62 protein-coding genes, 7 tRNA genes, 1 rRNA gene, 1 pseudogene and 1 riboswitch are annotated in these 56,715 nt (G+C 46.0%); of the genes and pseudogenes, 67 read left to right on the forward strand and 4 right to left on the reverse strand.

All coding sequences use genetic code 11. The features are described 5' to 3' along the window. Window positions 1-72 precede the first annotated feature (72 nt). From rrf to QMA01_RS11170, 8 genes are all read left to right on the forward strand, one after another. A 5S ribosomal RNA gene (gene rrf, locus QMA01_RS11135) occupies window positions 73-188 on the forward strand. A 43-nt stretch (window positions 189-231) separates the two neighbouring features. Further along, a tRNA-Thr gene (locus QMA01_RS11140) sits at window positions 232-304 on the forward strand. Window positions 305-355: 51 nt separating this feature from the next. Further along, window positions 356-430 (forward strand) — tRNA-Glu (locus tag QMA01_RS11145). Window positions 431-434: 4 nt separating this feature from the next. Continuing rightward, a tRNA-Val gene (locus QMA01_RS11150) sits at window positions 435-510 on the forward strand. A gap of 20 nt (window positions 511-530) precedes the next feature. Further along, window positions 531-614, forward strand: a tRNA-Tyr gene (locus QMA01_RS11155). Between the two features lie 16 nt (window positions 615-630). Beyond that, window positions 631-705, forward strand: a tRNA-Gln gene (locus QMA01_RS11160). A gap of 10 nt (window positions 706-715) precedes the next feature. Next, a tRNA-Lys gene (locus QMA01_RS11165) sits at window positions 716-788 on the forward strand. A 30-nt stretch (window positions 789-818) separates the two neighbouring features. Then, window positions 819-891 (forward strand) — tRNA-Ala (locus QMA01_RS11170). 70 nt (window positions 892-961) lie between these two features. Here the strand turns inward: QMA01_RS11170 and QMA01_RS11175 are convergent. Continuing rightward, entirely contained in the window at window positions 962-2,041 is a 1,080-nt protein-coding gene (locus QMA01_RS11175) for a citrate synthase/methylcitrate synthase (RefSeq protein ID WP_290215001.1), read from the reverse strand. 104 nt (window positions 2,042-2,145) lie between these two features. On the opposite strand from QMA01_RS11175, the gene QMA01_RS11180 reads away from it, so the two are divergent. From QMA01_RS11180 to QMA01_RS11225, 10 genes are all read left to right on the forward strand, one after another. Continuing rightward, a complete protein-coding gene (locus QMA01_RS11180) occupies window positions 2,146-3,027 on the forward strand; it encodes a LysR family transcriptional regulator (RefSeq protein WP_290215002.1) in 882 nt (293 codons plus the stop codon). Window positions 3,028-3,042: 15 nt separating this feature from the next. Further along, the gene (locus QMA01_RS11185; RefSeq protein ID WP_191715105.1) at window positions 3,043-3,606 is read left to right on the forward strand and encodes a GNAT family N-acetyltransferase; all 564 of its coding nucleotides are present in this window, start codon (window positions 3,043-3,045) and stop codon (window positions 3,604-3,606) included. A 70-nt stretch (window positions 3,607-3,676) separates the two neighbouring features. Continuing rightward, complete coding sequence (rocF, locus tag QMA01_RS11190) at window positions 3,677-4,585, forward strand: arginase (protein WP_290215003.1); 909 nt, start codon at window positions 3,677-3,679, stop codon at window positions 4,583-4,585. Window positions 4,586-4,778: 193 nt separating this feature from the next. Continuing rightward, the gene (gene sigW, locus QMA01_RS11195) at window positions 4,779-5,342 is read left to right on the forward strand and encodes an RNA polymerase sigma factor SigW (protein WP_191715107.1); all 564 of its coding nucleotides are present in this window, start codon (window positions 4,779-4,781) and stop codon (window positions 5,340-5,342) included. 12 nt (window positions 5,343-5,354) lie between these two features. Beyond that, window positions 5,355-5,990, forward strand: a complete 636-nt coding sequence (locus QMA01_RS11200) for an anti-sigma factor family protein (protein ID WP_290215004.1) — start codon at window positions 5,355-5,357, stop codon at window positions 5,988-5,990. A gap of 101 nt (window positions 5,991-6,091) precedes the next feature. Beyond that, window positions 6,092-6,928 carry a diadenylate cyclase CdaA gene (gene cdaA / locus QMA01_RS11205; protein ID WP_203340731.1) on the forward strand — a complete coding sequence of 279 codons (837 nt, stop codon included), beginning with the start codon at window positions 6,092-6,094 and terminating at the stop codon, window positions 6,926-6,928. After that, window positions 6,921-7,907, forward strand: a complete 987-nt coding sequence (locus tag QMA01_RS11210; RefSeq protein WP_290215005.1) for a CdaR family protein — start codon at window positions 6,921-6,923, stop codon at window positions 7,905-7,907. Before cdaA ends, QMA01_RS11210 begins: the two co-directional genes overlap by 8 nt. Before the next feature lie 79 nt (window positions 7,908-7,986). After that, window positions 7,987-9,336 (forward strand): phosphoglucosamine mutase, encoded by a 1,350-nt coding sequence (gene glmM / locus QMA01_RS11215; RefSeq protein WP_191715111.1) that lies wholly within the window; start codon window positions 7,987-7,989, stop codon window positions 9,334-9,336. Between the two features lie 793 nt (window positions 9,337-10,129). Then, window positions 10,130-11,932 carry a glutamine--fructose-6-phosphate transaminase (isomerizing) gene (gene glmS, locus QMA01_RS11220; protein ID WP_290215006.1) on the forward strand — a complete coding sequence of 601 codons (1,803 nt, stop codon included), beginning with the start codon at window positions 10,130-10,132 and terminating at the stop codon, window positions 11,930-11,932. 219 nt (window positions 11,933-12,151) lie between these two features. Continuing rightward, window positions 12,152-12,967 carry an STAS domain-containing protein gene (locus QMA01_RS11225; protein WP_191715113.1) on the forward strand — a complete coding sequence of 272 codons (816 nt, stop codon included), beginning with the start codon at window positions 12,152-12,154 and terminating at the stop codon, window positions 12,965-12,967. Between the two features lie 53 nt (window positions 12,968-13,020). On the opposite strand, the gene QMA01_RS11230 is transcribed toward QMA01_RS11225, so the two are convergent. After that, window positions 13,021-14,838, reverse strand: a complete 1,818-nt coding sequence (locus QMA01_RS11230; RefSeq protein ID WP_290215007.1) for a putative bifunctional diguanylate cyclase/phosphodiesterase — start codon at window positions 14,836-14,838, stop codon at window positions 13,021-13,023. 405 nt (window positions 14,839-15,243) lie between these two features. Between QMA01_RS11230 and QMA01_RS11235 the strand changes: the two genes are divergently transcribed. The 23 genes from QMA01_RS11235 to flgL all read left to right on the forward strand — a co-directional run bounded on the left by QMA01_RS11235 (window position 15,244) and on the right by flgL (window position 33,294). Then, window positions 15,244-16,662 (forward strand): purine-cytosine permease family protein, encoded by a 1,419-nt coding sequence (locus QMA01_RS11235; protein WP_290215008.1) that lies wholly within the window; start codon window positions 15,244-15,246, stop codon window positions 16,660-16,662. Between the two features lie 75 nt (window positions 16,663-16,737). Beyond that, window positions 16,738-17,217 (forward strand): SRPBCC family protein, encoded by a 480-nt coding sequence (locus QMA01_RS11240; RefSeq protein ID WP_290215009.1) that lies wholly within the window; start codon window positions 16,738-16,740, stop codon window positions 17,215-17,217. 224 nt (window positions 17,218-17,441) lie between these two features. Next, entirely contained in the window at window positions 17,442-18,569 is a 1,128-nt protein-coding gene (locus tag QMA01_RS11245; RefSeq protein ID WP_290215010.1) for an HD-GYP domain-containing protein, read from the forward strand. 17 nt (window positions 18,570-18,586) lie between these two features. Then, complete coding sequence (locus QMA01_RS11250) at window positions 18,587-18,931, forward strand: DUF3307 domain-containing protein (RefSeq protein WP_203340723.1); 345 nt, start codon at window positions 18,587-18,589, stop codon at window positions 18,929-18,931. Between the two features lie 11 nt (window positions 18,932-18,942). Next, complete coding sequence (locus QMA01_RS11255; RefSeq protein ID WP_290215011.1) at window positions 18,943-20,766, forward strand: adenylate/guanylate cyclase domain-containing protein; 1,824 nt, start codon at window positions 18,943-18,945, stop codon at window positions 20,764-20,766. Between the two features lie 106 nt (window positions 20,767-20,872). Continuing rightward, on the forward strand, window positions 20,873-21,328 hold the full coding sequence (fliW, locus tag QMA01_RS11260) for a flagellar assembly protein FliW (RefSeq protein WP_290215012.1): 456 nt from the start codon (window positions 20,873-20,875) through the stop codon (window positions 21,326-21,328). Between the two features lie 3 nt (window positions 21,329-21,331). Then, complete coding sequence (gene csrA / locus QMA01_RS11265; protein ID WP_290215013.1) at window positions 21,332-21,556, forward strand: carbon storage regulator CsrA; 225 nt, start codon at window positions 21,332-21,334, stop codon at window positions 21,554-21,556. A gap of 175 nt (window positions 21,557-21,731) precedes the next feature. Then, a complete protein-coding gene (locus tag QMA01_RS11270) occupies window positions 21,732-22,952 on the forward strand; it encodes a flagellin N-terminal helical domain-containing protein (protein ID WP_290215014.1) in 1,221 nt (406 codons plus the stop codon). Window positions 22,953-23,405: 453 nt separating this feature from the next. Continuing rightward, the gene (locus tag QMA01_RS11275) at window positions 23,406-23,681 is read left to right on the forward strand and encodes a hypothetical protein (RefSeq protein ID WP_290215015.1); all 276 of its coding nucleotides are present in this window, start codon (window positions 23,406-23,408) and stop codon (window positions 23,679-23,681) included. Between the two features lie 33 nt (window positions 23,682-23,714). After that, window positions 23,715-23,891 (forward strand): YjfB family protein, encoded by a 177-nt coding sequence (locus QMA01_RS11280; RefSeq protein WP_290215016.1) that lies wholly within the window; start codon window positions 23,715-23,717, stop codon window positions 23,889-23,891. A 154-nt stretch (window positions 23,892-24,045) separates the two neighbouring features. Next, window positions 24,046-24,786 carry a glucosaminidase domain-containing protein gene (locus QMA01_RS11285; protein ID WP_290215017.1) on the forward strand — a complete coding sequence of 247 codons (741 nt, stop codon included), beginning with the start codon at window positions 24,046-24,048 and terminating at the stop codon, window positions 24,784-24,786. Between the two features lie 127 nt (window positions 24,787-24,913). Next, window positions 24,914-25,258: a flagellar protein FlaG gene (gene flaG / locus QMA01_RS11290; RefSeq protein ID WP_290215018.1), complete on the forward strand. Its 345-nt coding sequence runs from the start codon at window positions 24,914-24,916 to the stop codon at window positions 25,256-25,258. 18 nt (window positions 25,259-25,276) lie between these two features. Next, on the forward strand, window positions 25,277-26,758 hold the full coding sequence (gene fliD / locus QMA01_RS11295; RefSeq protein WP_290215019.1) for a flagellar filament capping protein FliD: 1,482 nt from the start codon (window positions 25,277-25,279) through the stop codon (window positions 26,756-26,758). Beyond that, complete coding sequence (locus tag QMA01_RS11300; RefSeq protein ID WP_290215020.1) at window positions 26,758-27,147, forward strand: flagellar protein FliT; 390 nt, start codon at window positions 26,758-26,760, stop codon at window positions 27,145-27,147. The genes fliD and QMA01_RS11300 overlap by 1 nt, the downstream gene beginning before the upstream one ends. 21 nt (window positions 27,148-27,168) lie before the next feature. After that, entirely contained in the window at window positions 27,169-27,546 is a 378-nt protein-coding gene (gene fliS, locus QMA01_RS11305; RefSeq protein WP_290215021.1) for a flagellar export chaperone FliS, read from the forward strand. A gap of 233 nt (window positions 27,547-27,779) precedes the next feature. Continuing rightward, complete coding sequence (motA, locus tag QMA01_RS11310) at window positions 27,780-28,589, forward strand: flagellar motor stator protein MotA (protein WP_290215022.1); 810 nt, start codon at window positions 27,780-27,782, stop codon at window positions 28,587-28,589. Beyond that, window positions 28,567-29,331 carry a flagellar motor protein MotB gene (gene motB / locus QMA01_RS11315; RefSeq protein WP_290186437.1) on the forward strand — a complete coding sequence of 255 codons (765 nt, stop codon included), beginning with the start codon at window positions 28,567-28,569 and terminating at the stop codon, window positions 29,329-29,331. Before motA ends, motB begins: the two co-directional genes overlap by 23 nt. Before the next feature lie 10 nt (window positions 29,332-29,341). Continuing rightward, a complete protein-coding gene (locus QMA01_RS11320; protein ID WP_290215023.1) occupies window positions 29,342-29,776 on the forward strand; it encodes a flagellar basal body-associated FliL family protein in 435 nt (144 codons plus the stop codon). An 87-nt stretch (window positions 29,777-29,863) separates the two neighbouring features. After that, on the forward strand, window positions 29,864-30,292 hold the full coding sequence (locus tag QMA01_RS11325; RefSeq protein ID WP_191715131.1) for a flagellar protein: 429 nt from the start codon (window positions 29,864-29,866) through the stop codon (window positions 30,290-30,292). A 30-nt stretch (window positions 30,293-30,322) separates the two neighbouring features. Continuing rightward, complete coding sequence (gene flgM, locus QMA01_RS11330; protein ID WP_290215024.1) at window positions 30,323-30,592, forward strand: flagellar biosynthesis anti-sigma factor FlgM; 270 nt, start codon at window positions 30,323-30,325, stop codon at window positions 30,590-30,592. 20 nt (window positions 30,593-30,612) lie between these two features. Beyond that, a complete protein-coding gene (locus tag QMA01_RS11335; protein WP_191715133.1) occupies window positions 30,613-31,098 on the forward strand; it encodes a flagellar protein FlgN in 486 nt (161 codons plus the stop codon). A 25-nt stretch (window positions 31,099-31,123) separates the two neighbouring features. Next, window positions 31,124-32,395 carry a flagellar hook-associated protein FlgK gene (flgK, locus tag QMA01_RS11340; RefSeq protein WP_290215025.1) on the forward strand — a complete coding sequence of 424 codons (1,272 nt, stop codon included), beginning with the start codon at window positions 31,124-31,126 and terminating at the stop codon, window positions 32,393-32,395. 17 nt (window positions 32,396-32,412) lie between these two features. Beyond that, window positions 32,413-33,294 carry a flagellar hook-associated protein FlgL gene (gene flgL / locus QMA01_RS11345; protein ID WP_290215026.1) on the forward strand — a complete coding sequence of 294 codons (882 nt, stop codon included), beginning with the start codon at window positions 32,413-32,415 and terminating at the stop codon, window positions 33,292-33,294. Window positions 33,295-33,347: 53 nt separating this feature from the next. Here the strand turns inward: flgL and QMA01_RS11350 are convergent, their stop codons facing one another. After that, the gene (locus QMA01_RS11350) at window positions 33,348-34,187 is read right to left on the reverse strand and encodes a flagellar hook-basal body protein (RefSeq protein ID WP_290215027.1); all 840 of its coding nucleotides are present in this window, start codon (window positions 34,185-34,187) and stop codon (window positions 33,348-33,350) included. Between the two features lie 16 nt (window positions 34,188-34,203). Then, the gene (locus QMA01_RS11355) at window positions 34,204-35,040 is read right to left on the reverse strand and encodes a flagellar hook-basal body protein (protein ID WP_290215028.1); all 837 of its coding nucleotides are present in this window, start codon (window positions 35,038-35,040) and stop codon (window positions 34,204-34,206) included. Between the two features lie 221 nt (window positions 35,041-35,261). After that, window positions 35,262-35,348: riboswitch (cyclic di-GMP riboswitch) on the forward strand. Window positions 35,349-35,429: 81 nt separating this feature from the next. On the opposite strand from QMA01_RS11355, the gene flgB reads away from it, so the two are divergent. The 26 genes and pseudogenes from flgB (at window position 35,430) to QMA01_RS11485 (ending at window position 56,678) form a co-directional block, all read left to right on the forward strand. Beyond that, window positions 35,430-35,831, forward strand: coding sequence for a flagellar basal body rod protein FlgB (gene flgB / locus QMA01_RS11360; protein ID WP_290215029.1), 402 nt, complete (start codon window positions 35,430-35,432; stop codon window positions 35,829-35,831). Between the two features lie 5 nt (window positions 35,832-35,836). Further along, entirely contained in the window at window positions 35,837-36,292 is a 456-nt protein-coding gene (gene flgC / locus QMA01_RS11365) for a flagellar basal body rod protein FlgC (protein ID WP_203340702.1), read from the forward strand. Window positions 36,293-36,634: 342 nt separating this feature from the next. Further along, window positions 36,635-36,931 (forward strand): flagellar hook-basal body complex protein FliE, encoded by a 297-nt coding sequence (gene fliE / locus QMA01_RS11370; RefSeq protein ID WP_290215030.1) that lies wholly within the window; start codon window positions 36,635-36,637, stop codon window positions 36,929-36,931. A gap of 25 nt (window positions 36,932-36,956) precedes the next feature. After that, the gene (fliF, locus tag QMA01_RS11375) at window positions 36,957-38,603 is read left to right on the forward strand and encodes a flagellar basal-body MS-ring/collar protein FliF (protein ID WP_290215031.1); all 1,647 of its coding nucleotides are present in this window, start codon (window positions 36,957-36,959) and stop codon (window positions 38,601-38,603) included. An 11-nt stretch (window positions 38,604-38,614) separates the two neighbouring features. Beyond that, window positions 38,615-39,628 carry a flagellar motor switch protein FliG gene (gene fliG / locus QMA01_RS11380; RefSeq protein WP_203340700.1) on the forward strand — a complete coding sequence of 338 codons (1,014 nt, stop codon included), beginning with the start codon at window positions 38,615-38,617 and terminating at the stop codon, window positions 39,626-39,628. After that, on the forward strand, window positions 39,621-40,418 hold the full coding sequence (locus QMA01_RS11385; RefSeq protein ID WP_290186414.1) for a FliH/SctL family protein: 798 nt from the start codon (window positions 39,621-39,623) through the stop codon (window positions 40,416-40,418). The genes fliG and QMA01_RS11385 overlap by 8 nt, the downstream gene beginning before the upstream one ends. Beyond that, a complete protein-coding gene (fliI, locus tag QMA01_RS11390) occupies window positions 40,399-41,715 on the forward strand; it encodes a flagellar protein export ATPase FliI (protein WP_191715144.1) in 1,317 nt (438 codons plus the stop codon). The genes QMA01_RS11385 and fliI overlap by 20 nt, the downstream gene beginning before the upstream one ends. Next, entirely contained in the window at window positions 41,702-42,187 is a 486-nt protein-coding gene (gene fliJ / locus QMA01_RS11395) for a flagellar export protein FliJ (RefSeq protein ID WP_203340698.1), read from the forward strand. Before fliI ends, fliJ begins: the two co-directional genes overlap by 14 nt. 4 nt (window positions 42,188-42,191) lie before the next feature. Next, a complete protein-coding gene (locus QMA01_RS11400; RefSeq protein WP_290215032.1) occupies window positions 42,192-43,541 on the forward strand; it encodes a flagellar hook-length control protein FliK in 1,350 nt (449 codons plus the stop codon). Between the two features lie 16 nt (window positions 43,542-43,557). After that, complete coding sequence (gene flgD / locus QMA01_RS11405) at window positions 43,558-44,019, forward strand: flagellar hook assembly protein FlgD (protein WP_191715147.1); 462 nt, start codon at window positions 43,558-43,560, stop codon at window positions 44,017-44,019. A gap of 42 nt (window positions 44,020-44,061) precedes the next feature. Further along, window positions 44,062-44,841, forward strand: coding sequence for a flagellar hook-basal body complex protein (locus QMA01_RS11410; protein WP_290215033.1), 780 nt, complete (start codon window positions 44,062-44,064; stop codon window positions 44,839-44,841). 48 nt (window positions 44,842-44,889) lie between these two features. Next, on the forward strand, window positions 44,890-45,105 hold the full coding sequence (locus tag QMA01_RS11415) for a flagellar FlbD family protein (protein ID WP_191715587.1): 216 nt from the start codon (window positions 44,890-44,892) through the stop codon (window positions 45,103-45,105). 13 nt (window positions 45,106-45,118) lie between these two features. Continuing rightward, a complete protein-coding gene (fliM, locus tag QMA01_RS11420; RefSeq protein ID WP_290215034.1) occupies window positions 45,119-46,102 on the forward strand; it encodes a flagellar motor switch protein FliM in 984 nt (327 codons plus the stop codon). Further along, window positions 46,092-47,139: pseudogene (fliN, locus tag QMA01_RS11425) on the forward strand (flagellar motor switch protein FliN). Before fliM ends, fliN begins: the two are co-directional and overlap by 11 nt. A gap of 26 nt (window positions 47,140-47,165) precedes the next feature. Beyond that, window positions 47,166-47,807 (forward strand): flagellar biosynthetic protein FliO, encoded by a 642-nt coding sequence (locus QMA01_RS11430; protein ID WP_290215035.1) that lies wholly within the window; start codon window positions 47,166-47,168, stop codon window positions 47,805-47,807. After that, complete coding sequence (gene fliP, locus QMA01_RS11435; protein WP_203340693.1) at window positions 47,804-48,493, forward strand: flagellar type III secretion system pore protein FliP; 690 nt, start codon at window positions 47,804-47,806, stop codon at window positions 48,491-48,493. The genes QMA01_RS11430 and fliP overlap by 4 nt, the downstream gene beginning before the upstream one ends. Window positions 48,494-48,509: 16 nt before the next feature. Further along, a complete protein-coding gene (gene fliQ, locus QMA01_RS11440; protein ID WP_191715152.1) occupies window positions 48,510-48,779 on the forward strand; it encodes a flagellar biosynthesis protein FliQ in 270 nt (89 codons plus the stop codon). 6 nt (window positions 48,780-48,785) lie between these two features. Continuing rightward, window positions 48,786-49,565, forward strand: coding sequence for a flagellar biosynthetic protein FliR (gene fliR, locus QMA01_RS11445; RefSeq protein ID WP_203340692.1), 780 nt, complete (start codon window positions 48,786-48,788; stop codon window positions 49,563-49,565). Beyond that, the gene (flhB, locus tag QMA01_RS11450; RefSeq protein WP_191715154.1) at window positions 49,566-50,654 is read left to right on the forward strand and encodes a flagellar biosynthesis protein FlhB; all 1,089 of its coding nucleotides are present in this window, start codon (window positions 49,566-49,568) and stop codon (window positions 50,652-50,654) included. It begins immediately after the preceding gene. Window positions 50,655-50,676: 22 nt separating this feature from the next. Beyond that, window positions 50,677-52,716, forward strand: a complete 2,040-nt coding sequence (flhA, locus tag QMA01_RS11455) for a flagellar biosynthesis protein FlhA (RefSeq protein WP_290215036.1) — start codon at window positions 50,677-50,679, stop codon at window positions 52,714-52,716. Beyond that, complete coding sequence (locus tag QMA01_RS11460; protein ID WP_290215037.1) at window positions 52,713-53,753, forward strand: flagellar biosynthesis protein FlhF; 1,041 nt, start codon at window positions 52,713-52,715, stop codon at window positions 53,751-53,753. The genes flhA and QMA01_RS11460 overlap by 4 nt, the downstream gene beginning before the upstream one ends. Beyond that, window positions 53,746-54,615 (forward strand): MinD/ParA family protein, encoded by an 870-nt coding sequence (locus QMA01_RS11465; protein ID WP_290215038.1) that lies wholly within the window; start codon window positions 53,746-53,748, stop codon window positions 54,613-54,615. Before QMA01_RS11460 ends, QMA01_RS11465 begins: the two co-directional genes overlap by 8 nt. Window positions 54,616-54,651: 36 nt before the next feature. After that, on the forward strand, window positions 54,652-55,410 hold the full coding sequence (locus tag QMA01_RS11470; RefSeq protein WP_203340689.1) for a FliA/WhiG family RNA polymerase sigma factor: 759 nt from the start codon (window positions 54,652-54,654) through the stop codon (window positions 55,408-55,410). 27 nt (window positions 55,411-55,437) lie between these two features. Next, complete coding sequence (locus QMA01_RS11475; protein WP_225218471.1) at window positions 55,438-55,869, forward strand: DUF6115 domain-containing protein; 432 nt, start codon at window positions 55,438-55,440, stop codon at window positions 55,867-55,869. Next, window positions 55,870-56,307 (forward strand): YaaR family protein, encoded by a 438-nt coding sequence (locus tag QMA01_RS11480; RefSeq protein ID WP_290215039.1) that lies wholly within the window; start codon window positions 55,870-55,872, stop codon window positions 56,305-56,307. Between the two features lie 20 nt (window positions 56,308-56,327). Beyond that, window positions 56,328-56,678, forward strand: a complete 351-nt coding sequence (locus tag QMA01_RS11485; protein ID WP_191715160.1) for a PilZ domain-containing protein — start codon at window positions 56,328-56,330, stop codon at window positions 56,676-56,678. Window positions 56,679-56,715: the final 37 nt, after the last annotated feature.

The following is a 56,715-nucleotide window of genomic DNA, read 5'->3' on the forward strand; positions in this document are numbered from 1 at the left end:
AACAATGTACGGAACCTTGCATAGTTCCGGTGTCGTGTATCCAGTTTTGAGCGAACAAGCTCAACCAAATAGTCCAGTGATGATGGCAAAGAGGCCACACCCGTTCCCATCCCGAACACGGCAGTTAAGCTCTTTTGCGCCGATGGTAGTTGGGGGTCTCCCCCTGTGAGAGTAGGACGTCGCTGGGCTATTCTATGTTTACTTTTTGTACCTGAATGATTCTTTTACCTTGCTTCCATAGCTCAGCAGGTAGAGTGCTTCCATGGTAAGGAAGAGGTCACCGGTTCGAATCCGGTTGGAAGCTTTTGTTCTTTTTAAGAGTTTCTTTGCAGAAAGCTAAACAGTTTTTAATCAAGGCCCCTTGGTCAAGCGGTTAAGACACCGCCCTTTCACGGCGGTAACACGGGTTCGAATCCCGTAGGGGTCACCATTTTGGAGGATTAGCTCAGCTGGGAGAGCATCTGCCTTACAAGCAGAGGGTCGGCGGTTCGATCCCGTCATCCTCCACCATTTTTTTCGAAACAGCATACGGTGGGGTAGCGAAGTGGCTAAACGCGGCGGACTGTAAATCCGCTCCTTCGGGTTCGGCAGTTCGAATCTGCCCCCCACCACCAGTTTTCTTTTAGTTATTGGGGTATAGCCAAGCGGTAAGGCAACGGGTTTTGATCCCGTCATGCCCTGGTTCGAATCCAGGTACCCCAGCCATTTTTACTATGAGCCATTAGCTCAGCTGGTAGAGCATCTGACTTTTAATCAGAGGGTCGAAGGTTCGAATCCTTCATGGCTCATTTTTTAACTTCCTTGCGCCTGTTCAGCGCGGGGCCTTAGCTCAGCTGGGAGAGCGCGTCGCTGGCAGTGACGAGGTCAGGGGTTCGAGCCCCCTAGGCTCCATTGTTCCATGTGTATTTGTACTATCCATGTGTAAAAAACCCGTATCCATTAACTTGGATACGGGTTTTTTTTAGTTTCCGACGTATTCGGATTGTGGGCGGAAAATGACGTTGTCCTGCTGCTGTTCCAAGGCATGTGCGGTCCAGCCGACAATGCGGGCAACGCTGAATGTCGGAGTGAACAGCTGCGTCGGCATGGCAATTGACCGCATGATGGCGGCTGCGTAAAATTCGACATTGGTGTAGAGGGCGCGTCCTGGTTTACGTTGGTTCAATTGTTCAATGATGCGGGTTTCAGCCGCAACGGCTAAATCCAGCCAGGCGTCTTCGCCTTGCAGTTCCTGGCATTTTTTCCGGAGGATCACGGAACGGGGATCTTCGGTCCGGTAAACCCGGTGGCCAAAGCCCATGATTTTCTCGCCGCGGTCGAGTTTGTCTGCGATGACTGCATCGATGCGGTCTTCGGTTTCTATTTCATCCAGCAGATCGATTACGCCGGATGGTGCACCGCCGTGAAGCGGGCCTTTCATAGCACCGAGTGCCGAAGTGACTGCAGAGACAAGATCGGATTCGGTGGAGATGGTGACGCGTGCTGCAAATGTCGAGGCATTCATGCCGTGCTCCATGGTCAGCTTCAGGTACGTTTCCAGGGCTTCGGTTTGGGCACTGGTCGGCTCTTGGCCGTTGATCATCCACAAGTAATTGGCGGTATGCCCCAAGTCGTCACGCGGTGCTGCAGGGTCCTGTCCATTTTGAAATCGGTAAAAACAAGCAGTCATGACCGGCAAGGCAGCAGTAAGTGCAACGGCTTGTTCCCGGGAAGGCAAAGCGGTGAAAGCCGCATGCGTATAGGCCGAGGACAAAGTGCGCATGGCGTCCATCAAAGGTGTTTCTTTTGGCAAAGCCTGGGCAATCGCGATGATATGTGCAGGGAGCTTCCGGTAGCCAATCATTTGCTGCTGCAGCTGTTTCAGCGATTCGGCATCCGGCCATTCCCCGTACCATAGATAATAGGCGGTTTCTTCAAACGAGCGATTTTTAATCACTTCTTCCACCAGTTGGCCGCGATACCGCAACTCTCCTTTGTCTCCATCTACAGAAGCAATAGCTGTCTGAACCGCTACAATTCCTTTCAACCCTTTTTGGAACATGAGAAATTCCTCCTTTTCTTTTAGTTTACCCCCGTGGATTGATAAAAAAAATTAAAGATATATAATTAGAATAATTAAAATTATTAATTGAAATGGGGGATGTCATGGAAGTCCAGTGGTTGAGAACCTTCGTGGACGCAGCGGAAACATTGAATTTCAGAATGACATCGGAGCGGCTGATGATGTCACAGCCCAGTGTTACTGTCCATATCCGTTTATTAGAGGAAAGTTTAGGGCTGCTTCTCTTTATACGCAGCAATAACCGGGTGTCATTGACCGAAGAAGGCCGGCATTTTAAAGAACGGGCCAGCAAAGTGCTGGAACAGCTGGACGACAGTGTCGAAGAACTTCATTCATTTGCGCAGGGCTATCGAAAAAAGTGGATTTTGGCCATTTCCCCTTTGATGGCGGAAACGATTTTGCCTTATGTGCTGAAGTCATTCACAGCTGAGCATCCCCAAGTGGAATTGGTGATCCACGTGGAGGAATCCGAACAGATTGAAGCTTTGGTGGAAGAGGGAGAAGTATCCGCAGGCATCTCTGCTTTGCCGCCTCACGGGCGCAGTATCGCTCAGCATGTGGTTTATGACGATCCGTTGTTGTTCATCCTGCCGCGGGACGCTTATGACGATGAGACAGGGCCGGCAATTTCCGTCGAGAAGGCGCTTCGGACCACGGTGCTGTTTTCTCACCATCATCCGTTGTTTTGGGAAGAGCTATTGGGGCAGCTGAGGCTTCATGTCCCGGGCCTCCGGACAATGAAAGTGACACAGGCTCACATTGCCAAACGTTTTATTCAGGAAGGGTTGGGTGTTTCCTTTTTGCCGAAATCGATGGTCCGGCGGGAACTGGTGGAAGGACGACTAATGGAAGCCCATTTTGACTTGTTCCCATTGCCGGTAGCATCGACTTACTTTTTAACAAAAAAAATGGGAGAGCTTGAGCAGGATTTTCTGCAGCGGATCCAATCAGTGTATTTTATTTAATAGGGGGAAATCGGCATGATTATAGAATCGGATGGCATTCGTTTGCGGTTGTTGAAAAGAGAGGATTTTGAAGCACTATGGGCTTTGTATACGCCGAAGATCTTCGAATATATGCTCAATAAAGTCGAGGTTTTTGAAGACATGGTGACGTGGCTGGAAGCCGGATTGAACCAGTCAAATGTGTTGATATTTGCGGTGGAAAATCCACTGACGGATGAAATCATCGGCACCACACGCATATATGCAATTGATGAAACCCATAAAAGCTGCGAAATCGGTGCCACTTTTTATGCACAATCGGCGCAGCGGACGCATGTCAATACAGCAGTCAAACGGGCATTGCTCAGTTATTGCTTTGAAGAACGCGGCATGATCCGTGTGCAATTCAAAACGGATGCCGAAAATATCCGGTCGCAGAAAGCGATTGAACGCATCGGTGCTGTAAAAGAAGGCGTCATGCGCAATGAACGCATCCGTTCAACCGGCAAGCCAAGAAATGCCGTGGTTTATTCAATTATCGATAAAGAATGGCCGAAAGTAAAAAAAGACTTAGCAAAAAAAGTGAATAAATATACATGATTTTGTACAGTTGAGCCATGGAGACCTTAGCGGTTACAATGAATCTATCTTGCTAAGGGGGTATAAAATAATGAATAAATTAAATATAGCTATTATCGGCGTTCCAATGGACCACGGTCAAAATCGCCGTGGTGTCGACATGGGACCAAGCGCTATCCGTTATGCGGGTGTCGTAGAACGCATTGAAGAATTGGGCCATCGCGTAACGGATGAAGGGGACATCCAAATCGGCCAGGCAGACGGCAGCGTTGATACATCAACAAATTTACGCAACTTGAAAGTGATCACTGAAGCGACTGAAGCGCTTGGAGATAAAGTATTTGAAGTGGCAGAAGCGGGCAATTTCCCGTTGGTGCTGGGCGGCGACCACAGCATTGCCATCGGCACGCTTTCCGGAATTTCAGAGCGCCACGAAAACCTGGGCGTCATCTGGTATGATGCACACGCAGACATGAACACCAGCGACACGTCACCATCCGGCAACATCCACGGCATGCCGCTTGCTGCCAGCTTTGGGCATGGCCACGAAAAGCTGACGAACATCCGTGGCTATTCACCAAAAGTGAAACCTGAAAATATCGTCATCATCGGAGCCCGTTCAGTGGATCCCGGTGAGCGCCAATTGATTAAAGAGCATGGCATCCGTGTTTACAGCATGCACGAAATCGATAAAATGGGCATGAATGCGGTTATCGAAGATTCCATCCGTTATTTGAAGGAAGAGCGCAAAACGGACGCCGTCCATTTGTCGCTGGATCTGGATGGCATCGACCCGATGTACACACCAGGCGTCGGGACACCGGTTCCGGGGGGCATCAGTTACCGTGAAAGCCATTTGGCGATGGAAATGCTGTTTGATGCAGATATCATCACTTCTGCTGAATTTGTGGAAGTCAATCCGATTCTGGATGAGAAAAACCGCACAGCTGATGTAGCTGTCGCATTGATCGGCTCTTTATTCGGTGAAAAATTACTGTAATCCAAGACAGGCGAAAGCCTGTTTTTTTTATGCCGTTAAACAGGAAACTTTTCACTTATCAAAAACGTCACAAAATTGGTTGGATTTATTTGGGTATTGTCTGATACGATAGAATAAGGAAAAAATAATTGAAACCTTTAGAGACAACGGACGTATATAAAGTACAGCCGCATAGGCGGAGGGAAATGAGATCATGGATGCGTTAGTCAATAAACGAATAGCTAAAGTATTAAAAGGCGATCAGAACGCATTCGCCGAAATCGTGGAGCTTTACCAAAACCAGCTGTATCAGATCTGCTACCGGATGCTTGGCAACAAGCAGGAAGCGGAAGATATTGCGCAGGAAGCTTTTATGCGGGCTTATGTAAATATCCACACGTTTGACCAGAATCGGAAATTTTCGACATGGCTGTACCGCATCGCCACCAATCTGTGCATCGACCGGATCCGCAAGAAAAAGCCGGATTACCATTTGGATGCTGAAGTGCGCGGGACGGAAGGCTTGAACATGTATTCGAAAATTGCCAATGATGACGAGCTTCCGGAAGAAGAATTAATGCGGATGGAAGTACAGGAGCGGGTACAGTACGAGATAAGTCGCTTGCCAGATAAGTACCGTGCCGCTATTGTATTAAAGTATATTGAAGAATTGCCGCTGGCGGAAATCAGTGAAATCCTTGATTTGCCGTTGGGTACGGTAAAGACGCGTATACACCGAGGAAGAGAAGCTCTTCGCAAGCAATTGAGCAATTTGTAGGAGGCGAGCACGATGAATGCGTGTCCGGAAAATGTGCTTCATCTAATGGACGATTACCTGGATGGGGACATCAGTCAAAACGATGAACGACAACTGAGAGAACACCTGGAGAGTTGCAGCGACTGCAGAAAGCTGTACCAGGAATTAAGCAAAACCATTGCATTTGTCCAAAGTGCATCACATATACAAGCACCAGCCGACTTTGTCCAAAAGACAATGGCGCGGCTGCCGAAAGAAAAACAGCGGGCGGGTGTCCAGCGTTGGTTCAGAAGACATCCGATGCTGGCAGCTGCCGCATTGTTCTGTGTGCTGATGAGTGCCGCGCTGTTCACGAACTTCAACGACGACCAGCAGTTTGCTTTTACCAAGCAGCCGAATCTGGTGGTTGAGGGACAGACGGTGGTCGTTCCGGAAGGCGAGAAAGTAGTCGGCGACCTGACTGTGCGCAATGGCGATTTGCGTGTGGAAGGCGAGCTTGAAGGGAATGTCACCATCGTGAACGGCCAGTACATGGCTTCAAGTGGTGTCATTACCGGTGAAATCGAGGAAATCGATAAAGCTTTCGAATGGCTGTGGTATACCATCAAAAACGGCTTCAAGGATGCAGCCGCTATTTTTGATACAAACGGCACCCAAACAGAAGAGTAGAACCCATCCTCCTAAAGGATGGGTTTTTTCTATGAAGGCAAGCCCAATTCACTTATGATATACTGAATGCATATGCAGATGTAGAAAAGCGAGGGTTGCAGATGCCTTTTTTGGAAAATTTAACAGACCAAACACCACTCGAACTTCTAGGAAATATTATAGATATTTTATTAGTTTGGTTCGTTATTTATAAATTGATCACTGTCATCAAAGGAACGAAAGCCGTTCAATTGTTGAAAGGGATCTTTGTCATTATCATTGCGCGCCTCGTAACACAAGCACTCAACCTGGAAACGCTCGGCTGGATTATGCAGCAGGTTCTCGAATGGGGGTTCCTGGCCATCATCATCATTTTCCAACCGGAACTGCGCCGTGCACTTGAACAGCTCGGACGGGGCAAGCTATTCTCCAGCAGTACCTTGAATGAGGAGTCCGAACGCAACCGGTTGATCGAAGCGATGTCCAAATCCGTCAGCTATATGGCGAAACGGCGAATTGGGGCGTTGATATCAATCGAGCGCGAGACCGGTTTGAGCGAATACATTGAGACGGGCATTCCGATGAACTCGGATATCACGTCTGAACTGATGATCAATTTGTTCATTCCCAATACACCGCTGCACGATGGAGCGGTAATTGTCCAAAAAAACCGGATTGCTGCAGCGGCTTGTTACTTGCCGTTGTCTGAAAGTCCGTTCATTTCAAAAGAGTTGGGAACCCGCCACCGTGCGGCTCTTGGCATCAGTGAAGTGACCGACGCGATCACCATTGTCGTATCGGAAGAAACAGGCGCCATCAGTTTAACAGCGAATGGCGATTTGCACCGCAATTTGTCACTTGAAGACTTCGAAGTAAAGCTGCGCCGGATCTGGTTTGGTGCAGAACAGCAGGAAGTCGCTCCGGCCTGGTGGAATTTGAGGGGGAAAAAGAATGGATAAGATGATGGACAATCGCTGGTTTTTACGGATTACGGCGCTGCTGTTAGCCTTTCTATTATTCTTCTCGGTACAGGCGGAAGACAGTAACACCGGGACGACGGATACCAGCCGCGTTTCGGAAGTGATTGAAGATGTGGAACTTGAGGTATACCATGATAACAGTCTGATGGTCAGCGGTGTACCGAAAACAGCAGACCTGCATTTGAACGGCCCCGTCAGTATTGTTCAGACAGCGCGGCAATTGGAGGACTTCACTTTGTTTGTGGATCTGCGCAATCTGCCCGTGGGAGAGCATCAGGTCCCAATCCAAACGGAAAACCTGTCTGAACAATTAAATATCCGGGTTGATCCGGCGTTCGTCAATGTCGTCATCGAAGAGCGGGTATCGCAGGAATTCCGCATCGATCCGGAAGTGAATGAGCGGATGCTGGCGGAAGGTTTTATCCTGGAAAACGTAACTGTTAAACCTGAAACGGTCACAGTCACAGGTCCGAAAAGCATGATCGACGCCATCAGCTTTGTGAAAGCGACGGTTTCCGGTGAACAGGGAGTGAAGGAGTCCTTTACGACTGCAGCGCGTGTCCGTGTTTTGGCAGAGGATTTGACGAAGCTCGAAAGTGCCGAGATCGAACCGCAGGAAGTTGAAGTGGACGTCGATGTGGTCGAATACAGCAAACTGGTGCCTGTGAGGCTCGAGCCTACCGGGGAAGCCCGTCCTGGCATCACCATCAACGATTGGAATACAGCCACCGAAGAAGTCCGGATTTTTGGCCCGAAAACGGTGGTGGATGAAATCGCCGAATACGTGATCGAAGTCGATGCGGCAGACGTGACGGCTGAAGATGCCACATTAGAAGTAGAACTGGCGATTCCATCTGGAACTTCCGGCGTTTCGCCAGGGCAAGTCTCGGTGAAGGCGGAAACCGTGATCGATGAAGATGCATTGCTTCCGGAAGGTTCCGGAGCTTCCGGCAATTGAAAGCATAAAGTTTAAAATAAAAAAAGCGAAAGTTTAACTAAAAAATCAGAGTTACATGATTGAAGGAGCGAAAAGTAGAATGGGAAAATATTTTGGTACAGATGGAGTGCGGGGAGTCGCCAATAGCGAGCTGACACCTGAATTGGCTTTTAAATTAGGACGAATTGGCGGATACATTTTAACGAAAAGTGCGAAAGACAAGCCGAAAGTGCTGATTGGCCGCGATACACGGATTTCAGGTGAAATGCTGGAAGGCGCACTTGCTGCCGGACTTCTTTCTGTAGGAGCTGAAGTGATGCGCCTCGGCGTCATCAGTACACCAGGCGTCTCGTATTTGACGCGTGTCATGAGTGCTGAAGCGGGTGTCATGATTTCCGCTTCACATAACCCGGTGGAAGACAACGGCATCAAATTCTTCGGCTCAGACGGCTTTAAATTGTCCGATGCACAGGAAGCCGAAATTGAAGCATTGCTTGATAGCGAAGAAGATCTATTGCCGCGTCCGACTGGAGGCGACCTTGGCAGCATTACGGATTATTTCGAAGGCGGCCAGAAGTACCTTCAGTACTTGAAACAGACAGTCGATGAAGAATTCGACGGCATCCACGTGGCACTTGATTGTGCGCATGGAGCGACTTCTACACTGGCAACGCATGTATTCGCGGACCTGGATGCAGACATTACATCAATGGGAGCTTCACCGAATGGTTTGAACATCAACGCAGGCGTCGGTTCTACACATCCAGAGAAATTGGCGGAATTGGTTCTTGCGAAAGGCGCAGACATTGGGCTTGCTTTTGATGGCGATGGCGACCGCTTGATTGCAGTGGACGAAAAAGGCAATATTGTCGATGGCGATCAGATCATGTATATTTGCGCCAAACATCTTCACTCAGAAGGCCGCTTGAAAAAAGGCACTGTAGTTTCGACGGTCATGAGCAACATGGGCTTCTACAAAGCTTTGGAAACTCACGGCATGAAGAGCAACAAGACAGCTGTCGGTGACCGTTACGTAGTGGAAGAAATGAAGAACAATGATTACAACCTGGGCGGCGAACAATCAGGCCACATCATTTTCCTTGATTACAACACAACAGGCGATGGCTTGTTGACGGGCCTTCAGCTTGTCAATATCATGAAAATCACCGGCAAGAAATTGTCGGAGCTGGCTTCTGAAATGACCATCTATCCGCAAAAACTTGTTAATATTCGAGTGACGGATAAACATGCGGTGACAGACAATGCCAAAGTGGCAGCTGTTATTGCCGAAGTTGAAAGCGAGATGGCCGGCAATGGCCGTGTGCTGGTGCGTCCATCCGGTACAGAACCATTGGTGCGCGTCATGGTGGAAGCAGCTTCTGCAGAAGACTGTGAAAACTACGTGGAACGCATCGCAGAAGTTGTGCGCAGCGAAATGGGCTTAAACTAATCGAATGCATTTGGAGAGACCGTGAGCATCCTTGCTTGCGGTCTTTTTTTATGTTGAGAAATTGCTTCAGGCGGACGCTATCCCACTGGAAAGAAGATCGGTTTGCAGAATAATAGAAATAGAATAGAAGCTATATAAGTTGAACTAATGATTTGTAGTAGTCGATATTCCACAAAACAGCTACGCTTTCCAGCGGGCTCGCGCCCAATCCTCCTCGTCCGCTGCGCTCGCTGCGGTGTATCGGTCGTCTCGCTATGCCGCAGGAGTCTTCGCTGTTTTGCTCCATATCTTCAGAGTTTTCTCTTAGAAGCAAAGAGGTAGATAAAATGCTATTTCTTTAGTTTAACTTATATGGTCGGAAAATCAGTTTACCCATATAGATTGGATATTAATATATAAAGATATCTTAAAAGGAAAAAGAACCATTTAACGGAAAAGAATACTGAATTAGACCTAAATAACTATCTGCTTTTATTGACGGGATTGTGTGGAGCCTGTATGATGGTAGAGTCGGTTTACGACCGCACCAAAAGGGGGAAAGAGAGTAGTGCGAGGAAAACAATTACAGCGCCTGTACTGAAGAAATCGGACGGACCAGTCATCTTCAGTAGACGAGGAGAAGGAGTATCGAGATTTCGGCGGATACCTTCCGGCCGTGAAGCCCGGTCGTTATGTCCACTCTTAAAACAGTCGAGCGATCGATTGGACAACAAGATGGATGGGCTCAAGCAGAAGTGTTTGAAAACTTAGCAAACACTTTATTTGGATTTTAGAAAAACGGAGGAATTAGACTATGTGTGGAATTGTTGGGTATATCGGAGAAAATGATTCAAAGGAAATTTTATTGAAAGGCTTGGAGCGCTTGGAATACCGCGGTTACGATTCAGCAGGAATTGCTGTCCGCAACGGCAACGGCGTAACAGTCTTTAAAGAAAAAGGACGCATTGCAGATTTACGCGGCGTTGTTGAAGAAGAAGTCATGGGTACGACAGGAATCGGCCATACACGCTGGGCAACACACGGCAAGCCGAACCGCGCCAATGCTCACCCGCATCAGAATACATCGGACCGTTTCACGATCGTCCATAACGGCGTAATTGAAAACTACCACCACATCCAACGCGATTATTTGGCAGGAGTGGAAATGGAGTCGGATACAGATACAGAAATCATCGTTCAGTTGATCGGTAAATTTGTGGAAGAAGGCCAAACGACACAGGAAGCTTTCAGCAAAGCTTTGACCTTACTGAAGGGTTCGTATGCGATCGCATTATTGGATGCAGAAGAAGAGCAAACGATTTTTGTAGCGAAAAACAAAAGCCCATTGCTAGTAGGACTTGGCGAAGACTTCAATGTCATCGCATCCGATGCAATGGCTATGCTTCAATTGACAGACCAGTTTGTTGAATTGATGGATAAGGAAATCGTCATCGTCCGCAAAGACAGCGTGGAAATTTTGACGTTGGAAGGCGAAACGGTAAGCCGCCTGCCTTTCACTGCTGAAATCGACATGAGCGATATCGAAAAAGGGACATACCCGCATTATATGCTGAAAGAAATTGACGAGCAGCCGGCAGTTGTCCGTAAAATTGTTCAAGCTTACCAGGACGAAAACGGCAAATTGACTATCCAACCGGAAATTCTGGAAGCGATGCAAGCTGCAGACCGCATCCACATTATTGCGGCTGGAACAAGCTACCATGCAGGATTGATCGGCAAAGAATACATCGAAAAACTGGCGGGAATTCCGGTTGAAGTGCATGTTTCAAGTGAATTTGGCTACAACATGCCATTGCTGTCGGAAAAACCATTGTTCATCTTTATCTCCCAATCAGGGGAAACAGCGGACAGCCGCCAAGTATTGGTGAAAATCAAAGAGATGGGCCATGCTTCATTGACCATCACAAACGTTGCAGGCTCTACGTTGTCACGCGAGTCTGACCATACTTTATTGTTGTATGCAGGCCCTGAAATTGCAGTAGCTTCTACGAAGGCTTACACAGCACAATTGGCAGTATTGTCTATTTTGGGTGCAGTAACAGCAGAAGCACGCGGCATCGACATCGGCTTTGATCTGGTTCAGGAACTGGGAATCGTTGCGAATGCCATTCAGGCACAAGTGGATTCGAAAGAAGAAATGGAACAGATTGCTGCAGACTACTTGTCTACAACACGCAATTGCTTCTTTATCGGACGCGTTATGGATTATTTCGTTGGACTTGAAGGTTCATTGAAATTGAAAGAGATTTCATACATCCAGGCTGAAGGCTTTGCCGGAGGCGAGTTGAAGCACGGAACGATCGCTTTGATTGAAGAAGGCACACCGGTTATCGCGCTTGCGACACAAGAAGCGGTTAACTTGAACATCCGCGGAAACGTCAAAGAAGTAGCGGCACGCGGTGCCCACACATGCATCATTTCAATGGAAGGCTTGCAGGAAGAAGGCGACAGCCTGGTTCTTCCGAAAGTCAACGAATTGTTGTCACCGCTTGTATCGGTTATCCCGATGCAATTGATCAGCTATTACGCAGCGCTTCACCGCGATTGCGACGTGGATAAGCCACGTAACCTGGCGAAATCAGTTACAGTTGAATAAGTAAGGTTTTGTATTAAACATGGCAGCACCCCTTCAAAATTGAAGGGGTGTTTTGCTATTTGCCTGAAGCTCCTTTTTCTTTGGAGTTGGGAACATGATTTCAATATACTGCTTTTTATAAATGGACAAAGAATTTACAAAGAATAGCCTTGTATTTTCTAACCCAAACCCTGCCAAATGGTATAATTAGTTCAACATAAAGAAAAAGGTGTGAAATAGATGTCGTCGTTAAATGACTTTTCCCAATACATAAGTGAAAACGCTGAAACTTTATCAGCGGAAGTGGTTGAATCAGTTGTCCAGGAGATGAAGCTGGACATTCCTGAGTGGGAAAAAGAACAGGCTACCCAGATGTACGTGGAGCTGCTTGGATTCTTTGGTAAATTCCTTCGAGAAGACCGTTTTGAAGTTCCAGAATCGTTGATCGAGTGGAGCAAAAAGAATGCCGAAATGCAGGTGGCTTCGGGAGGCAAGATCTCAGAAATCGTCGTTCGTTATCCGGCGACACGGCAGGTCTTTTCAGAGCTCTTCACGCGGCTTAGCCTGAAGTTCGGATTGACGGTCGTGGAAAATGCCAAGGCAACCAGAGACATCAATGCTATCTTGGATGTTAGTTTAAATGAAACCTTCTATGCTTTTGAGCGGCTTTCTGAACGCTATCAGGCGGAAACCCAGATGGAACTGCTTAATTTGTCTGCGCCCATCGTTCCGGTTCTTGAAGATGTAGTGGTGTTGCCGCTGATCGGTGTGATGGACAGCTACCGGATTGCTCATATTATGGACAATGTCATTCCAAGAATTGCGGAGAAGAATGTCCAACACGTCATTACGGACTTTTCGGGCGTCTTGACCATCGATGACCAAATTGCACAATCACTTCAGCAAATCGGCAGTACGCTGCAGTTGATGGGGATCCATGTCATCATTGCGGGATTGCGTCCGGACCTTGTCCAGACCATCGTCCATAGCGGAATCGATATGCTGGATACGGACGCCTATGCAACAGTCAAGCAGGCGCTGGAAAGTGTTAAATAACTGAATTGGACAAGGCGCATCCCCCGTTTATCCGGTGGGATGCGCCTTTGTTTTCATTGGATGGATTTTGCAGCGGGCTGATAAAACTCTTTGATTTTTTCAGGCGGCAACGGCGGGTTAAAGTAATATCCTTGTGCCTGATTGCAGCCCTGTTGTTTTAGGAATTGCAGTTGTTCCGCAGATTCGACACCTTCAGCTATGACATTCAGCTGCAGGTTGTGCGCCATTTGGATAATGGTATCGACAAGCGCCGCGTCTTTTGGATCCGTAGTGAGGTTGCGGGTGAAACACTGGTCAATTTTAAGGGTATCAATCGGAAACAGCTTCAAATAGCGGAGCGATGAATAGCCGGTGCCGAAATCATCAATGGACAGATGAATGCCCATCGCCTTGAGTTTCCCCATTGTTGAGATAGCACTGGGGGAGTCTTGGATAATGCTTTCAGTCAGTTCGAGCTCCAGATACTGGGGAGCGAGTCCCGATTCCGACAGGGCGGCCTGAACGGTTTCGGTCAAGTTGCTTTGTGAGAACTGGCGGGAAGAGATATTGACAGCAACCCGAAACTGCGGCAATCCAGCCTTCTGCCAGGCCATGTTTTGCAGGCAAGCCTGCCGCAGAACAAATTCACCAATCTGGATGATGCTGCCGGTTTCTTCTGCGATGGGAATAAATTCAGCAGGCGAGACGTTCCCCCATTTGGGATGTGTCCAGCGAAGCAAAGCCTCCAGCCCCACGGTCTTTTCAGTTTTTAAATCGATTTGTGGCTGATAATGAAGAGAAAATTCACCGCGTTCCAAGCCTTTTTTCAAATCCATGGCCAGTTTGGATTTTCTGGAAACCAATTGATTGGTTTCTTCTGAGAAAAATTGAAAATTATTTTTGCCATGATCTTTTGCTGAGTATAATGCAATATCTGCATTTTTTATTAACGTCTCTACGTCGTTGCCATCAGAAGGGAATCTGCTGATGCCGATGGATGGCGTGATAAATAATTCTTCCTGCTGGAAACGGAAAGGTTCTTCAAATAACTCCAAGATCGCTTGTGCATGAGCAGCTGCTTCTGCATCATCGGTATTCGGCAATAATAGGATGAATTCATCTCCACCCAAACGGGAAATGGTGTCATTTTTTCGTGCGATGCTTTGGAAACGCTCAGATGTTTTAATCAATAATTGATCTCCAGCAGAATGGCCATAGGTGTCGTTGACTATTTTGAAATGGTCCAAATCAATATACAGGAGGGAAAAACTTTGCTTATTTCCATCCGCCTGGTCTAAAGCAGCTTGTATTTGGTCAATGAAAAGGCGGCGATTTGCCAAGCCGGTCAAGGAATCCCGGTAAACGAGCGTGTTGATCTTGGCTTCCGAATCTTTCCGTTCGGTGATGTCGCGGATGATGCTGCTGAAAAATATACACTTATCTGTTTTCCAGGTTCCGAGAGACATTTCAATCGGGAACTCACTGCCGTCTTTGCGGCGGCCAATCAATTCAACCCGCGTGCCGATTACATGGGGGACAGCAGTGTCCAGGTAACGCTTTAATCCTTTCCGGTGTGCCTCCAGTAACGGCTTTGGAATGATGATTTCTAAATTAGAACCCAATGCTTCATCTTTGCTGTAATGAAATATCGCTTCGGCACCTGAGTTCCACTGCAGAATAATGCCTTGGTGGTCCGCTACGATAATGGCGTCAGTAGTGGATTCGAATATCGATTCGAACTTCTTTTCCGATTCAGCGGAATTCGCTTTCAGCTGGAGCTTTTGGCGCTTCCGTGAACAGAAGAAAAGCAAGGTCGCCAACAAGAGGGAAACGGAAAGAATAATCGGCAGAACAACAGGAGAAAGCTTATCGGTGATTGAAATAATGTCCATAGAGTATACATCACTCTCTTTTCTTTAAATGGATTGGGCTGGAATCATACGGCTTGCGTAGAAATGGCAATGCCTATCTGTATTGTTTACATATCATAGCACAAGAATTACTTCCAATAAACGTAAGTAAAATAAAACTTTGGAACGAGTTGAAGACCGAAAGGCAATAATTTTTCAAATGTTATGTTAAAATAGGAAGTACGTAATTTTATTTCTTCCAGCGGTTCTTTATGGGCGAATAAAATTCCGCTATTTTTTTGTCTTTTGTGAATCGAGTTTAAGCTTCCCCTTTTCCAACCTCAGAACGACTTCCTTATATCCACCCACGTACGCGAACGGGAATAGGCCAAGCCTAAACAAATTCCCAAAGGACAATGAAAATTGAATAGGAAAGGAATTGATTAAATGAGATCTGAGATTACTGCAGATCAAGAGTTAGTTAAAAAGAAACAAAGCCACGGAGACGAATCAACAGGCGACTATACGTTTGACCGTGTACCGCGGGAAGAACGCAAAATGGGTTGGCTGAGCATCACCAATATCACCTTCGGCATTGCGACCGCCATCTTCTACTTCCAGATGGGAAGCGTCATGGCGCTGCAATTCGGGGCCGCCAATGCCATCATTTCTGCCATCTACGCGATCCTCGTCGCAGGCATCCTCGGAACCATCATCGTTTACCTATCGGCCAAGTCTGGTATGAACGTCAATTTATTATCCCGCGGAGGGTTCGGTTACATCGGAGCCTCATTAACCTCCTTAATCTACGCATCGAATTTTATTATGTATTGCGCTTTTGAAGGCATGATCCTGGTCGCTGCAGTCCATGCTTATTTTCCCGCCGTCCCCATGTGGCTTCTAATTATCGGATTCGGTTCAGTGGTCATTCCATTAAACTGGTTCGGCATTAAACAATTGGACAAATTACAAAAATGGTCATTGCCGGTGTTTGCGATTTTCCTGGTTGCGGCAATTTATGTAGCTTTCAACACCACCTCGAAATTTGACGGAAATTTCTGGACCTATATGCCTGAAGGCGTGCAAATCGGCGGAACCGCGTTGCTGTTGTGCATCGGGATGCAGCACGGCATCATGGGGCTCACTGCGTTGATTGCTTCCGATTACGCACGTTTCCTGAAACCGAAAGACTTGAAAATCGGATCGGTCGCCATCGGCTTTATTCCGCAGATTTTCTGTTTCGGCGTTATGGGCGGACTCGGCATCTGGTTCGGCGTGACACTTGGCGAATCCAACCCGGGTGTCTACATCGTCGTCCTGCTCGGGCTTGGCGGTGTGCTGTTTACGATGCTGACGCAAATCCGCATCAACATCACCAATATCTACAGCAGCTCGCTGTCCCTGTCGAGCTTCTTTGAAAATATGTTCGGCTTTACGCCGGGACGCCGTTTCTGGGTAGTGGTCTCAGGCGTCATTGCTATCGTTTTGATGCTCGGCGGCATCGTGGATCACTTGGGAGTCGCCATGACGTTCCAGGGGGTTGCATTGATGAGCTGGGCCTCGGTTCTCGTGACGGATGCGCTGGTCGTCAAGAAGTGGCTGAAGATCGGTCCGGGCTATTACGAATCCAGACAGCGAAACTTGTATAAATGGAATCCGGTCGGCGTTGTGTCATTGCTTGTGCCGACTGCACTCGGAACCATCGCAGCACTCGGTTACATGGGCACATTCCTGCAGAGCACAGCCGCGTTTTTCGCACTGATCCTGGCATCGATTTTGACTATCGTTTTGGCCGTAGCTACAAAAGGGCGCTATTACGTGAAACGAGAAGTCCACGATATTCCGAAAGAAGATTATATTGCCTGAGTAAAAATTCTGCGTTACACTGGTGGCAATCAAAATTGTTCGTGTGTTCATTCCTATTCAGAAAGGATGATCGAGTTGACGACTTCTACTGTCGTGTTATCCATGGCGCGCCGATTCAATGCCAGCGACAAAGCAGTATACGAAGCTTGGACCAATCCGCAACTGATGAAGAAATGGCTGTTTACGACAGAAGACACCAACCAGGTAACCAAGAACTCCTTGCGCGCGGGCGGAAGCTGGGAAATAACCGACCGCCGGGAAGGCACCGATTACCGGGCAGTAGGCGAATACCTCGAACTGAAGCCGCCGCATAAACTGATGTTCTCTTTCAAGATGCCGCAGTTCAACGAACTGGAAGACCGCATCACGGTGTGGATTTCCATGGTGCAGGACAGTTGTGAAATGGCGTTTGTCCAGGAAATCACGGTGCCGCATGAAGAAGGCTGGACGGAAGAAGACATCAAAAAAGCCGGCGACGACTACAGCAGCCAAAGCCAAGAAGGCTGGAGTGGGATGTTTGAGAAGTTGAGGCAGTTGGTGGAAACACCTGAATAGGAAAAACCGCAATCTCCCGAAACTAGAGAGATTGCGGTTTTTTTGATTGAGAACAGAGTAATAAAAAAATATGGGTAATATTGCATAATGGCATTTAAAAGGATATGATCGACAAGAAATAAAAAAATGTTAAAAAATAACGCAAGAATGACAATGACCCTAAGTTTATTAGTAAGTTGAACCGCTGAAAAGGCGAACCTACTTTAGCATATCGGAGGAAGTCCATGACCCAAATAACGGATTTGGAATTTAAAGTTCAAGAGCTGGTAACGTTGTTGGAAGCATCCAAGCAATTGAACTCGAATATCGAAATGGAAGAAGTGCTCGAAAACATCCTGTTGCAGATGGTGCAGATTGTGGGGGCGGAAGCAGGGACCTTGTGGGTATTGGACAAGGAACGGCAACAGATCAAGGCGTCTGCAGCTTACGGCCCGTCTGCGTCGGACATCCTGAACATCGAGCTGAAACTGGATGAAGGCATTGTCGGGAAAGTGATCCGGACCGGTGAAGCCGAGCTGATCGAGCATGTGTCATCAGATCCGGACTGGGCAGACCGTGTGGACCACTCGAGCGGATTCGTGACCAAGTCGATGATCACCGTTCCATTAGCGGTCAAAGGAAACGTGCTTGGCGCTTTGCAGCTGCTGAATAAAAAAGACATCGCCTTTTTCTCCGAGCAGGACATCCGCCTGGCCGTGGCGCTCGCCAATCAATCCGCATTGGCGCTCCACAACAGCCAGATGTACGACGAACTGCAGCGCATGCTGCTGAGCATGATCCGGACGCTGGCAAAAGTGCTGGACGCGCGCGACCCGTATACCGCCGGACATTCGGAGCGCGTAGCGAAATACTCGCTGTGGATCGCCCAGAAGCTCGAGTTCGATGCGCATACGTGCGAAGAATTGTATAAAGCAGCGTTGCTTCACGACATCGGAAAGATTGGCATCGCAGACGATATCCTCCGGAAGCCTGACCGGCTGACAAATGAAGAGTATGAAGCGATTAAACAGCACACGGTAATCGGAGCGGACATCCTGTCCAATATGGAGCCGAAAGACGCGGTGGCGCATGCCATGGAAACCGCGCTGTCCCATCATGAACGGCTGGACGGCACTGGCTACCCCCATGGACTGGCAGGAGATGACATTCCCTTATTTGCACGGATTGTCGGTGTGGCAGATGCTTTTGATGCCATGACGACGGCGCGTTCCTACAGCGAAGGCTTGTCTTTCCGCTTGGGTGCAGAAGAATTGATCCGCTGCAGAGGCACGCTGTTCGACAGCGAAGCCGTAGATGCTTTTACGGCAATTCTTGCCGACTGTGATTATGAATTGGAACGTTATGAGAAATAGGAAAGAGGCTGTCGGCTATGAGCCAGTTTGATTACTTATTGATTGCCCACTTGATCGGCGATTTTCTGCTGCAGACCGGCTGGATGGCGAAACACAAAGCCAGCAAATGGCTGCCTCTATTAACACATGTCTCTATTTACACGGCGGTCATTGCGCTGTTCGGCCATTTCTCAGGAGGCTTGTCCTTTGCGGCAGTGGCCATCGTTTTTATCGGCCATATTATTCTGGACCGGAAAACCTTTGTCTTATTTTGGGTGGAGCGGGTCCAGACGGCTAAAGGGCCGGAGAAGGTTTGGCTGTCGATCATGGCTGACCAGATTTTCCATATTATTTTGCTGGCTGTTGCCGTAGCGATTTCTTAGGAGTGAAGACCATGAAGCCCAAAACCTATGTGCTTGAAAAAGAATATGCAGTAGACCGGCAAACCGCTTGGCAGCTGCTCGCAGACAATAACCGCATGAACCTCTACATCGGTTTGTTTCCGGTAAGCTTCAGTCCGGCAAAACAAGCGGGTGCGGAAGTGTTTTACCGGGAAGCCCATGCCAAAGTGCTGGGGATCGTGCCGATTTCGTGGCAAGAATTTCCGTTCCAGTGGCAGGAAAACGACAGCTATACCGTTGAACGCCGTTACCTGACAGGCCCGCTCAAGCATTACACGCTGAAAGTGGAGCTGTTCGACAATGGCAATAAAGGGACGCGGGTCAAGCTGACGGCTGATTTCGTACCGCTTAATCCTTTAGGTTACGCTGCCATTTGGGCGACCGGCCTGCCGTCTGTCAAAAAGATCATGCGTTATTTGGATGATTATTTGGCATCGGGTGCGACAGATCCTTTGGAAGCGCCGCAAAAACCGGCAACCGTCAAAATCAACCTGTTGGAACTCGATCGGCTGTCGGCCTTGCTCGCCAAATCGCCTGTCGACAGCAGCTACGTCGAACGGCTGCACCAGTATTTAGCCGGGAAAGGTGACCACGACGTCGCACAGATCGAACCGATTCAGCTGGCGAAGCTGTGGAACGCGGATTTGGATGATACCTTGCGCGTGCTGCTTTATGCCACAAAAGCGGGCTTGCTGAACTTGAGCTGGAACGTCATCTGTCCGAATTGCCGGGTGTCGAAAGTCGAGCACAGTTCGCTGTCACAGCTGGAGCAGGAATTTCATTGTGACTTGTGTGGCGTCAATTACGATGCCAACTTCGATCAATTTGTCGAGCTGAACTTCTCGGTTCATCCAAGCATCCGCCAAGCCTATGCCGAAGTGTATTGCATCGGCGGACCGATAATCACGCCGCATGTTAAAGCCCAGCAAGTTATCCAACAAGGGAAAACTGCGCTGTTTAGGATTCCGGAAAGTGAAGATGCTTTGCGTTTTCGGGTGCTGCAAGCGAATGACAAAGTAGCCGTAGATGAACATGCGGAAACGGGTTCGCTGGATTATTCCGATGCGGGCTGGTCGCAGGATTCGGTAACGGGTTCGGATGAAGTTTTCATCACAAACTCGAGCTCAATGGATATTGTCGTCGCGTTGGAGCATGCCGATTGGAACAAACAGGCGGTGACAGCTGCCAAAGTGACGGCGATGCAGGAGTTCAGGGACCTGTTTTCTTCTGAAGTGCTGTCGCCCGGCCAGAAAATCGGCATCGACCATGTGACGATCCTCTTTACGGATTTAAAAGGCTCGACTTTGCTGTATGAAACGGTGGGGGATTCGAACGCTTACGGCCAGGTCCGCAATCATTTTGATTTCCTGACCGGACACATCGCGCGAAATTCTGGCAGCGTCGTAAAAACGATCGGCGACGCTGTCATGGCGATATTCAATAAACCCGAAGACGGCTTGAAGGCAGCTTTGGCCATCCAGAAAAACCTGGCAGTGTTCAATGACACGACGAATGAAGACTTGGTGCTGCGCCTTGGCTTGTACAGCGGAGCAGCTATCGCTGTCAATTCTAATGACCGGCTCGATTATTTCGGCCGGACCGTCAACCTCGCTGCGCGTATTCAGGGGCAGGGCGAAGGCAATGACATCGTCATCAGCCGCGAGATATTGGCACAGCCGATGTCTGCGGAATTATTAGCCTCTACAGATATTGAGCTGGAAGAGTTTTCAGCTGCCTTAAAAGGGATTGATGGAGCAGTGGAGTTGGTGAGGATCCGGTTAAGGGAAGAGAGTATAGTTGAAGAGCAGGCGGGTTGAACGGTTTCCAATAGCTGGAGTTAATTAAAAATAGTTTGTTAATAAATGCCTGTTGAGATATCTTTATCTTAAGAGGCATTTTTTTGTTATGGAAAGGGAGTTGGGCATGAAAGTTCAAACAGAACAATTCGGTGAAGTGGAACTGGCTGAAGAACGCGTTATCACGTTTGATAAAGGCATTCCGGGATTTGATGAATATAAGAAGTATGTATTGCTGCCAGCAGATGTAGAAGGGGAATCGCCATTCTTTTTCCTGCAGTCAGTAGATACGATGGAAGTCAGCTTCTTTCTGGTCGATCCGTTTACGTTTTTCCAGGATTACGACATCAAGCTGGAAGAACAGATGGTGGAGCGGCTGCAGCTGGAAGATCCGTCAGATGCCATCGTATTGACTACAGTGACGGTCAAAGGCGATATCAGCAGCGCGACGACGAACTTGAAAGCACCGCTGGTCATCAACAATAAGAAGCAGATGGGCATGCAGGTTGTCTTGAATAACAAAGACTACCAGATCAAGCAGGCTTTATTCCAGAGCGGCGACACCGCTGCAAGGCAGGTGTAGAGAATGTTAGTACTGGGACGGAAAAAAGGCGAAACGATCATCATCAATGACGACATTGAAATCACGGTTACCTCTATAGAAGGCGACATGGTACGCCTCGGCATTACCGCACCAAAGCAAATCACCATCCACCGGAAAGAAGTGTACCTGGAGATTCAGGAAGAGAATAAGCAAGCGACTTCGAATGTCATCAACTTGAGTGATTTTTTGAGTATGAAGAAGAAATAGAGCGAGAGCCTGCAAATTTTGCAGGTTTTTTGCATGAATTGAAAAAGAAAAAAGAAAAAGTTTCAAAAAACACTAAACATTTGTTAAACCCCTCCGATATAACTACTGTAAGGCAGTTCAAAAGGATTTGGGCGCTTACAAAAAAACAAAAAACATTACACGGAGGTAATACACAATGATTATCAATCATAATATCGCAGCACTAAACACACACAGACAAATGGGCTCTGCTCAAAGTGCACAAATGGACAGCATGGAGAAATTGTCTTCAGGACTTCGCATCAACAGTGCAAAAGACGATGCAGCAGGTCTTACAATTTCTGAGAAAATGCGCGGTCAGATTCGCGGATTAGAACAAGCTTCAACTAACGCTCAAGGTGGTATTTCTTTAATTCAAACCGCAGAGGGTGCTCTAAGTGAAACACAGGATATTCTTCAACGTATGCGTGAACTTTCCGTACAGTCTGCCAATGATACAAATACTGATGCAGATCGTACAGAAATTCAAAAAGAAGTTGATCAATTAGGTAAAGAAATAGATCGAATTTCAAGTTCTACTCAATTCAATACAAAAAATTTACTTGATGGTTCCATGGGTAAAGGAGTAGATACTGCTGTAAGTAATATTAATACAAACAAAGCTTTGGATAGTACGACAGTTGTCGGTGATCTGGCAACAGCACTTAAGGATGCTTCTGGAAATAGTTTAGGAATTGTTGAAGGAGATACAATTGAAGTTTCATATGTAATTAATGGCGAAAAAACTACAAACGAAATTACGGTTAATGCAACTACAGACCTTACTGCTATATTTGATGGAGCAGGAACATTAGCAGCAGATGCTGATGGCACAACTTTGACTGCTGAAGTAGAAGGGTTTGAAGGGGCAGTCAACGGCTTAACTGTTACAGTTAAAACTACTGCAGGTGATGTAAGAACTTCTGCTTCTAACGCTCTTTCAGGTTTCACTGAAACTACAGCAGCTGCAAACATTCGCAACGATGGTCAAGCTACTTTCCAAATCGGTGCAAATACAGGACAAAATATTCAATTGTCATTTGAAAATATGTCTTCTTCTGCACTCGGTGTTAAAAACCTTAAAGTTGGAAACCAAGGTCAAGCAGACGTAGCTATGAAAGTTTTAGATGGAGCTATTCAAAAAGTTTCCGCAGAACGCTCGAAGTTAGGATCTACTCAAAATCGTTTAGAGCACACAATTAATAATTTAAATACTTCTGCTGAAAACCTAACTTCTGCAGAGTCTAGCATAAGAGACGTCGATATGGCGAAAGAAATGATGGAACAAACAAAGAACTCAATTCTTGCACAAGCATCACAAGCAATGCTGGCTCAAGCAAATCAAATGAATCAGTCAGTTTTACAACTGTTGAGATAATTGATTTTAGGGCGTCTAACTTGGTAACGGGTTAGAGTATAACTGGGTGAATTGCTGGAACTTCCTAAAGCCCCATCAACCACAACGTAACTGGAAACGGTCGGCGTGACGGTCTGAAAATGATGAGGATGAACCAATGGATAATCAGCAGCCAAGCTCCTGTGAGGAAACTCTGGGGAAGGTTCAACGACTAGGATAGACCGTCTAAGGCAAAAGCTATGGCGATGAAATCCGTAGGGTGGCAAGCGCCATTCGAAGTGCCCAGCCCCTCAAAGTAGAGGGTGAAGATATAGTCTATTCTATGATCGAAAGACATAGCGGCAAAGCAAGCCAACCAAGCACCACAGCAAGTACTACAATTGCTGCGTTAATCTTAAGAGTCAAAAGGAGCCTGATTTTGGGCTCCTTTTTCTTTCAGACAAACCTTATATTAATTAGAAAGTAAGAGGATTCATGATAGAATTAGTTGCAAAGTATTTGGACATTCAATATTTGAATATTATTCCTGTAATTATTCTAGAAATATATTTTGAAGTTAGTAAAGAGGAGCAAAGCATGGCGGTAGATCCTATTTATGCTTTACATCATTTATTTCATTGGAATGTTATACCAGAGATTTTATTTCATAAGCTTTGTGAAGCAATGAACGGAAATGAAGTAGCTTATTTAAATGAAATTTACCTAGAAATCATAGAAATATTAAAAGGTAAAAAAACAGGTGTAAACTGAGAATGTAAGTGACTAAGTCAAGGAGGTCATTTTTTGGATATCGCTGCATTATCAATGGCTTTGAGCCAGATGAATGTCCGGACAGAAGCGAATGTTTCGATTATGAAGAAGACAATAGATCAGGCGGAAACGAATGGTCAGGATGTTGTGAAGATGCTAGAGCAATCTGTTCAGCCTCATATTGGAAGCCGAGTAGATATTAAAGGATGAAGAGTAAGAAAGTTTATAACTATAATAGGTCATGGACTTTCTTGCTTTTTATTGTAAAAATATTTTATTCTCTCCCACAATTATCCTATTCTTTTTTCACCCATTATCTTGTAAACTAAACAAGATTAACTCAAGCAAGGGGTGTGAGAACCAATTGACCAGTCCAATTTCTAATAATCTTCTTTTATATAATACAATCGCTTCGATGGCGAAGTCGATGCCCGCTTTAGGTCAAGCCGACAGTGGCGCTAATTCAGTCGGCAGTTCGACGAGTCCGAGTACATTTTTCGCCATGCTGATGAACGCGATGATGGAAAGCATGGAACAAGCGAATACCGGGACGACTCCACAAACGGGCGTTCAGGCTGCTATGCCGTCTTTGACTACGCCATTGACAGCACCGCTAACAAATTCCTATAATCCGGCAATCACGATTCCGCCGATCGATAAGAAAGAAGTGCCGACTGCTGCGACAGATACGAGTGATTTAAAGTTCAAGCCGACACAATTTATCAAGCTGGACAATACTCTAGAAGGCAAATTGAGCGGAACAGCAGCCCACTTTATCAATGCCGGGAAAAAATATGACCTGGATCCGAATTTATTGTCAGCTATCGCTATCCATGAAACCGGCAATGGTTCGTCACGTGCGGTCAATGATAAAAACAATGTCGCCGGCATGATGGGCAAGAACGGCCTTCGGAGCTACGCTTCAGTGGAAGACAGCATTTTCGATATGGCCCGCAACCTGCGCCAAAATTATTTGAATGAAGGCAAAGACACCATCGCAAAAATCGGAGCGAAATACGCGCCGGTTGGAGCCGCTAACGATCCAACCGGGTTAAATAACCACTGGACAAAAGGCGTCAGTAATCATTACTCCAAACTCACATAAGATAAGGCAGGCTCTTTACGGGCTTGTCTTATTTTTTTTGATTTAATGCTAAAAAAATCTGCTTTTCTGCCGATAACTAATATAGAGAACGATTTAGCGAGTTTAACCAATTAGGAGAGTGTCCATTATGGAAGTAACCAATACATCAATACCGCATTTTCCGAAAGTTAATGAGGTGGATCCAGTAGTCTCAAAGGAGACAGCTGGTGCTGGAAAAAACAACAGCGAAAACTTAGAAAAACCTATTACTAAGGAAGCAATCATAGATAAAGTGGACAGCATGAACAAATTTTTAGAGCCAACATCGACAAACGTGAAATTTCAGCTGCATGAAGAGCTGGAAGTTTATTATGTGCAAGTCATTGATTCCAAAACTGACGAAGTTTTAAGGGAGATTCCTAACAGGAAGTTTTTGGATATGTATGCTTCACTGGATGATTTAGCAGGCTTGATGGTGGACGAGAAACGATAAGAAGGGAGGGAAAACCCAATGCGCGTTGGCGGATTAGCATCAGGCATGGATACCGACTCAATCGTCAAAGACATGATGAAGATCCAAAAGATGCCTTTAGATAAATTAATGCAGCAAAAAACGTTTACCGAATGGCAGCAAGAAGCAACCCGCGATACGAACCTGTCCATGACGAACCTGCGGACAAGCGCGAGTAACTTACGTCTGCAATCGTCATTCAACTCTTATAGCGCCACGTCGCCGACACCAAACAGCTTCACGGTTGCGACAACAGCGAATGCGATGAGCGGATCGTATCAAGTACAGATAACAAGTGTGGCGAGTGCAGCGAAGTTGAATTCAGCTAACTCAGTTACAAATTCAGCAGGTACTGCGGCAAAATCAACAGACCAAATCGGTGTAGCCGGAAGAATCACCATAGGCGACATAAGTATCGATGTGGCGAGCACCGATACCTTTGCGGACGTAGCCAAAAATCTACAGGACAAAACAGCAGCTTCAGTTCCAGCGTTACGGGCCAGCTTTGACAACACGACTTCCCGATTTTTCATCGCGACAAAAGGAATGGGAGCTGACCAGAATTTTACACTGGAGTTTAAGAATGCAGATGGAACAGCAGCAAGCACTGAATTGGCTAACAAGATAATGAATAACAGCGGTGCTACTTCAGCAACGGCAACCGGAGCAGCAGATGGCGAAATCATGTTTGATAATATCAAAATCGAAGGATTAAAAACTAATCAGACAACAGTTAATGGAGTAACGGTCAGCCTCCTACAGGCAGGCACTGAAGTAACCATCAACGTCCAATCCAACCCGGAAAAACCACTGGCGATGATCAAAGACTTTGTCGACAAATACAACGAAACAATCGAAAACCTGCAGAAGCAGCTGGTCGAAAAGCGCTACCCGGATTTCCAGCCTTTGTCTGACGAACAGAAAAAAGACATGACGGAAAAGGAAATCGAATTATGGGAAGACAAAGCACGGAGTGGTTTATTGCGCAATGACCCAGTATTGAAATCCGCCATGCAGGACTTGCGGAGAGCTTTTATGGACAGTGTAACCGGTCTTGCGGAAGGCAATATCAATCATTTATCGCAAATTGGCATCAACACCGGATCGTATACAGAAGGTGGTAAATTATTCATTGATGAAAAGAAATTGAGCGAAGCGCTTACCAATAAACCCGATGAAGTAATGGCGCTTTTCACCACACGTGATGCAGCGGGGAATGGTGTCGGTGCAAGAGTCTATGACACATTGAACAACATCGTCAAAAATCTCAGCGAAAAAGCTGGCAGTTCTTCAAGCTCGGTCGATAACAGTACATTGTCCAAAAAGATCAAACAGATGAACGATGAAATCAGCCGCTGGCAGGACCGTCTGACACGTGTTGAGGACCGCTACTGGAAGCAGTTCACTGCAATGGAGAAGGCGTTAAGCCAAATGAACTCACAAAGCGCCTGGATGCAGCAGAACCTGTTTGGAGGTGCGTAATGAACAGCGCGAAATCGATCATGCATGCATTTCTGAAACAGACACAGGAACTTTATGAAAGAGCGCAAACTATCCATTCCCGCATGGAAGCCAATGAAGAAGGAACAGTCGAAGCTCTTGAAACCTTATTCTTCCGGCGGCAGGAAACCATTAAGCAAATGGAGACGTTTATGAGGCAAAAGAACTTTCAATGGACTACAGAAGAGTACTTCATTATCGAGCAAGTAAAAGAAAGCGACCACCAGCTCCAACAATTGCTTAATAACCTTCATTTTGCCTTCCTGACGCAGATCAAACGCATTGCCCAAACAAAAGAAGTATCGAAAAAATACAACGGTGCTTATCAGACGATGGCGACCGGTGGCTCATTTATAGACAAACGGAATTAGAAGCAAGGGGGAATTATTTACATGGCAACGATCAATCCTTACCAGACTTACCAGCAAAACTCAGTACTGACAGCATCACCGCAGGAACTGACGCTAATGCTTTACAACGGCAGCCTGAAATTCATGAAGCTTGCAAAGCGTGCGATGGCAGAAAAGAAGTTCGAAGAAAAAAACACCAACATCATCAAAGCCCAAAACATTGTCCAAGAACTTCGCATCACTTTAGATTTAGAAATCGAGATGTCAGCCGCTCTTGCTCAAATGTACGAATACATGTACACCCGTTTGATGGATGCCAACATGAAAAATGACATAACAGCTTTGGAAGAAGTGGAAACACTCATGACAGATATGCGCAATACCTGGAAACAAGCGATGGTTTTAGCAAAAAAAAGTTAATTTAACCACATTTACTGATCAAACGATCTCACCGGCAGATATAAAAATTGTGGAAGACTTGGAGTTACTTATAGCTCAACAATTTTTTTAGCGCCGGCGCGTCTACGGGCTAGGCGAAGCAAGAAGACGGGCGTATTTTGCCCGGCTTCTTGCGGGAGCCATGCCCAAAGCGTCCGAAGCGATGTGCAACAGGTAATTTTTTAGTATGTATATAAATGAAATGAGGTATGAACGTGGATAAGACATCATGGATAGGGGTCATCATGGGATTTGCGGTGCTGGTTGGCGGAATGATCCTGAAGGGGTCAAGCCCGATCGCATTATACAATCCCGCGGCGCTGGTGATCATTTTTGCTGGGACCATCGCCTGTATCCTCGTTGCCTTCCCAATGGATGAAGTAAAGAAAATCCCTAGTTTGTTCAAAGTGATTTTCAGAAACGAGAAAACGGTTTCCATTAAAGAAATGATTCCCATGTTCACGGGATGGGCAATGCTGGCAAGAAAACAAGGCTTGCTGGCGTTGGAAGAAAAAGCGGAAGAAGTGGAAGATCCGTTTTTGCAGCGTGGACTGAAAATGGTCGTTGATGGCCAATCGCAAGAACAGATTCGTGATTTGATGGAAGAGGAAATTGCCGCCATGGAGGATCGCCATGAATTAGGCGCCAAAATCTTTGCGCAAGCTGGAACCTATGCACCGACACTCGGTGTACTCGGTGCCGTAATCGGACTCGTTGCCGCACTGGGCCACTTGGACGACGTGGCGCTGCTCGGAAAATCGATTTCCGCAGCCTTTATTGCCACCTTGTTCGGGATTTTCTCAGGCTATGTATTGTGGCATCCATTTGCCAACAAGCTGAAGCGGAAATCGGAACAGGAAGCCAAAATGAAAATGATTATGCTTGAAGGCTTACTGGCTGTTCAGGAAGGTTTACCTGTCCGAACAGTGGAAGAAAAGTTATTGACTTATTTGCCGGCGAAAGACCGTGTGCTCGACTCTGAAGAAGGAAGCGGTGTTCCACTTGAAGCGCAAAAAGAAGCATGAAGAACACGTTGATGAAGCCTGGCTATTGCCTTATGCAGATATCTTAACGTTATTGTTGGCGTTATTTATCGTCCTCTTTGCAGCGAGCGAAGTAGATTCAAAGAAATTCCAGGCGATTTCCAGTTCGTTCAATAGCGAACTGCAGGGCGGCACCGGAATTTTGGATCAGGAGGCGCCGGTTGAAAGCTTAGATCCATCGACGACCGCTAAGTTGAACGAGGATCTGCCATCGGGTGAAAGCGAAGAAGAAATCCTGGCTGCTAAAGACCAGCAGGAATTAGAGGATTTTCAGACGAAGATTGAAGCATATATCGATGAAAAAGGGCTATCCCCTCGTCTGCAAACCGAAATGACTGTAAAAGGCTTGATGATCACGATCAGAGAAGGAGTTTTATTCGAATCGGGAAGTGCTGATATCATCGGCGGTTCACAGACCATTGCGGATGAAATTTCGAATCTATTGGTTTCCGATCCGCCCCGGATGATTTTCATTGAAGGGCATACCGACAATATTCCGGCAGGAACAAAAGAATATCCAACGAATTGGGAATTAAGTTCTGCACGCGCCATTAATTTCATGAAAATCCTGTTGGAGAACGACAAGTTAGATCCGGAAAAATTCAGTGCGACAGGTTACAGTGAATACCATCCGATTGCCACAAACGATACGCCTGAAGGACGGACAGAAAACCGCCGCGTCGAAGTGTTGATCTCACCTTACGAAAAAGAAACTGAAGAATAAGAGGTGCACCATGGGGAAATTGGGAAAACTAGAGAAAATAATCGCTGTTGTCATTATCGCGACTATTGTCGGCGGAGGCGCCGCATTTTATGTGGGGCAAAAAGATGCTGAAGCGGAAGTGGACAAGCCGCTCAGCGCTGAAGAAGTGGAAAAATTGAGCGTTGCTACCGATATCATTACAACCAACCTGGCGTCTCCCGGAAGTTACGGTGTGGTCCAATTCAATATTTTGTTAAGTGACAAAAAAACAAAAAAAGAAGCGGAAAAACGGACCGCTGAAGTGCGTGCTGCGGTTATCGCAACAGTCGCCAGCTTCGAGAAAGACGAACTGATCGGCGAAAATGGGATTGAAACGCTCGAAACCGCTGTTGCTGCCCGCTTAGCCGAAGTTTTTCAAAAAGGCACCGTCGACAGGGTTTTGGTGACAGAATTTAAAGTACAATAATTATGAAAGAAAATAAATTAAAATTAGCGCTAAACTTTTCGACCAACCTGCCGATATAAATCTATAAGAGAAGATCGGGTGAATGATATGGGAGCAAATCAACTGGATAATTGCCGGATTTGCGGTACATTATACCTTAAAGACCACACGGATTATTGTTTGGACTGCTACAAAGATATCGAGCAGGAATTCAAGACAGTGAACGAATTTCTGAAAATCGAATGCAATCGCTTTGCGAATATCCAAGAGACCAGCCAATCCACAACTGTATCTGTTAAGCGGATTACCGATTTTATTCGCGACGGGCGCATTTATGCAGATGACTTCCCGAATTTGGGTTATCCGTGCAAACATTGTGGTACAGAGATTAAGAAACAAATTCTATGCGATGACTGCTACATCGAGTTTGCGGCGGAAATCGATGCGACATTGAAGAACGATGAGTTTTTACGAGCTACCGGCAGAAAACGGGAAAGACCGAAGATCAATGCGCAATACTGGCAAGCACGAAAATAGGACATAAAAAAATTAGAGGGCGGTGAAGGAATGAATATTGATAAAACGAATGCTTCTTCCTTTATTCAATCTTATCAAAAAATGCAGGTGACTCCGGCAGCTAAGACGAAGCCGCTGCAAAAAGAGGACGAATTGCAGATTTCAAACCAGGCCAAAGCCATGTTTGAAAAAAATGCCAACGTGGATATTGAAAGACAGGAAAAGATCAAGCTGCTAAAAGCGCAGGTCCAATCCGGTGAATACGAAGTCAACAGCAACAAAGTAGCCGAACAAGTCTTTAAATTCTGGTTTGATAAATAAGTGAAAAGGGAGGGTATCGGATGCTGAATTTAGTAGTCAATACGCTGGATGAATTGATCAGTCTACAAAAACAGCTTATCCGTTATGCCGAACGCAAGCAGACAGTGTTGATCGAACGAAAAGTCGATGAATTGACGGAGCTTGTGAAAGAAGAAGCGAAGCTGGTCAAACAGCTTAGCCAATTGGAAGACGAACGGCAACTGCTTGTAGCCGACGTATTGGAAGAGCATCCGGGTCTGACATTCAGCCAGTTTGCAGAACAGATTCCAGATGAACATGTAAGACAAGAGCTGCATTTACAATTGAAAACGTTACAAATGCTTTTAACAGAGCTTCAGGCGAAAAACAAGAGTAATGAAAAAATCCTGGAAGACTCGATGAGCTTTGTTCAACATATGATTACTCAAGTAACAAAATCGAAGCAACAGCAATTCAACTACCAATCGCCGGCAGGGCAGCAAAAACCACAAACAACCAATCAAGGCTTTTTCGATACAAGAGCCTGAAGGTTGCAGGAAAGCAGGGAAAACAATGGTTTCATCATTTCACGGTTTGGAATTAGGGAAACGCGGATTGTCCGTTGGGCAGGCAAGCATTTCGACGACTGGCCAAAACATCGCCAACGTCAATACGAAAGGCTACTCACGCCAGCAGGTGAATTCAAGCGCTTCGCCATCTTTGGACGTTTGGACCAGCCAAGGTGCGAATACTGGCCAACTTGGAACCGGCGTCAACCTCGATTCGATCACCCGTGTAAGAGACCGTTTTTTGGATCAGCAATCCCGGGATCATTCAGAAACTCTTGGCCAGTGGCAGGCAAAGCAGACGACATTGGACCGTTTGGAAACCATCGTCAACGAACCGAGCGAAAGCGGTTTGAATAACGCGATGGACGGCCTGAAAAATGCGTGGCAGGATTTGGCCAATGAGCCGGACAGCCTGTCGGCACAGGCAGTAGTGAAAGAACGTGCGCAAGGCTTTATCGAAGTGGCCCAGTCGATGAACAAGTCGATGGACAATTTGAACAGTGAACTGGTGCAGCAGTCGCAGCAGACTGTTGAAGAAGCAAATGCCTATTTAAAACAGATAGCAGATTTAAATAAAAGCATCGTCCGCGACGGCAACCAGTCAAATGACTTAAAGGACAAACGGGATGCGCTGGTGGAAGAACTTTCGACTTTGATGTCCATCAAATTGGATGAAAAATCGAACGGCAGCTATTCCATCAGCCTTTCTTCCAACAATCAGTCACTGGTCAATGGTGAAGAAGTTTCTGAAATCGACTACAAAACCGGTGCTGGGGAAAACGAAATATATGGCGGTAAACTAGCAGGTCTAAGCGAGTCGATGGCCATCGCGAAAAACTACCAAACAGACCTGAACAACGTGGTTGCTGATTTTGCGTCAGCCAACAGCATGTCCGCAGCAGGCGGTAAGGATCAGGCTTTATTCATCGGCAATGCGGCAGAATTCAAGCTCTCGGAGTTGAAAGTCAATTACGCAGCTGATCCTTTAAAGCAACCGGCTGTAACAGAAAAAACATCCGAAGCGGCGCAAAGCGATTTCCGCAAACTGGTCAGCCAGCTTGGTGCGCAAAGCCAGGCGGCGGTCAATTCCGTAAGCAATCACGGTGCAGCCCTTCAAGCGACAGAAAACCGCAGGCAGTCCGTGACCGGCGTTTCCCTTGATGAGGAAATGGCCAATTTGATCAAATATCAGCATTCGTACAATGCGGCAGCACGGTTAGTATCAATGACAGATCAGATGCTGGATACCATCATCAACCGTATGGCCGCCCGTTAAGCAGAGGGGGAAGCAAAATGAGAGTGACACAGCAGATGCTCAACCAAAATTCAATTCGCAACATGAATCAGAACTTGAGCCGCTTTGAAAAAATCAATAATCAGGTGTCGACAGGAAAATTGCTTCACCGGCCATCGGATGATCCAAATGGAGTCAGCCAGGCAATGAACTTGAAAAGTTCACTTGCTGCCAATGCACAATTTGAACGCAATAGCAGCGAAGCGAATTTGTGGATGGATGAAACCGACCAGAATATCGGTTCCATGGTGGATATTGTGCAACGGGTTCGCGAGCTCGCTGTACAAGGTAATAACGGCACTTTATCCGAACATGACCGTACAGTGATTTCTAAAGAAGTGGAAGAATTGACCGAGCAGATGCGCCATTTGGCGAATGCCAAAGTCAACGGAAAGTCGTTGTTCAACGGACAGAAAACAAGTGAAATTCCTTTCCCTGAAAAAGGAAACTTTACTTTCGACAGTGACGGACTGGCCGCAAAAATGGTTAACATTGGAGAAGGCATCAGCATCCAATCAAGTTTCTTGCCAGATGATTTGTTTGGAACAGCAACAGACGGCAATAATCTCTTTAAAACATTGGAAAGCATGAAGGCTTCTTTAGAGGCTGGAACTTCCATTGATTTGGAGAAGATCGATAAAGGAATGGAGCGGCTGTTGACAGCGGCTGCTGAAAACGGCGCCCGCCAAAATCGTCTGGAAGCCGTAGAAAATCGGATGCTCGACAGCAACCTGCAATTGAAAACGATGCTGTCAAATGTTGAAGATATCGACTATGCTGAAGCCATCATTAAGTTGACCAGCGAAGAAAGTGTCTATCAGGCGAGCCTTGCTGCTTCTTCAAAAATAATTCAACCGAGCTTGATGGACTTTCTAAGATAACTTAAAAACGATAAAAAGAGCAGGCACCCCGCGGGGTGCCTGCTCTTTTTGCCTTATCCTTTAATCGAATTGACCAAGCCCATCATATCATCCGCGTAGGAAATGGCTCTTCCTTGTGATTGGAACAATCGCTGCGTTGCAATCAATTCTGTCATTTCATCGCTGAGTTCCACATTGGATGCTTCAAGCGATCCTTGCTTAATACGGATGGAACCGTCATTTTGTTGGGCCAAGTTGATCAGCTGCAAATTGCCGTTGGCGATTTGCTCAGCTTCGGTGCCCGGCAAGCGGTAAAGATTGCCGCCTATTTTTTCAAGTGAATTCGTCCGGTTTACTTGGGCGATGCCCATTTGGATTTCTACCGGTTGTTTGGGATCGTTATAGGAAATTTCCAAAGCACCATTTCCATTCAACTGAAGGGTTTTGTAATCGGCATCAAAAACAATTGGCTGGTTGTTGGCCCCAAGAACAGCTTCTCCGTTGGCAGTGACCAAACTTACTTGATTTGAATTTAACACCGGTTGGACTTGGAAAGAGCCATCTTTTGTATAAGCTACTCCGTCTTCAGAAGAAACCCGGAAATAAGCGTTTTCTCCTTGGATCATGAAATCAAGCGGCCGATCAGTTTGCCGGACAGAACCTTGTTCGTTGCGCACAGCTGTTTGTGAAAGAATCGCACCTGCACCGATACGCAACCCATAAGGTGTATTTCGTCCGACTTCATTTTGCTGGCCGACTTGTTTTTCAATGGATTGCACGAGGGCATCTGAAAAACTGGCTTCCTGGCGCTTATAGCCATTGGTGTTGACGTTGGCAATGTTGTTGCCGATCAAATCGATTTTCTTTTGCAGCTCACTCATTGTATTGCTGGCTGTGTTCATTTGGATATTCAACTTGATAATTTCCTCCTTACACGCGTCCTATTTCATTGACGGCTTTTTCCATGCTTCGGTCATATGCCTGAATCACTTTCTGATTGGATTCGAATCCTCGGTAAGTCGTCATCATATCTGTCATCGTTCGAGTCAGATCGACATTCGACTGTTCAATAAATCCTTGTTTGACGAAGGACTCTGTATTGTTAAGAAGAGCAACATCCTCAACATTTTGAGGAGCTTGATCTGCATCTCCTTGCCAGCGCAATAAATTCTGGCCTTCTTTTACAAGTTGATCGGGATTTTCAGTATGGCCAATCCATAGACGCCCCACTTGTGTACCGTCAGCCAAAACGACTTGGCCGTTATCGGCTACAGTAAAGTCAGTGGACCCGACTTGAATCGGCTGCAGGTTTTCGCCTAATACCGGGAATCCTTCGCTAGTCGTTAATGTGCCTTCAGGATTTACAGCAAAGGTTCCATTTTTTGTGTAACGTACTTCACCGTTCTCAGATGTTGCTGCAAAAACCAGCGCACCTTTTTGTTGAGTTTCTGGATTTGCAGGAAGAAGTTCATCCAAAAGCGCAAAATCTGTCGAATTTCCGGTTTCTTTTAACGGACCTTGCAAAAAAGAAGGAATTCCTTCTTGAGCATATACTCCTGTAGTTAAAGTCCCGATATTTTGTGAGTCTATTGTACCTTTTTTACCGGATTCCATCGCTTTAATCAATTGATCAGGAAAAGCGCGGAGAACCGTTTGGTCTTCTTTAAATCCAGGAGTATTGGCATTGGATAGGTTATTTGTCAATATTTGTTGTTGCCTATTATTCGCCATCATCCCTGATGTAGCAGTATATAATCCACGAAACATGGTCTTTTCTCCTTTTTGAACAACAGTTAGTATTTCTCGCGTAGCATACCATTAAAAAGTCGATAAAAATAGAGACTTTTCTATTAAAATGGAAAAAATATGATAATTTTTTTTATTAAATAAAAATATACAAAAATGTTGAAACATGATACTATCACTTTGCTATTATTTTTTGAAAATAGTACGAAATAACGAGTTTGAAAATCAAATACTTGAAATCATTGTGACAATGGCAAACTTATTCGAAAGATAAAGACGCAAAGCCACGGGCCTAAATACACAATGTACAGGGCAGCCGGGTTATCAAAATGGTAGATTTGAAAGAAATCCACCTTTTTTAAAGGTGGATTTTTATATACTAAATAAATGTTAAAAAAAGGAGTTTATTGATGAATATATTCCCTAAATCACTGGAAGCAATGGAACAAGCTTTATCGGCTTCAACTTTACGGCAGCGGGTTCACTCGGCAAACATCGCCAATGTGGATACAGCCAACTACAAAAGCAAAAAAGTCGATTTTCAAGCGGCCTTGGATACTGCAATGAATAAGCAAAGTTTAACAAGTTATAAAACAAATGATCGACATCTTTCATTCAGTAATGAAGTTTCCAAAACCAAGACAGAAATTACTGCAAATAATTCCACTCAATACAACAATAATGGCAATAATGTCGACATGGATGTCGAAATGGCCGAGCTGGCAAAAAACCAGTTATGGTACAACGCGGTAACCGAGCGGGTCAACGGCAAGCTTAACAGTCTCAGCTCCGTCATTAATGGAGGGAGATAAAAAAGATGAGTTTATTTAATGGATTTAACATCAGTGCTTCAGGGCTGACGGCGAACCGGTTGCGCATGGACGTTGTCTCTGCCAATATCGCAAACGCGAACACCAATCGCGCTGAGCTGGTCGATGGGGAATGGATGCCTTACCGCCGGAAAACGGTCGAGTTGTCGCAAAGTGGAACATCGCCTTTTGCCAACCAACTCCAGTCAGTGATCAATAGAGGGAATACCGCGGTATCAGGTGTGAAAGCATCGGAAATCAGAGAAGACCAGACACCTTTCACCATGAACTATGATCCGGAACATCCGGATGCGGGAGAAGATGGTTATGTGCGGTCATCCAATGTCGATCCACTGAAAGAAATGGTCGACCTGATGTCTGCAACCCGTTCATATGAAGCAAACGTCACCGCCATGAACGCTTCCAAAAGCATGTTCATGAAAGCATTGGAGATTGGTAAGTAAATCAGTTACTTTCACTTTTGATATTCTGCAAAACAACTCCGCTTTCCTGCGGGCGAGCGCCAAGCCGCTTCGTCGCTGCGCTCCTGCAGGGTCTCGGCTGTCTCGCTATCCCGCGGGAGTCTCCGCTGTTTTGCTCCAGATCTTATATAGAAACAGTGAAAAATTTAATGTGGCTTCTAAGTTAATAAGTTTCTTAGCGCCGACGCGTCCAGGGGCTAAGCGAAGCGAGAAGACAGGCGTTCTTTGCCTGGCTTCTTGCGGGAGCTATGCCCAAAGCGGCCGAAGCGGTGTAAAAAAGATAAATTCTTCATCTTAAAATATAGAGAACATTAAGGAGGCACCATGGAAAAAATTAGCCAAGTTCAGACGCCTTTCATTCAAAATCAATTGCTGGATAAAGTAAAACCTGAAAACAAAGTTGAAGGGTTTGGAGAAATATTCAAAGATGCGTTAAAAGAGGTAAGCAAAGCACAAAATGAATCAGATAAATTGACCAATCAATTGGTGACAGGAGAAGTACAGGATATACACGAAGTCATGATCGCTTCGCAAAAAGCCAGCTTATCGCTGCAGATGACCATGCAAGTGAGAAACAAGGTTGTCGAAGCTTACCAAGAAGTTATGAGAATGCAAGTATGATACGAACTGGCGGGATGATGACTAGATGAAAGAAAAGTTTTCGGCATATAAATCGAAGTTGAGTGAATCATGGGCCAGTTTTTCTCCTGTAACAAAATGGTCTGTCATTGGCTCATTTTTAATCACTTTGTTAATTTTGATTGTCTTCGTTTTTCTCAGCAACCGCTCCGATTTTTCGGTATTGTACTCGAATTTAACAGCGGCAGAAGCAGGAGAAATCAAAGCAGCAATTGAGGCACAGACCATTCCGGTGGAAGTATCAGCCGATGGCACGACCATCAGTGTGCCTAAAGAACATTTAGCGAACTTGAAAGTCAGTTTGGCTGCAGAGGGCATTCCGAAAAACGGCAATGTCAATTACGGCATATTCAGCGAAAACATGGGCCTCGGCATGACCGACCGCCATTTTGATGTGGTCGAGCGTGACGCGATGCAGAACGAGTTGGCGTATTTGATCCAACAGATTGATGGTGTGACGGAAGCGAATGTCATGATCACGCTGCCGAAAGAAAACGTCTGGATTACCGATGAAGAACAGACATCTACAGCGTCCATCGTCGTCAAAGGCGATCCGACATTCCAATTGGACCAAAAACAGGTGAATGGCCTGTATCATTTGATTAGCAAATCGGTGCCAAGTTTGCCGCCTGAGCAGATTGTCATCATGGATCAGAATGGGCAAGTGTTTGAAGTGAAGGATGCGAGCCAAGCGGATACAAATTTGACAGCTTATCAGCAGCACCGCGAAATCCAAAAAGGGATCGAGCAGGACATTCAGCGTGAGCTGCAGCAAATGCTCGGCTTGCTTTTGGGGCAGGATAAAGTCGTCGTTTCCGTGATGACGAACATTGATTTCACCAAAGAAAAACGGGAAGAACAATTGGTTGAACCCGTCGATATTGAAAACAACGAAGGCCTTGATATCAGTGTGGAACGGATTGTGGAAACTTTTTCGAGTGAAGGTACTGTGGCAGAAGATGCAGCGGGAACCGGAGACACCGAAGTCGCGAATTATCCGGCTGGAGATGCAGCTGGAAACAGCGAATCCGAACGGACAGAAGAACGCATCAACAGTGAAGTCAACCGCATCAATCGCCAAATTGAAATGAGCCCGTACGTCATCGATGACATTACAATCAACGTCGGTGTGGAACCGCCAGTGCCAGAAAATCCAGCGAGTTTATCGCAGGAAAACATCACCGACATCAGCAACTTGCTGAAAAATGCAGTGAGTACTTCATTGAGCATGAATGAATTCCCAGTAACGGAAGCGGAACTGGAAGACAAGATTTCGGTGTTTGCAACAGAATTCCAGGGCCGTCCGGCAGTTGAAGAAGAAGAACCGGAAACCACGTTCCTGTCAGGCATACCGAATAATCTGCTGCTCGTTATTGGTGCAGCCGTGGTGTTGCTGATCATCATCATTATTGCGGTCATCTTGCTTCGCAGAAAGAAAAAAGAAGAACTATTTGAAGAAGACTATGATTTTGGAGGATTTGAACAGGCATTAGCCAAGTCCAATCAAGTAAATCTGGAAGCAGAAGAAGAAGAAATGGACTTGTCCGAGTTCAGTGCCAAAGCAAATCCAAAACGAAAAACTATTGAAAAGCTTGCCAAAGGACGACCTGAAGACTTTGCTAAATTGTTGCGGTCATGGATGGCAGATGACTAGGAGAGTGGCAAATGGTTAGACGCATGAGAGAGTTCACAGGGGTACAAAAAGTAGCCATTTTGTTGGTCGGCTTAGGGCCGGATGTCTCCATTGAAATATTCAAGCAGTTGACAGAACCGGAAATCGATCAATTGACTATGGAGATTTCCAACGTTCGCCAATTGAAAAAAAGCCAGACGGAAGACGTCATCAATGAATTCTATGAAATGATTTTAGCTCAGGACTATATGAATGAAGGCGGATTAAGCTATGCCCGCAACATTTTGGAACAGGCATTGGGGAAAGAAAAAGCGATAGATACCATCAACCGCCTCTCGAACAGGCTGCAAGTAAAGCCATTCAGTTTCGCTCGAAAAGCCGATCCCAACCAGATTTTAAATGTTTTGCAGCACGAGCAGGCTCAAACGATTGCGTTGGTGCTGTCGTATTTGGATCCCAAGCAATCTTCACAGATTTTGTCTCAGCTTCCTGCTGAAAAACAAGCGGAAGTGGCAAGAAGAGTTGCGTTGATGGAAAGCACATCACCTGATGTCATCCATCAAGTGGAACAGATTTTGGAACGTAAGCTGACTGCCACAGGAACACATGATTATACTGCTACCGGCGGAGTCGAAACCATTGTCCGTGTATTGAGCAATGTTGACCGAGGAACAGAAAAATCCATTTTGACGAACCTTGAAAACGGCAGTCCAGAATTAGTAGCCGAAATTAAGAAGCGGATGTTTGTCTTTGAAGATATTGTCAATCTTGAAATTCGTTCGGTACAACGGATTGTCCGTGAAGTGAGCGATGCTGATTTGATGTTCGCTCTGAAAGTAGCGAGTGAAGAAGTCAAAGACAGCATTTACAGCAATATGTCGACTCGCAGAGCGGAAGCCATCCGTGAGGAAATTGACGTGATGGGCCCTGTGAAACTGAAAGATGTAGAAAACGCACAAACAAATATTGTCGGGTTGATTCGAAACCTTGAAGAAAAAGGAGAAATTAGCGTTTCCCGTGGAGAAGGGGATGAAATGATTGTCTAATATCATTCGCCTTTCTCAGACATCATCAAGTGAAAAGAAAATCATCCATACCCGAAAGATTGAAATGAAAAAAACTGTGTTCAATGATTCCGAAACGGATCCGAGGGAACAGCGGCAACAATTATTGCAGGAAATCATGGATTTGGAAACACGCCGTGAGCAATTGCGGATCCAGATTTCAGAAGAGCAGCAAAATGCTCAACAGGAAATCAGTGAATGGTGGCAAGTCAAACAGCTGGAAGCCCGACAACAAGCTGAAAAGCTGGAGCAGGAAGCTGAACAACAAGGGTTTCAAGCTGGATTTACGCAAGGTCTCCAACAAGCAGAACAGGACAGTGTTGAAAAGCGCTCGGAGATGAACCGTTTATTGGAAATTGCTTATGAAGAAAAAGTGAACATCATTCAACAGGCAGAACCGTTTTTATTGTCGTTAAGTGTCAAGATTGCAGAAAAAGTGATTCACAACGAATTACACCAAGATGAACAACAAGTGCTGCACATTATTCAACAGGCATTAAAGCAGGTGGAAGAATCGGAAGACGTGACAATGCAGGTTTCTCCTGAAGATTACCCGTTGATTATTCCCTTTTTGGAAGAGCTCAAGACCTATGTTAAAGCGGATTCGGAATTGAAGCTGATTCCGGTTGCCAGCCTGACGTCAGGGGGCTGCAGAATTCATACAGCAAGCGGTTCTTATGACGCGATGGTCGATAATCAGCTGGAAGAAATCAAGAACCAATTGCTTTCTTACTGTGAGGAGAAAACAAACGATGAATCTGTGGGCAGATGAATATTTAGAATTGATGAATGACATTGAACCGATCAAAAAGCATGGGAAAGTGATCCAGGTCATTGGTTTGACGATTGAATCAAGAGGGCCGAATGCAAAAATCGGTGAGCTTTGTCTCCTATACCCGAATCGCAATGAACCGCCCATTGAGGCGGAAGTTGTCGGCTTTAAAGAAAACCGGATCATGTTGATGCCTTTGCAGGATCTTTCGCAGGTCGGTCCGGGATGCCTGGTGGTTGCGACCGGAGGACCGCTTCAAATCAAAGTGGGTCCGTCCATTCTAGGGAAAGTCCTCGATGGAACAGGTATGCCGTTAGATGAGAGTTTGTTGCCGCGTGGCCTGAAAAAGTATTCGACCAACAACGCTCCGCCGAATCCTTTGAAACGTCCGCGGATCGACAAATCGCTGGAAGTCGGCGTCCGTGCAATCGACGGCTTGCTGACAGTCGGACAAGGCCAGCGGGTTGGCGTTTTTGCGGGAAGCGGTGTCGGAAAAAGTACGTTGATGGGCATGATCGCCCGCAATACAGAAGCCGATATCAACGTGATTGCGTTGGTCGGTGAACGTGGCCGGGAAGTCCGTGATTTCATTGAACGGGATCTCGGTCCAGAAGGATTGAAGAAATCGGTGGTCGTCGCAGCGACTTCCGACCAGACCCCGATGCAGCGCATTAAAGCTGCATTGACCGCAACAGCGATTGCGGAGTATTTCCGTGACCAAGGAAAAAACGTCATGCTGATGATGGATTCGGTTACCCGTTTCGCCATGGCCCAGCGTGAAGTCGGGTTGGCGGTGGGTGAACCGCCGACCAGTAAAGGCTATACGCCGAGTGTCTTTGCACTGCTGCCTAAATTACTGGAACGATCAGGCACTTCAAGCAAAGGCTCCATCACCGCTTTCTACACGGTTTTAGTGGATGGCGACGATATGAATGAACCGATTGCCGATGCGGTGCGCGGAATTTTGGATGGCCATATTGTGTTGGACCGAAAAATTGCCCAAAAAGGCCAATTCCCAGCGATCAATGTCATGGCCAGCGTCAGCCGGGTTATGCATGAAGTCGTATCGGCGGAACATCAGCTGGCCGCGCGGGAATTCAAGCGGCTTTTGGCGGCTTATGAAACATCGGAAGACCTCATCAACATCGGTGCTTACAAAAGCGGCGCCAATAAAGAGATCGATGATGCCATCCGGTCGCATCCGCTGATTAAAGAGTATCTGCAGCAGGACATTTACGAAAAAGCCAAGCTGGAACAAAGTGTAGAACGGTTAACAGCACAATTTGGAGGCGTTTAAACTGACAGGATTCAACTTTCGATTTCAAAAGATATTGGACTTAAAAGAAAATGAAAAAGGCGTTGCGCAGCTCCAAATGGCTGAAGCCATTAAACAGCATGAAGTAGGACATCAACGCAACAGAGCCATTGAAAATAAAATCAATGATATAGAACAATTGAAAAATGCCAAGCAACAAAGCGGCGTCAATATATCGGAACTGAGAATGCTGGAAGAATACATCCATCAGCTTCAAGACCAATCGCTTTCCTCCAAAAGAGAGCTTGAATATTTACAAAAAAACGTTTCGGCGTCTCAAGGTTTATTGCAAAAGAAAGCGCAGGAAGAAAAAACCTGGGAAAACCTGAAACAGCAGAAACTGAATCATTTTCAGGAAGAAAGCAAAGCGGCTGAGCAAAGCTTTTTTGATGAAATGGCCAGTACGCGCTTTTATCGCTTATCCAAAGCGAATAGCTTAGCGGAAGGAAGTTAATCGGATGGAAGCCATAAAAATAGCGGTTCCCCAAACGGTTACTCTACCTGCAAAACCAATCGTTGCAACGGCTCAAGATCAAGCAATGTTTGCTTCTCTGCTGGAATCGTTAAGTGGAGAAGCGGAACTTCCGGCAGAAGAACAGGCACCTGAAAAAGAGTTGTTGGAAAGTCTGGAAAGCCTGCTGGCATTGTTACAGGAACTGCCGACTGGCAAACAACTGCCCGAAGCGCAGGATTTTCAATACGCTGTCTATCAGTTGGCGAATCTTCAAATTGAAAATGGAGAGATTCGCATCCCTTCAACCAGCAAGTCGGGTGAAACTAGTGAACCTATAACTGATGGCACGGGAAAGCTGATTGGGTTGCTTGAAAAAATCCAGCAGAACCTGCAGATTCTCTCCGCCGAATTTACTACAGAATTCGCAGGCTCGGTTGTCTTTACGGGGGCAGATGGAAAAAAGAATGCGATAAATGCCAATACCTTAGAAAAAATTTCAACCCAACTCGATAATGTGATTTCGATTCTCGAAAAGCAACAGCAGCTAATGTCGGTTCAGCAATCTAAGATAGATGGACAAGAATTAGCAGTGTTGCCACCGATTGAAGGAATGAAACCTGTCAGAGAGGCTTTGAAGTATTCAAATGAAATCACCAAACCGGTAGAGGATGTGTCAACAAAGCCTGTTGACATCCAGCAGATTCCGCAGAAAAACGAAGCGAAGGAAGTACAGCCGGCCATCAAGCAACAACCCACTGACGAACTTCAAACGAAAGTGCCGGCCGAAAACAAAGCGCCTCAAGAGCCGGCTGTTCAACCGACTGCGGCTGTTGAATCTGGAAAGACTGCAGGTGCTGTGGTCCGGACGGAAACCAATCCCCCGACTCCTTTTGTCCGGTTAGCCAACCTTTTGGAAGACTTGGGCGGCATGTTGAAAAGCTCCATGCGTTTGGTGGAAAGCCAGGAAGGCATGAAGATGCGCGTTAATATTTTCCCTGAGCATCTAGGCCATCTGGAAATCTTGCTGACGTCAACAAATGGCAAGCTGGCCGCACAAATACTGGCGAGCACCCCAATGGCGAAAGAAGCCATTGAACTTCAGCTGAATCAATTGCGGGCTTCGCTGGTTCAGCAAGGGGTGGCGGTGGAGAAAATTGAAGTGCTGCAGCAAAGTTCGCAGCAGCCATTCAACCAACAGCACTCCCAAAACAACCAACGGTTTACACAGCCTCAGCAAGGCCAAGGTTCTTCTGGAAACAGCAAAAATGGTTATTTGAAAGAAGACGACAATGTCGTTGCTGAACGCAGGCAATCGTTAGGTGAGGGTTTGATGAAAGTGGATTACACCGTATAGAAGAAAGGGTGTTTAGATGAACGTTACAAATGCAACGGCAGGAACGACTAACACTCCGGCTGCTGATACAGCAAGCAAAACAGACCCTAAAAATTCGTTGGGGCAAGATGCCTTTCTTAAAATCCTGGTGACGCAAATGCAGCATCAAGACCCAATGGAGCCATTGAAGGATACAGAATTTATTGGGCAAATGGCGCAGTTCACCAGTTTAGAGCAACTGACGAATTTAAATAAAACAATGACGCAATTTGTCAGCAACCAGGGAGCTTCTTCCCTGGCGGATTACGCACACTTAATTGGGACTTCAGTTAAATGGGAAACAGAAACGGATTCAGGCGAAGGAATCGTCAAAGCCTTGTCCAGCAAGAATGGCGAATTGATTGCTGAACTTGAAGGATCCGATATAAAAGTGCCGATCGAGTCCATTCAACGAATCGAGAAACAATCAGCAAGCACAAATGAACAAGAAACTGTGTAATCCATTTTGGATCAAATGCAGTTCTTGAAAGGGGAAAATTAAATGTTACGTTCAATGTACTCAGGTGTATCAGGTATGAAAAATTTCCAAACGAAACTGGATGTTATCGGGAACAATATTTCCAACGTCAATACAATCGGCTATAAGAAAAGTACGATTAACTTTCAGGATTTACTAAGTCAAAATATGTCTAACAGTGGCAATAATCCAATGCAAGTAGGGTTAGGTTCAGCGATTTCTTCTATCAATGTAGTTCATACACCAGGTTCATCGATGTCCACAGGTGTGGGCACCGATTTGACTATTATGGGAGAAGGATTCTTTGTTGTAGAAAACAATGGTGAGCAATATTTGACGCGATCTGGGAATTTCATTGTTAATGATTCCGGGGCATTGATGACACCACAAGGCTACAACGTTCTGAATAGTCAGGGAAATCCTATTAATATTCCAGCTGATAAGTATTCTTCATTTGTGATTAACCGTGAAGGAGAGATTGTTGGAAAACTCGCAAGTGATGGGAGCGAAGAAAAAATTCCAGGAGGAACAGTGGGTATCGCAGCTCCTGCAAACCCTGAAGGACTTCGTAAGTTTGGAGGATCTCTTTATCAGATGACGGCCAGTGCAGGTGAAAATTTGAATTTGGGTACAGCGACAAATGCCAAATCGGAGATCGGTTCCGGTATGTTAGAAATGTCAAACGTTGACTTAACGGAAGAGTTCACGGAAATGATCATCGCACAGCGAGGGTTCCAAGCAAACTCACGAACAATCACTACTTCAGATGAAATTCTGCAGGAAGTCGTCAACTTGAAACGTTAATAGAGGAGGCTTAGGCTGAGCAAAGATTTGCTTTGCTCAGCAATCGATATGATTCAATTAACCAGGTTAAACCGATCAGCGATCGTATTGAATGCAATCTATATTGAACGGCTGGAATCGACACCGGATACGGTGGTGACATTGACGACCGGCAAGAAAGTCCATGTGTTGGAAACCGTTGAGGAAGTTATGGATAAAGTGACGGTGTATTACCGGAAACTGAACATTTTGCCTCGTTTGCATGAGCCGAACCTGGACGAATGAGGGGGCAATCAATTTGACAGATGTTTTATCAGAAGAGAATATCGAAACCATTCTTTCGGCAATGGGGCAACAAGAACCGAAAGCTGTTGAGAAGGAAAGAAATGTCCAGGTTTACGATTTTAAAAAAGCGTTACGCTTTTCGCAGGATCAAATCCGGACTTTGTCCCGAATCCATGAAAATTTTGCACGTTTGTTGACTTCTTATTTTTCTGCCCAGCTGCGGACTTATGTTCAGATCCACGTAGATGCAGTTGAGCAGGTTTCTTATCACGAATATATCCGGAATGTCCGGAAAAAATCGATTTTAGGTGTGTTTGAAGCAATGCCGCTGCAGGGCAGCATGGTCATGGATTTTTCCCCGAATGTGGCATATGTCATGTTCGACCGGCTTCTGGGAGGCCAAGGCACTGTTCTGGAAAAGGACAATGAGTTGACTGAAATTGAAATCAGCGTTATTGAGCGGGTATTCTCGAAGTCATTGGAAAGTTTCCAGGAGGCTTGGTCTTCAGTGTTGAAGCTAACTCCGGAACTGAAAGAGATTGAAGTGAATCCTCAATTTTTAACAATGTCCCCACCAAACGAAACGGTCATTCTGGTCAAGCTTAGCGCGAGAATAGGGGAAGTCGAAGGCTTCGTCAATATCTGTTTGCCCCATGTGGTGCTAGAGCATATTCTGCCGAAGTTATCGGCGAAACACTGGCTGGCAAATCAGAAAAAAGCGGTTGAGACACATGAGCTGGAAGCACTGGAAGAAAAGCTCCAAGGCACCAAAATGGAAATAAAAGCTGTTTTAGGAAAATCAACGATTGAACTTGGAGATTTTCTGAACTTGAAGAATGGCGATGTGATTCGTTTGAATGAATCCTACGATGCACCTGTCACACTTCTAGTAGACAACAAAACGAAGTTCCATGCACAGCCTGGAGTCTCGAAAGGCAGAATGGCAGTACAGATAACGGAAGTGACCGTTGCGGGAGACTTGTCTGATGAGGATTAATCAGCTATTTTCTGAAGAATTATCACGAATGCTAAAGCATAAAAAGACAGGGGGAAAAGGCGATGCCTGAAAGTTCATTGTCCAAAACTGAAACAGAAGCAGTCAGCGAATTGCTGAATGCATCATTGAGCGGATCGGCTGCCGTGTTGTCTTCTCTGCTTTCTGAACAGGTTTTTGTGACTGCGCCCGTTTTGAGCGTGACCCATAGAGATGAAGTGTTGGCATCAGCCGCTGCACCATTTTATGTGGTTTTGGGGGAATACAGTGGAGCAGCCAATGGAATGCAAATTCTGTCCATATCGAAAAAAGATGTTGATGCTGCGGCTGGAATAACTGGCTTAGCTGATGTGGAAGAAGAAAAGCAATTTCAGCGGGTACAGAAAATAATCGGAACCATGTTTGAATCGGTGGCAAAATCGATGTCGGCGCTGCTGGAAGCGGAAATTTCCCATTCTTTGTCCGGTATGGATACTGTAGAACAATTGGAAGATTTTCCGTTAGCTAATTTCACTAAAGAGCAATGGTTTGTGGAAGCTAAATTTGAACTCAATATTGGCGGCAAACAGAATGTTCGTTTCCATTTATGTATTTCAGTGGCGTTGGCAACACAACTGGCAGCGATACTGACCGAACCGTTTAATGATGAAGAAATAGAGGAGATACGCGAAATGCCAATGCAATCAGATAAGCAGCCGAACGAAACAATCCAAGAAACACCGACTGTGCAAAATGTCCAGTTTTCAAGTTTCGACAATACGGAAACAGCACAAACCGAACCAAATAACCTGAATATGCTGTTGGATATACCGCTTCAAGTGACGGTGGAACTGGGGCGCACAAAGCGCATGGTTAAAGACATACTGGAAATCTCCCAAGGGTCCATCATTGAACTGGATAAATTAGCTGGAGAACCGGTTGATATCCTAATCAATAACAAGTTGATCGCAGTGGGAGAAGTAGTGGTCATCGACGAGAATTTTGGTGTCCGTGTAACGGATGTGCTGAGCACAGCTGAACGCATCTCGAAATTGCGTTAATGCCTGAAAGAAGGAGTTTGTCCAGATTGAACAAATCATTGTTTTTAGTCATACCGCTAATTATGGCGATACTAATGCTGTCTGTACTGTCCGTGCCATTGTCTGCTCAAGCCAGCCCGAATGTTGTGGAATGGCTGAACAATGAAGAACCGGCAGAAGAAACACCGGTAGATGATGCGGCGCCAATAAAAGAAAAAAGCCTGGCTGGCATCATTGTCCAATTGGTGCTTTATACGCTATTGATCGTGGCGATGATTTACGGCTTGATCAAGTTTTTAGCAGCACGCCAGAAAAACTTTCAGCCGAATCAAGCGGTCAAGCTCATGGGCGGTACGCCTCTTGGCAACAACAAATCGCTGCAGTTGGTGAAAGTCGGCGGACAGATGTATTTGATCGGTGTGGGCAATGAAGTAACGCTGATCAAAGAGTTCTCGGATGCAGCGGAAATCAGCGGCATTGAAAAGGACTTTGAGCAGCAATCGCCGCCGCTTTCCAAAAATCTGTTCGACTTTACAAAAAAGAAAATCGGCAGTTTTTCAAAAAGCCCACAAAAAAGTGGTTTTGATCAACTGTTCAAGCAAAGCCTGAACAAGCAGAAGGCCCAGCAACAGGAACTTGAAGCAAGGCTTGGGCAAGAACAGAAAGATAAGGAAGGACGTCCGCTATGATTCCGGAAATTTTATCATCCATCAATATTCCGGGCATCGATTTTGGCGGAGAGTCACCTGAAGATGTCTCGACGACGCTCCAGTTGTTCTTCCTGCTGACTGTTTTGTCTCTGGCTCCAGGCATCCTCATTTTGATGACCAGTTTCACGCGGATCATCATCGTCCTGTCGTTTGTCCGCACGGGTCTTGGTACGCAGTCCATGCCGCCGAACCAGGTATTGGTCGGATTGGCCTTATTCCTGACGTTCTTCATCATGTCGCCGATTGCGGTGGAGATGAATGAAACAGCCCTGCAGCCTTATCTGGACGGAGAATTGGAGCAGCAGGAAGCGCTCGACACAGCCATTGTTCCATTAAAGCAATTCATGGCACAGAACACTCGGGAAAAAGATTTAGCTTTGTTTTTCAAATACGCCGAGCTGGAAAAGCCTGACAGCATTGAAGAAATTCCGTTGACATCATTGATTCCGGCGTTTGCCATCAGTGAGCTGAAAACGGCATTCCAAATAGGCTTTGTTATTTTCATTCCTTTTTTGATCATCGATATGGTCGTAGCCAGCACGTTAATGGCAATGGGGATGATGATGCTGCCTCCGGTCATGATTTCATTGCCGTTTAAAATTTTGCTGTTCGTCTTGGTGGATGGCTGGTACTTAATAATCGAATCGCTGCTTGTCAGCTTTTGACGAAGGGAAGAAAACGATGACTCCAGATATGGTGATCAAACTAGCCGAACAATCGATATTTACCATTATCCTTATATCTGCTCCGATGCTGTTGATTGCGTTGGCGGTCGGATTATTGGTTAGTGTTTTCCAGGCGATGACGCAAATTCAGGAACAGACATTGTCGTTCATCCCCAAAATATTGGCGGTCTTCATCTCGCTTGTAGTTTTTGGGCCTTGGATGCTGACGCTGTTGTTGGATTACACGAGAGACCTGTTTCAGCAACTGCCAAGAATCATCGGGTAAAGGGATATGGAAATGATTTTTGACATACTGCCTTACTTTCTATTGATGCTTGTCCGCTTGACCAGCTTCTTTCTGATCGCTCCGCTGTTCTCGATGCGGGGTGTACCCACTCAGTTCAAAATCGGCATTGCCGCTTTTCTGGCATATGTAGCTGTTTCGACTCTTCCGATGAACGAATCGATTTTACTGGACTCTTCTTATATTTTATTGATCCTCAAAGAACTCGGAACCGGTTTGGCACTCGGCTTCACAGCGGCGTTGGTGCTATATGTAGTGCAGATTGCTGGAGCGTTCATCGATTTCCAAATGGGTTTTTCCATGGCCAACGTATTGGATCCGCAAACAGGTGCCCAGGTGCCGATCATCGGCCATTTCAAGTACATGCTGGCGCTCTTATTCTTACTGACAGTCAACGGCCATCACTTGATGCTGGATGGCGTCATGCAGAGCCTCCGCGTGTTTCCGGTGGAGCGTTTGGCGATTTCAGTGAAGGCTGAAGACATCGCCCACTTTATGACCGGCTTGTTTACGGAAATGTTCCTGATTGCGTTGCAGATCGCTTTGCCGATTGTCGGCGCTTTGTTTTTAGTGGACATCGCCCTGGGCATTCTGGCCAAGACGGTGCCGCAGCTGAATATATTTGCGGTCGGTCTGCCGTTGAAGATTTTTGTCGGCTTTATCATGCTTTTTCTGACCATGCCCGTGTTCTTCTATATCCTGCAGATTCTCTTTGAGAAACTCCTGGTGAGCATGGCTCAGTTGATCAGTTTATTAGGAGGAACGTAAGTGGTGAAAAGGTATCCTTTGGACCTGCAATTTTTTGCCGGTGAGAAAACTGAAAAAGCGACACCGCAAAAACGCCAGGAATCCAAGCGGAAAGGCCAAGTCGCCAAAAGCCCGGAAGTCGCGGCTGCCATGATTATATTAGGGGGCATCATGCTGCTGAATTCGATGGGCGGCTGGATGTTGGACCGGATATTGGCTATTTACCGCATTCATTTCACTGAATATATTTCCTGGGAAATAACGCCGGCGACGATCCGTACATTATTTGAACAAATGGCGATGAATGCATTTTTATTAATGCTGCCCATCATGCTGGTTGGGGTAATCTTCGGTTTTTTGGGAAACTTTATCCAAGTAGGGGCCATCTTTACAACCGATCCCATCATGGCGAAGCTCGAACGTCTGGATCCGGTCAAAGGGGCAAAGCGGATTTTCTCGCTTCGTGCCCTGGTGGAATTAGGCAAATCTCTGCTGAAAATCGCCATTATCGGCGGTGCCGCTTTTGGTGTGCTGTGGACCAGTAAAGCAGAACTGTTTACACTGTCCCAAAAAAGCATCAGCTTTTCTTTATCCTTTATCGGCTCATTGGTCTTTAAAATGGGTCTGACTGCTGGCATCATCCTGCTGTGTTTATCGATCATGGATTATATGTACCAAAAATACGAATTTGAAAAAGGCATACGGATGTCGAAACAGGACATCAAAGATGAATACAAAAAAGCGGAAGGCGATCCGCTGATCAAAGGAAAAATAAAAGACAAGCAACGGCAAATGAGCATGAATCGCATGATTCAGGATTTGCCTGGCGCGGATGTATTGATCACCAATCCAACGCATTACGCAATCGCCATCAAATACGATGCCGAAACGATGGCGGCTCCGGTCATCATCGCAATGGGCAAAGATCATCTGGCGTTAAAGATTAAAGCAAAAGCAAAAGAATTTGGAATTGTGACGATGGAAAATAAACCTCTTGCGCGCGCACTGTATGCCCAGGCTGAAGTCGGAGATACCGTTCCGGAAGAGTTGTTCCTGGCTGTGGCAGAGGTTTTAGCATATATTTACCGATTAAAAGGAAAAATCCGATGAACAAGAAAGAGGAGGGATACGCGTGAAATTTAGAGATTATGCCATCATGGTAGCCGTCATCATGATTGTGGTGATGATGGTCATCCCTCTTCCGCCGCTCTTATTAGATGTCTTAATCATGATCAATATCAGTCTTGCCTTAACGATCTTGTTAGTGGCAATGAATACAAAAGAACCGCTGCAATTTTCTATTTTTCCTACTTTATTATTATTAACGACTTTATTTCGTTTAGGCTTGAACGTCTCGACGACGCGTTCGATCCTCACTAACCAAACCGGTGGACAAGTCATTGAAACATTCGGCTCATTTGTGGTCGGTGGCAGTGCAATCATCGGGATTCTGGTATTCCTGATCCTCGTCATCATCCAGTTCCTGGTCATCACAAAAGGATCAGAACGCGTAGCGGAAGTGGCTGCACGTTTCACACTCGATTCCATGCCCGGCAAACAGATGAGCATCGACGCTGATCTTGGCGCTGGCATGATTTCGGATCAAGAAGCCAAGAACCGCCGCGAGAAAGTCAGCTCAGAAGCGGATTTCTATGGTGCCATGGACGGTGCCAGCAAATTCGTCAAAGGAGATGCAATTGCCGGCATCATCATTACGCTCATTAACATTATCGGCGGTTTGCTGATCGGTGTGATGGTCCACGGACTGCCATTCGGAGAAGCGGCCCAGCTGTTCACCCTGTTGTCGATCGGAGACGGTTTGGTTTCCCAAATTCCAGCCCTATTGATCTCGACTGCGATGGGGATTGTTGTAACGCGCGCGGTATCGGATGGCAATTTGGGTTCGGATATTACCAAACAGCTTTTTGCTTACCCGAAAATGCTGTACATCGTAGCTGGCACGTTGGTTATGTTTGCAGTGTTTACGCCGATCAGCCCGATGTTGGTGGTGCCGATTGCAGGTGTCATCGCTTATGGCGCGTTCAGTATGCAAAAGACCTTGAAATCTGAAGAAAAACAGGACGTCGACTTAAGCAAAGATGAAAAAGAAATCGAAGGGATGAAAAGCCCGGAAAGCGTCATCGATTTGTTGCATGTTGATGCCATCGAATTTGAATTCGGCTATGGACTGATTCCGATTGCCGATAAAAACCAAGGCGGCGATTTGCTGGACCGTGTCATCATGATCCGCCGGCAATGTGCAATGGAGCTGGGCATCGTGGTTCCAGTTATCCGGATCCGTGACAATATCCAGCTGCAGCCCAATGAATATGTCATCAAGATCAAAGGGAACCGGGTTGCGTCGGGTGAAATCATGCTCGACCATTACCTGGCCATGAGCCCGGGCATTGACGACGAAGCGGTGGAAGGCATCGAAACAGTTGAACCCGCCTTCGGCATGCCGGCTCTATGGGTCAATGAAGACATGAAAGAAGAAGCTGAAATGGCAGGCTATGCCATCGTCGATCCGCCTTCTGTCGTTTCCACTCATTTGACAGAAGTCATTAAACGCCATGCCCATGAATTGATTGGCAGGCAGGAAGTGAAATCATTGATTGAAAATGTACGGGAAACCGCACCTGCAGTGGTGGAAGAATTGGTGCCGCAGCTGATGACAATTGGTGAAGTACAGAAAGTGCTGATGAAGTTGCTGAAAGAGAAAGTGTCGATCCGCAATTTATTGGTCATCTTGGAAACGCTGGCCGATTATGCTTCGCAAACAAAGGATACGGATCTGTTGACGGAATACGTACGCCAGTCCTTGTCGCGCCAGATTACGCTGCAATATGCGACACAGAGAGAACCGCTGCAAGTGATTACAGCTGGAGCAAGTCTCGAGAAGAAGTTCGCGGATTCGGTTCACCGGACAGAACAGGGCAATTACTTGTCCATCGACCCCGAGTCTTCCCAGACAATCTTCCAGAAGATTACGGAACAAGCTGCACAGCTTCAGCAAACCGGCGTCCAGCCGATTCTGCTGACGTCTCCGGCCATCCGGATTTACATGAGGCAGTTCGTGGAGCGTTTTGCCCCAGATCTGCCGGTGCTGTCCTATAACGAACTGGAACCCGAAATTGAAATTCAAAGTGTTGGAGTGGTTAACATCTCATGATGCTGAAAACCTATATCGTCGGCACAATGACCGAAGCGATCCCGCTGATCAAGCAGGATTTAGGTGCTGATGCTTTGATCTTGAATACCAAAAAAATCAAAACCGGCGGATTTCTTGGGTTTTTCCAGAAAGACAAACTGGAAGTCACTGCTGCCGTTGACCCCGAAGTGAAGCAGGAGATGCAGGTCCAGCAAGTTGAATTTCCAAAAGCTGCGACCAGTGTAACACTGGAAATCGAATCCACTGCTGAACTGCTTCAGGGAATAAAAAGACTATTGGCGGCACAGGAAGTGGCAGTGGATGTCCAAGGGGAATTGCTTTCAAAACTGATTTCAAGACTAAAGGACAAAGCTGACCATACGTTAGAGATTGTGCATCAGATGGCTCGCGAAGAATTGATGGAGATGGTTGAAAACAATCAAAGCCCAAGCATTGTTACAGAACCGGAAATCATTTGTTTTATGGGTCCGACGGGTGTCGGAAAAACAACGTCCATCGCTAAAATTGCTGCTGATTATATGCTGAACAAAGATAAAAAAGTGGGATTAGTTACTGCAGATACGTATCGCATTGCCGCAGTAGAGCAATTGAAGACCTATGGCAGCATCTTGAATATTCCGGTCAGAGTGGTTGAAACGGCAGGAGATGTGTTGGTTGCACTGGAGGATTTTCAGGACTGTGACATCATTTTAATGGATACGGCAGGACGCAATTATCAACAGGCCCAGTATATCGAAGAGCTGAAACGATTATTGCCGCTTGCCAGCAAGATTCAAATTCATTTGGTGTTGAGCTTGACCGCAAAGTACGAGGATATGAAAAAAATCATAGATAATTTTCAATCGCTTTCCGTGGATGAATTGTTGTTAACCAAAAAAGATGAAACCAGTTCTGTGGGAGCGATCCTCAACTTAATTCATCATTATGATATTCCCATTCGCCAGATCGCCAATGGGCAAAATGTTCCCAACGACATACTGAAAGTCACTCCAAGTGTAGTGGCGGATTTTATATTGGAGGAAGACAATCATGCTTGATCAGGCAAATGGTCTAAGAGAAAAGATGAAGAATCAGCAACCCGAAAATCCTGGCAGGAAAGCTGGTAAAAAGACCCGTGTCCTGGCAGTCACCAGCGGCAAAGGAGGGGTGGGAAAGTCAAACTTCGCTTTGAACTTTGCATTAAGCTTGATCGAGCAAAACAAGAAAGTATTGATTTTTGATGTTGATCTTGGCTTTGCCAATATTGAGGTGCTTCTTGGCCTTATGCCGCGGGAAACCATCGCAACGATGATCGAAAAAGATCTGGCTGTACAGGACATAATCGAAGAAGGACCGAATGGCTTGCTGTTCATTTCAGGAGGCAACGGTTTTAATGAATTATTTCAGATGAATGATCTGAAATTGGAAAAATTCTTTAAGGAATTGGGCACTCTGCACGGCAAGGTGGATTACATCATCCTGGATACGGGAGCAGGCTTATCTTATGAAAATCTGCGATTTATCCTAGCCGCAGATGATGTCATTCTGTTGACGACTCCGGAGCCGACTTCGGTCACGGATGCCTACTCGGTCGTAAAAATGGTCCAGGGCATCGATCCGAATGTCCATTTGAAATTGGTGGTCAACCAATGCATCAGCGAAAAAGAGGGGCAACAAACGGCAGACAATTTCAAACAGGCTACTGAGCAATTTTTGGGTAAAGAAATTGGCTCATTGGGGTGCATCCCGAGCGACGCGCGCGTACCGGAAGCTGTGAAAAGGCAGCAACCGCTTCTACTGGCCTATCCGAACAGCGAGTCGGCAACAGCCATACGCCAAATGGCAAGTGGATTTCTGCAGCTGCCGTTGCCGTATAAGCTCGGCCTTAAAGGCTTTATCATGAAAATCTTGTTTAAATAAGGGCGGTTTTTTCGCTTGGAAATGGTGGTGAAAATCATGCTGAACCAGAAACTATCAAAAGAAGAACTTAATTATTGGGGTGACTGGCAACAGCACCGGGATCCGCAGGCTGGCGATTACCTGGTTGAGCAGTATCTTCCCTTAGTGGATTACGTCATACAACGCTTTATGATCAGTTTGCCTAAAACTGTGGAAAAAGACGATGTCCGAAGCTATGCCTATGAAGGATTGCTTGATGCGTTGAGCAAATTCAACATCGAGCGGGATCTGAAGTTTGAAACCTATGCTTCCTGGCGCATTAAAGGGGCTATTATTGATGGGCTGCGGAACAGTGATTGGCTTCCGCGTTCTGTCCGGGATAAAGTGAAAAAAATTGAAAAGGCCTATCTATTGCTGGAACAGGAGAATAACGAATCGGTCTCTGATGACCAAGTCAGCGCCTACTTGGGCATCACCAAAGCGGAACTTAACAAGACGGTTTCTGAAGCCGCCTTATCGACAATGATTTCAATGGATGATGAACATTTCCAAGAGCAAGGGACAATGGGTAGCTACTATGCCGATTCCCCTGAACGTCACCTGTCAGAGCAAATGACCAAGGAATCATTAGTCCGTGCGATTGATAAATTGCCGGAAAAAGAAAAAATCACTGTTTCTCTATGTTATTTTGAAGAAATGAAATTAACCGAGATTGCGGAAATTCTCAATGTCAGCGTTTCAAGAGTCTCACAGCTTCACTCGAAAGCCATGCTGCGTTTGCATGCTTCGATTTTATCCGTACATGATAATTATTAAGGTGCAATCAAAACAGAAGGTGCGGGGATGACAATGGAATGGCTATCGGTCGCAATAATCTTCTTATTGCTGGCAATGAATATAAAATTGATGCTATCTGTTAAAAAGCAGCAGGCGGAACAAGCCCCAGCTGGAATCCATGAAGATATGGCGGAATTCATAGCCCAACTTGAAAAAGAAAATAAGGAACTTTACGATAAATTACTTTCCCATCTGAAAGGCAGCGAGTCGGATTTAGTGGAGCGAATTGAACGTTTGGAAGAAAAACTTGCCTCTGAGTTTGAAGAGGTGCCGGAAATCGATTCTATAGAAACTGAAAAGATCATGCAGCTTTCCAGACAAGGATTTTCTTTCGAACAAATTGCCAAAGTGCTCCAAACGGAGTATGGAAAAGTGGAACTCGTCGTTAATAGAAACAATCAGCATCATGAGAATACGAAAGAAGACGAGGTGCTGTGAATGCGCATTGACAGTCAAAACAATATTCAAAACGAACGGCTCTCGGTACAGGGCTCGGGAAATAAGAGCGGTGATCTTTTTTTGACAGCCATGAAAAAATCCCAATCTAAGCTTCACAATGATTCCCTGAACCAATTGATGGGGCGTGTAGATGCACAAGGCCAGAAGCTTTCCAACCAGCGGACACTCGAAAACCTATTGAATTACAAGCAGGCAGTCAAGCAATTCGTCGGCGAATCCACACGGCATGGTTTACGTTTATCGGATGAACAAAGCCATGCGCCAGGCGGAGGCATGAAATCCCATCAGATCATCAAAGTGATTGATCAAAAACTGATTGAAATTCAAGACGAATTATTGAATAATGAAGAAGCTGGTATCGGTACTTTAGATCTAGTTGGAGAAATTAAAGGCTTGCTCGTCAATTTGTATATGTAACCAGGGGTGGAGAGGGCGAAATGGGAGAAAATCGTCGCGAGTTTTTTAGGGTAGTTTTTAATCAGGCCGTAACTGGTAAAGTATCGGTTTACGGAGGCAGATTCTTGCCGATTGAGATTTACAATGTCAGTGTAGGGGGACTGACATTTTCTTCAGCGCTTAATATTCCTTTGCAGGAAAGTGTAAATTGCAGCTTTCAAATACTGGACAGCGCTTTTCTGTTGCCAGGGGCGATTGTTCGAAAATCAACAAGAGTGGACACCATAGAATACGGAGTTGAGTTCTCAGTAAATCAGGGAACTTCTTCGGAATTATTCAAGCAACTGAATTACTACCAGATTCGTCAGCGCAAAGGTTTATTGGCAGAGTGATGCCACAAGCTGCGCTTACAAAGAACAAACCCTCGGG

The organism is Planococcus notacanthi (genome assembly GCF_030407825.1).
Taxonomy (GTDB): domain Bacteria; phylum Bacillota; class Bacilli; order Bacillales_A; family Planococcaceae; genus Planococcus; species Planococcus notacanthi.

What these genes read in the sequence shown, in the direction of transcription:
- QMA01_RS11275 (WP_290215015.1), top strand. Translation starts at nt 23,406, where the DNA reads ATGATAGAATTAGTTGCAAAGTATTTGGACATTCAATATTTGAATATT.
- QMA01_RS11335 (WP_191715133.1), top strand. Translation starts at nt 30,613, where the DNA reads ATGCTGAATTTAGTAGTCAATACGCTGGATGAATTGATCAGTCTACAA.
- QMA01_RS11270 (WP_290215014.1), top strand. Translation starts at nt 21,732, where the DNA reads ATGATTATCAATCATAATATCGCAGCACTAAACACACACAGACAAATG.
- glmS (WP_290215006.1), top strand. Translation starts at nt 10,130, where the DNA reads ATGTGTGGAATTGTTGGGTATATCGGAGAAAATGATTCAAAGGAAATT.
- flgL (WP_290215026.1), top strand. Translation starts at nt 32,413, where the DNA reads ATGAGAGTGACACAGCAGATGCTCAACCAAAATTCAATTCGCAACATG.
- fliD (WP_290215019.1), top strand. Translation starts at nt 25,277, where the DNA reads ATGCGCGTTGGCGGATTAGCATCAGGCATGGATACCGACTCAATCGTC.
- QMA01_RS11320 (WP_290215023.1), top strand. Translation starts at nt 29,342, where the DNA reads ATGGGGAAATTGGGAAAACTAGAGAAAATAATCGCTGTTGTCATTATC.
- fliG (WP_203340700.1), top strand. Translation starts at nt 38,615, where the DNA reads ATGGTTAGACGCATGAGAGAGTTCACAGGGGTACAAAAAGTAGCCATT.
- flgK (WP_290215025.1), top strand. Translation starts at nt 31,124, where the DNA reads ATGGTTTCATCATTTCACGGTTTGGAATTAGGGAAACGCGGATTGTCC.
- cdaA (WP_203340731.1), top strand. Translation starts at nt 6,092, where the DNA reads ATGCCTTTTTTGGAAAATTTAACAGACCAAACACCACTCGAACTTCTA.
- fliW (WP_290215012.1), top strand. Translation starts at nt 20,873, where the DNA reads ATGAAAGTTCAAACAGAACAATTCGGTGAAGTGGAACTGGCTGAAGAA.
- QMA01_RS11415 (WP_191715587.1), top strand. Translation starts at nt 44,890, where the DNA reads ATGATTCAATTAACCAGGTTAAACCGATCAGCGATCGTATTGAATGCA.
- QMA01_RS11470 (WP_203340689.1), top strand. Translation starts at nt 54,652, where the DNA reads ATGCTGAACCAGAAACTATCAAAAGAAGAACTTAATTATTGGGGTGAC.
- fliI (WP_191715144.1), top strand. Translation starts at nt 40,399, where the DNA reads ATGAATCTGTGGGCAGATGAATATTTAGAATTGATGAATGACATTGAA.
- QMA01_RS11325 (WP_191715131.1), top strand. Translation starts at nt 29,864, where the DNA reads ATGGGAGCAAATCAACTGGATAATTGCCGGATTTGCGGTACATTATAC.
- csrA (WP_290215013.1), top strand. Translation starts at nt 21,332, where the DNA reads ATGTTAGTACTGGGACGGAAAAAAGGCGAAACGATCATCATCAATGAC.
- QMA01_RS11400 (WP_290215032.1), top strand. Translation starts at nt 42,192, where the DNA reads ATGGAAGCCATAAAAATAGCGGTTCCCCAAACGGTTACTCTACCTGCA.
- glmM (WP_191715111.1), top strand. Translation starts at nt 7,987, where the DNA reads ATGGGAAAATATTTTGGTACAGATGGAGTGCGGGGAGTCGCCAATAGC.
- sigW (WP_191715107.1), top strand. Translation starts at nt 4,779, where the DNA reads ATGGATGCGTTAGTCAATAAACGAATAGCTAAAGTATTAAAAGGCGAT.
- fliF (WP_290215031.1), top strand. Translation starts at nt 36,957, where the DNA reads ATGAAAGAAAAGTTTTCGGCATATAAATCGAAGTTGAGTGAATCATGG.
- QMA01_RS11475 (WP_225218471.1), top strand. Translation starts at nt 55,438, where the DNA reads ATGACAATGGAATGGCTATCGGTCGCAATAATCTTCTTATTGCTGGCA.
- QMA01_RS11225 (WP_191715113.1), top strand. Translation starts at nt 12,152, where the DNA reads ATGTCGTCGTTAAATGACTTTTCCCAATACATAAGTGAAAACGCTGAA.
- QMA01_RS11200 (WP_290215004.1), top strand. Translation starts at nt 5,355, where the DNA reads ATGAATGCGTGTCCGGAAAATGTGCTTCATCTAATGGACGATTACCTG.
- QMA01_RS11355 (WP_290215028.1), bottom strand. Translation starts at nt 35,040, where the DNA reads ATGTTTCGTGGATTATATACTGCTACATCAGGGATGATGGCGAATAAT.
- QMA01_RS11175 (WP_290215001.1), bottom strand. Translation starts at nt 2,041, where the DNA reads ATGTTCCAAAAAGGGTTGAAAGGAATTGTAGCGGTTCAGACAGCTATT.
- QMA01_RS11480 (WP_290215039.1), top strand. Translation starts at nt 55,870, where the DNA reads ATGCGCATTGACAGTCAAAACAATATTCAAAACGAACGGCTCTCGGTA.
- fliE (WP_290215030.1), top strand. Translation starts at nt 36,635, where the DNA reads ATGGAAAAAATTAGCCAAGTTCAGACGCCTTTCATTCAAAATCAATTG.
- flgC (WP_203340702.1), top strand. Translation starts at nt 35,837, where the DNA reads ATGAGTTTATTTAATGGATTTAACATCAGTGCTTCAGGGCTGACGGCG.
- QMA01_RS11300 (WP_290215020.1), top strand. Translation starts at nt 26,758, where the DNA reads ATGAACAGCGCGAAATCGATCATGCATGCATTTCTGAAACAGACACAG.
- QMA01_RS11185 (WP_191715105.1), top strand. Translation starts at nt 3,043, where the DNA reads ATGATTATAGAATCGGATGGCATTCGTTTGCGGTTGTTGAAAAGAGAG.
- QMA01_RS11485 (WP_191715160.1), top strand. Translation starts at nt 56,328, where the DNA reads ATGGGAGAAAATCGTCGCGAGTTTTTTAGGGTAGTTTTTAATCAGGCC.
- QMA01_RS11250 (WP_203340723.1), top strand. Translation starts at nt 18,587, where the DNA reads ATGAGCCAGTTTGATTACTTATTGATTGCCCACTTGATCGGCGATTTT.
- flaG (WP_290215018.1), top strand. Translation starts at nt 24,914, where the DNA reads ATGGAAGTAACCAATACATCAATACCGCATTTTCCGAAAGTTAATGAG.
- fliQ (WP_191715152.1), top strand. Translation starts at nt 48,510, where the DNA reads ATGACTCCAGATATGGTGATCAAACTAGCCGAACAATCGATATTTACC.
- flgM (WP_290215024.1), top strand. Translation starts at nt 30,323, where the DNA reads ATGAATATTGATAAAACGAATGCTTCTTCCTTTATTCAATCTTATCAA.
- QMA01_RS11230 (WP_290215007.1), bottom strand. Translation starts at nt 14,838, where the DNA reads ATGGACATTATTTCAATCACCGATAAGCTTTCTCCTGTTGTTCTGCCG.
- flgB (WP_290215029.1), top strand. Translation starts at nt 35,430, where the DNA reads ATGAATATATTCCCTAAATCACTGGAAGCAATGGAACAAGCTTTATCG.
- fliP (WP_203340693.1), top strand. Translation starts at nt 47,804, where the DNA reads ATGATTCCGGAAATTTTATCATCCATCAATATTCCGGGCATCGATTTT.
- QMA01_RS11210 (WP_290215005.1), top strand. Translation starts at nt 6,921, where the DNA reads ATGGATAAGATGATGGACAATCGCTGGTTTTTACGGATTACGGCGCTG.
- QMA01_RS11235 (WP_290215008.1), top strand. Translation starts at nt 15,244, where the DNA reads ATGAGATCTGAGATTACTGCAGATCAAGAGTTAGTTAAAAAGAAACAA.
- QMA01_RS11410 (WP_290215033.1), top strand. Translation starts at nt 44,062, where the DNA reads ATGTTACGTTCAATGTACTCAGGTGTATCAGGTATGAAAAATTTCCAA.
- fliS (WP_290215021.1), top strand. Translation starts at nt 27,169, where the DNA reads ATGGCAACGATCAATCCTTACCAGACTTACCAGCAAAACTCAGTACTG.
- QMA01_RS11460 (WP_290215037.1), top strand. Translation starts at nt 52,713, where the DNA reads ATGATGCTGAAAACCTATATCGTCGGCACAATGACCGAAGCGATCCCG.
- rocF (WP_290215003.1), top strand. Translation starts at nt 3,677, where the DNA reads ATGAATAAATTAAATATAGCTATTATCGGCGTTCCAATGGACCACGGT.
- QMA01_RS11180 (WP_290215002.1), top strand. Translation starts at nt 2,146, where the DNA reads ATGGAAGTCCAGTGGTTGAGAACCTTCGTGGACGCAGCGGAAACATTG.
- QMA01_RS11465 (WP_290215038.1), top strand. Translation starts at nt 53,746, where the DNA reads ATGCTTGATCAGGCAAATGGTCTAAGAGAAAAGATGAAGAATCAGCAA.
- flgD (WP_191715147.1), top strand. Translation starts at nt 43,558, where the DNA reads ATGAACGTTACAAATGCAACGGCAGGAACGACTAACACTCCGGCTGCT.
- QMA01_RS11245 (WP_290215010.1), top strand. Translation starts at nt 17,442, where the DNA reads ATGACCCAAATAACGGATTTGGAATTTAAAGTTCAAGAGCTGGTAACG.
- fliR (WP_203340692.1), top strand. Translation starts at nt 48,786, where the DNA reads ATGGAAATGATTTTTGACATACTGCCTTACTTTCTATTGATGCTTGTC.
- QMA01_RS11255 (WP_290215011.1), top strand. Translation starts at nt 18,943, where the DNA reads ATGAAGCCCAAAACCTATGTGCTTGAAAAAGAATATGCAGTAGACCGG.